We start from the raw sequence: 56,230 nt of genomic DNA on the forward strand, positions 1-56,230 counted from the left end.
GTGAATGGCTCAAGCCGCGCACTTGGCTGGGGCCGTCAGTGCTGGCAGCCGTGCTGCTGTTCACCCTGGTCAGCCTTTTATGGCAAGGCGATACGCAGGCTGTCATCACCGGCGGCGGGCTCACCGCCAAGGGTGCGGGCACGCTGCTCTACGGGCCCTGGCTTTTGCTGGTGGAGCTCGGCGCGCTGCTGCTGCTTGCCGCGCTGGTCACAGCGTCTCACGTCGGGCGGCTAAGCCCGGTGGCCGCGCCGTCTCCGGCACCGCGTGACAGGCCCACTTCAGCAACCGGCACACCCAGGGAGGACACATGAACGGTATCCCCATGGAACACGGCCTGGTGCTGGCCGGTGTGCTGTTTACCCTCGGGCTTGGCGGGCTGATGTTTCGCCGCAACATGATCTTTGTGCTGATGAGCCTGGAAGTGATGCTCAACGCCGCGGGGCTTGCGTTTATCGTGGCCGGCACCGGCTGGCAGCAGCCGGAAGGTCAGGTCATGTTTCTGCTGGTCATTACCCTGGCGGCAGCCGAGGCAAGCGTAGGCCTTGCCCTGCTGATTCAGCTGTATCACCGCTTCAAGACTCTCAACCTCGACGTGGCCAGCAGGATGCGCGGATGATGGAACCCTTGACTGATATCTCAACCGTCCAGCCGACGGCGATGCTTTTGCCGCTGACGTTTTTGCTGCCCCTTGCGGGCACGCTGATTCTGGCGTTCTCCCGGGGGCGGCTAAGCTATCGCGCAAGCGCGACGCTGGGTACGGCAAGCGTGGGGCTTGCAGCCCTTGCCACCGCCCTGATCGCGCTGAACTTTGCTTCCGGCGACGCCGGGCAGCTCACCCTTTGGACCTGGATCGCCGTGGGCGATTTCCAGCCCGGCATCAGCCTGGCGCTGGACGGACTTTCGCTGACCATGCTTGGCGTGATCACCGGCGTGGGCTTTTTTATTCACCTGTTCGCCGCCTGGTACATGCGCGGCGAAGACGGCATCACGCGCTTTTACACCTACATGAACCTGTTTGTGTTCAGCATGGTGCTGCTGGTGCTGGGCGATAACCTGCTGCTTTTATTTCTCGGCTGGGAAGGCGTGGGCCTGTGCAGCTATCTGCTGATCGGCTACTACTATACCCACAGCGCCAACGGCTGGGCCGGGTTCAAGGCGTTTATCATCACCCGCATTGGCGATGTGTTTCTGGCCATCGGCATGTTTTTGCTCTTCAGCCGGCTGGGCACGCTCAACATCGCTGAAATTCTGGAACTCGCGCCCCGGGCCTGGCAGTCGGGCGATACCGTGGTGGAGCTGGCCGCCTTTCTGCTGCTCGGCGGGGCGCTGGGCAAGTCCGCCCAGCTGCCGCTGCACACCTGGCTTGCCGATGCCATGGCCGGCCCCACGCCGGTGTCGGCGCTGATTCACGCCGCCACCATGGTGACCGCCGGTGTCTACTTGATCGCGCGGATGCACGGCATTTTCGAGCTGGCCCCCGCCGCGCTTTACGCCACCGGCGTCATCGGGGCGCTGACGCTGTTGATGGCCGGCTTTGCGGCCCTTGCCCAAACCGACATCAAGCGCGTGCTGGCCTATTCCACCATGAGCCAGATCGGCTATATGTTTCTCGCCCTGGGCGTAGGCGCCTATGATACGGCGATTTTCCACCTGATGACCCATGCGTTTTTCAAAGCACTGCTGTTTCTTTCTGCAGGTGCGGTCATTATCAGCTGCCACCACGAGCAGGACATGCGTCGCCTCGGCGGGCTGTGGCGCACGCTGCCGCTGGCCTATATGGGCTTTGTAGTGGGCGGCGCGGCCCTGGCCGCCCTGCCGCTGGTGTCCGCCGGGTTTTACAGCAAGGATGCCATTCTCTGGCAGGCGCTGGCCGCCGACCAGCAAGGGCTTCTCGCTGCCGGGCTGATCGGTGCGCTTCTCACCTCGCTTTACACCCTGCGGCTGATCATCGCCACTTTCCACGGCCCGGCCAAAAGCGACAGCGCCCGTCGCGCCGAAGCCGGCCGCGGCCTGGCCCACGGCCTGCCGCTTTGCGTGCTGGCGATACTTTCCACGTTTATCGGCGCGTGGATTACCCCGCCGCTGGCCGGCGTGCTGCCCGCAAGCCCGGGAGAAAACGCAACGGCCGGCCACGGCGCGCTTGAACTGATTGCCGCTGCCGTAGCGCTGGCCGGTATGGCGCTTGGCGTGTGGGTGTTCAGCCTTCATCGCGGCTGGCTAACGCTGGCCGATGCCGGGCTGGGCGCGTGGCTGTGGCGACTGTGGCATCGCGCCTGGGGCTTTGATGCGCTGTTTGACCGGACGCTGGTGCGCCCGTACCGGGGCGCGGTGCGGCTGTTGAAAAGCGATGTGTTCGACGGTGTCTTTCGCCTGCTGGCCTGGTGCATGCGCCTTGTGCACCGGGGGCTTTCCCGCACCCAGACCGGCAAGCTGCGCGGCTATGCCGTGACCATGGTGATGGGCGCGACGCTGATCCTGTTGAGTCTGGCGCTGGTGTTTCAGGGAACCTGAAAGGGATAAACGCTTATGATGTTGGTATGGCTGATTGTCATCCCGTTTGCCGGGGGTCTTTTATGCTGGCAGGCAGAGCGCTTCGGCGGCCGGGCTACACGGCTGATCGCTCTGGCTACCATGCTGTGCGAGCTGCTGATGGCCCTTTATCTTTGGCTGCAGCTGGATTTTGCGCTGCCCGGCGCCGGCGGCAGCGCCCCCCAGTGGGCGATGGAATACCGCCTGCCGTGGATCGAGCGCTTCGGCATCGACTTTCATCTGGCGCTGGACGGGCTGTCGCTGGTGCTGATTGCGCTGACCGGCTTTCTCGGCGTGCTGGCGGTGCTGTGCTCATGGCAGGAGATCGTCCGACGCATCGGCTTTTTCCACCTCAACCTGCTGTGGATTCTCGGCGGCGTGGTCGGGGTGTTTCTCGCCATTGACCTGTTTTTGTTCTTCTTTTTCTGGGAGCTGATGCTGGTGCCGATGTACTTTCTGATTGCGCTTTGGGGCCATAGCGGCTCCCAGGGCAGCACTCGCATCGGCGCGGCGGTCAAGTTCTTCATCTATACCCAGGCAAGCGGCCTTTTGATGCTGGTGGCCATTTTGGGGCTGGTATTTGCCCACCACGCCAACACCGGCGAGTATTCCTTCAGCTATGCCGTGCTCAAAGAGACCGCGCTGTCGCCCGTGCTGGCTTTCTGGCTGATGCTCGGGTTTTTCATCGCCTTTGCGGTCAAGCTGCCGGTAGTGCCGTTTCACGGCTGGCTGCCCAACGCCCACGCCCAGGCGCCCACCGCCGGTAGCGTGGATCTCGCCGGCATTCTGCTCAAAACCGCCGCCTACGGCATGCTGCGCTTTGCCCTGCCGCTGTTTCCCGAGGCGTCTCAGGCCTTTGCGCCCGTCGCCATGGGGCTTGGTCTGCTGGGCATTTTTTACGGCGCGGTGCTCGCCTGCGGCCAGCAGGACGTCAAGCGCTTTATCGCCTATACCAGTATCGCCCACATGGGCTTTGTGCTGATCGGCATCTACGCCGGCACCGAGCTTGCCCTGCAGGGCGTGGTGGTTTTGATGGTGGCCCACGCGTTCTCCGCCGCGGGGCTTTTTATCCTGAGCGGCCAGCTGTACGAGCGGTTGCATACGCGCCAGATCGGCCAGATGGGCGGTCTATGGGGGCGGCTGGGCAGCATGCCGGGCATTTATCTGTTTTTCATTGCCGCCTCGCTGGGCATGCCGGCCACGGCCAACTTCGTCGGTGAGTTCATGGTGCTGTTCGGCACCTTTGCCATCGCCCCCTGGACGGTGGCGCTGGCAAGCGTAGGGCTGGTGCTGGCGGCGGTATACTCGCTGATGCTGATGCAGCGTGTACACTACGGCCCTGCCCAGAGTGAAGCCCCGCTGAGAGGGCTGGACGCCCGCGAATTTTGCATGCTGCTGGGGCTTGCGGCGCTGATCCTGTGGCTCGGCCTTTATCCCCAGCCGCTGCTGGATACCACCGATGCCGCCATGGGGGACATCCATCGGCTGTTTGACGCCCAAAGCCCGCTGATGCCGGAGGCTCGCTAATGCCGTTACCCACCCTTGCCCTTGCTTATCTTCCGCTGATTCTGGTCGGTGCCACGGCCGTTACCGTGATGCTGGGTATCGCCTGGCGGCGACAGCACCATGTCACCGTCGCCGTCAGCGTGCTGGGCCTGGCCCTGGCACTGGTGGCACAGGTGGCCGCCTGGCAGGTCGCGCCGCTGACCGCGCCGCTGCTCGCCTTTGACGGCCCGGCCATGCTCGGCGGCCTGCTGGTGCTGGCCTCGACGCTTGCCTGCGCGGTGCTGGCCCATGCCTACTTCGAGACGTTCCAGAAACCCCGGGAAGAGTTCTACCTGCTGCTGCTGTGCTCGGCGGCCGGCGGGCTGGTGCTGATGGCAAGCCGCCATCTGGCGAGCCTTTTTCTGGGCCTGGAGCTTTTGTCCATGCCGCTTTACGGCATGCTGGCCTACGCCTTTCACGAGCGCCGCTCGCTGGAAGCCGGCATCAAGTACCTGATTCTCTCCGCCGCCGCGAGCGCTTTTTTGCTGTTCGGCATGGCGCTGCTCTACGCCCAGACCGGCGAGCTTGCGCTGGCCGCGCTTACGGCAACGCTTAGCGAGGGCACCGGCGTCTGGGGGCTGGCCGGCGCCGGGCTGATGCTGGCGGGGCTGGGCTTTAAGCTTTCGGTTGCGCCGTTTCATCTGTGGACGCCGGACGTCTACGAAGGCGGCCCCGGGCCGGCCGCGATGTTTCTTGCCACGGCCAGCAAGGTGGCGGTTTTTATCATTATGCTGCGCCTGGTAATGAGCGCCCCCGCCTTTCAGGGTGAGTGGCTGCACGCCGTGCTGTGGACGCTGGCGCTTGCCAGCATGCTGGCGGGCAACCTGCTGGCGCTGACCCAGTCAAATCTCAAGCGGCTTCTGGGCTACTCTTCCATTGCCCACTTCGGCTATACGTTGCTGGTGCTGGTGGTGGCCGACGGCCTGGCCGTGGAAACCGGCGGGGTTTACCTGATCACCTATGTGCTGGCAACGCTTGCCGCCTTCGGCGTAGTGATTCTGGTCTCCAGCGCCACCGACGGCGAAGACGCCGGCAGCCTGCACTACTACCGCGGGCTGTTCTGGCGGCGCCCCTATCTCACCGCGGTGATGACGGTGGCCATGCTCTCCCTTGCCGGCATTCCCGCCACCGTCGGCTTTATCGGCAAGTTCTACCTTATTGCTCTGGGCGTAGAGGCCAGCCGCTGGTGGCTGGTGGGCGGCATCATCGCCGGCAGCGCCATCGGGCTTTATTACTACCTGCGGGTGATCGTGACGCTGTTTCTGGCCGAGCCGGGCATGCAGCGCCGGGACGCCTCGCCGGACTGGGCGGCGCGCGCCGGCGGCCTGGTGGTGCTGGGGGCTGCCGTGCTGGTCATCGTGCTGGGCCTTTATCCTGCGCCGATGATTGCGCTGGCCCGGGCTGCCGGCACCATCACCGCTTTTTGAGCGGCCGTAAAAAGCCGGGCCCCAGCTTGCCCGGGGCCCGGCTACTATGTCTATTCAACCAGCGCGCTTATTCGATCAACACGCCTATTCAACCAGCGCGCCTATTCAACCAGCGCACCTATTCGTCGGCCAGCGTTAGAAGCTGTCCCAGTCCTCTTGCGTATGGGCACGGGTGCGCGCCGGCGCTTCAGCGAGCGGGGCGCCGGCCTCGTCGGCGGCACGGCTGAAGCGTGTGCGGCGAGTCTCGAACGCCTGGGCGCTATGCGTCAGTATGCGGGCTTCTTCATTCAGCGCCTGGGAGGCGCTGTCCAGCCCGGACAGCTCACCGGACGACGATTGAATGGCATCATCAATCTGGGCGATTGCCTGGGACACCTGCGATACGCCGTCCGACTGCTCCTTGGCAGCCTGGCTGATTTCATCGATCAGGTCGTTGATTTTGCTCGACGCCGTTTGAATATCTTCCATAACCGCGCCGGTTGTTTCGGTGTCCTGAACGCCCTTGGCTACCGCTTGCTGGGCGCGCGCGATCATGCTTTTGACCTCGCTTGCGGTTTGCGCACTGCGCTGGGCCAGATTGCGCACTTCCTGGGCGACAACGGCAAAGCCGCGCCCCTGCTCACCGGCACGGGCGGCCTCTACCGAGGCGTTCAGTGCCAAAATATTGGTCTGGAAGGCTACTTCGTCGATCTGCTGCACCAGCGCTTCCATCGCCGTTGTTTGGGTATGAATCTCGCCCATGGAGGTCGAGAGCGCATGCATGTCGGCCTCGGCACGCTGCACTTTTTGGGCGTTGTCATTCGAAACGGCAGCGGCCGCTTGCGCGTTATCCGCATTCTGATGAACGGTGGTGGAAATCTCGTCCATGGCCGCCGCCGTTTGCTGCACAGCGCTTGCCTGCTGTTCAAACTGGGCGGCAATGGTCTGGCTGCTGCGGGCCACGCCGTCTGCGGCCGGCGTGACCGTATCCACACCGCGGCGCACCTGATCAATCAGGCCTTCCAGCGCTAGCGTCATAAGCTCAACGGCGTCCAGCACGCGGCCGATCTCTGTATTTTGCTGATGCGGCGGATGCGCTTTCAGGTTGCCCGCTGCAATCTGCATGGCAAACAGCTGGGCGCTGCGCATTGGCCGGCGAATATCGCGGATGAGCTTGACGCAGGTGGCCAGAAAAACCGCCAGACTGAGCAGTCCGCCAAGCCACAGCCCGTTCGCTATCTGGTGCTGAAAACGCTCGCTCTGATTGGCCGCCTCGACGGCTTCCTGCTGATAACGCTGCGACATTTCGCTTAGCCGGCGGCTGAATACCCCGGCATCTTCGGAGAGAAAAGCGCCGAATGCCTCGCGGGCGGATGCCTGGTCACCGTCATCCAGCAGATGGCGCATGGCCGGATAGATACCGTCTTCGTAATGCCCTTGAAGCAGCGTATCCAGCTCGTCGGTGTCAATGCCAAGCTCGGGATTCATGGCGTCCAAAAACGTCTGCCAGTGGCCAAGCATGGCGTCTTCAAAGCCCTCCAGCCGGGCCTTGAAGCGCTGTGGATCTTCAATATGGTCAAGGTCGGCCATGGCCTGGTTGATTTCCCGCCGCCCGCTGATCGAAGCCCCTTCTATGGCGTTGAGATTGGCAATCGCTGAAATGCTCTCGCCGGTTCGACTGATCGCTTGCTGGGCATTGCTGGAAAGCAGGCTGCCCACGCCGATGGCGCCGGCAATCATGGCCACGGCCAGCGTCCCCAGGGCTGTGGTCTTGAACGTCAGACTCGCCGGGTTCAAACGCCTGAGCCAGCGCCCGCGGCGCGGCGTGTCTGCCGCGCCTGCCGCCAGCGGCCGGCATACCAGTGCTGCGCCGGAAAGCCGCGTATCGTCATAAAGCGGCGTTGCCGTAACGCGGCAGCGCACGGGCTGTCCGGCGCGCGCGGCCAGCCAAAGCTCGCCGGTCCAAACGCGCTCCCGGCCCAGCAAACGCTTGAGCGTGGCAAGCCGGGGCGTCTGCTCTTCTCCGGGGGCAAGAAGGCGCGCCCAGTGCTGCCCGACCGGCGACTCGCTCTCCCCGGTGAGCTGCTCAAATCCATGGTTTACATACAAAACGACGCCATCAAGCGACATTCGAACAATGCCCACAATAGCGGTAGTATCGGTCTGCAAAATACGCTTCCTGTTGCCTGGGTACGGGATTGAAAAAGCGCCGCAACGGACCGTCCGACGCATCAGCCTAGCGCTCGTCCAAACCGCGCTCGGCCATGGCGACCGCACGGATCAGCGCGCGGGTTTTGTTCAGAGTTTCCTGCCATTCCAGTTCCGGGTCGGAATCGGCGACGATACCGGCACCGGCTTGGACGTGAACCTGACCGTCCTTGATCACCGCGGTGCGAATGGCAATGGCCGTATCCATATTGCCGTGCCAGGACAGATAGCCCACAGCACCTGAGTAGATACCGCGCTTGATCGGCTCCACTTCATCGATGATTTCCATCGCCCGCACCTTGGAGGCGCCGGAAACCGTGCCGGCAGGAAAGGTCGCGCGCAGCGCGTCCAGGGCCGAAAGCTCGGGCTTGAGTCGCCCCACCACGTTGGACACGATATGCATCACGTGAGAGTAGCGCTCCACCACCATTTTATCGGTGACCTTCACACTGCCGGTTTCACTGATGCGGCCCACGTCGTTGCGCCCCAGATCGATCAGCATGGAGTGCTCAGCAAGCTCTTTGGGATCGGCCAAAAGCTCGTCTTCCAGCGCCTGGTCCTCGGCCTCGGTGCGCCCGCGCCTGCGGGTGCCGGCAATGGGGCGCACGGTGACTTCGCCTTCTTCGGTGCGCGTTAAAATCTCCGGCGACGAGCCCACCACCTGATGATCGTCCAGGTTCAGGTAGTACATATACGGCGACGGGTTCAGGCTGCGCAGCGCCCGGTAGAGATCCAGCGGCTCGGCGCGGTACGGCGCCGACATGCGCTGGGACGGCACGCACTGCATAATATCGCCGGCAAGCACGTACTCTTTGATCTTGGCCACCGCGGCCTTGAAGCCTTCTTGGGTAAAGCCCGAGGTAAAGTCGCTTTCGGCCACATTCGGGCTGTCTTGCGGACGGCTGACAGGCCGGGTATAGGCCTCGCGCAGGCGGTTTTCCAGATGATGCAAATGTGCCTGGGCATTCGCCAGCGCCTCGGGCTGCGACGGGTCGGCGTGGGTCAAAAGCGTCAGCCGCCCGGAAAGGTTGTCGAACACCACCAGGTCGTTGCACACCATCAGCAGGATATCCGGCACGCCCAAGGCGTCGGGCTTGTCGCTGCCTGCCAGGCGCGGTTCGATATAGCGGATGGTTTCATAGCCAAAGTAGCCGACCAGCCCGCCGTCAAAGCGTGGGCGATCGTCGACTTTGGGAACTTTAAAACGCGCCTGAAACGCCTCGATCCACGCCAGCGGGTCGTCGACCTCGGCCACTCCCTGGGTTTCACCGTTTTGGATGTGGCGCACGGTATGGCCGCGGACTTCGATACGCTCCCGGCACGGCAGGCCGATGATCGAGTAGCGCCCCCACTTTTCTCCGCCCTGCACCGATTCCAGCAGAAACGTCCACGCCACGTTGGCAAGCTTGAGATATGTGGACAGCGGCGTATCCAAATCCGCCAGCACGTCACAAGATACGGGAATACGGTTATAGCCGGCGCGCGCCAGCTCGGCAAAACGTTCAGGGGTCATCAGCAAGAATTCCTTATCACGTAGAAAACGGCCGGGCAGCGGCCTAAAGCAGCTCACTCAGCGAGTCCAGCAGCGCATCCGGCCTGCTCTGACCAATCGGCTCGCCGTGATTGTAGCCGTAGGTAAGCGCGGCGGTGGCGAACCCCGCCGCCTTGCCGGCGGCGATGTCGTGGCAGGAGTCGCCTACCATCACACAGGCGCTGGGGGCCACGCTGAACCGGGCAGCTGCATGCGTCAGCGGCAGCGGATCGGGCTTTTTGCGCGCCAGGCTATCGCCGCCCAGGCACAGCGCGAAGGCCTCGCTCAGGGCAAAGTGCTCAAGCAGCGGGGCGATAAAGCGCTCGGGCTTGTTGGTGATCAGCACCAGCACAAAGCCGGCCTCTCTAAGCGCATAAAGCGTCTCGGCAGCGCCGGGGTAGAGCCGCGTCAGCCGATGCGGGGCCTTGCCGTAATAGCGCATGAACGCGGCGTAAAGCCGATTGAGCCTTGCCCGGTCAAGCCTGTTTTCAGGCGTGGACTGCGCCCAGGCCAGGCCGCGCTCAACGAGCCTGTAGGTGCCGTTGCCCACCCAGCGGCTCACGTTTTCCTGCTCGGGCACGGCCAGGTCTTCGGCTTCAAGCGCTCGGGCAAGCGCCGCGGCCAGATCAGGCACCGAGTCAATCAGGGTGCCGTCGAGATCGAAGGCAATCAGCTTTTTTCCGCTCAACAGTGGATGCACCGCACGGTCCTCTGCTTGATGATCATGTGCCTTGGATCGTGGCATTTTCCGGGGCATTGTGCGACATCTCAGCCTTGAACGCCCTGCGCCAGCGCCTCGCGCAGCTCGCGGATGACCGTATCATAGGCGTGAGGGTCGCCGGTGCGGCGCGCCTTGAAGATCGCCGAGCCGGCCACGAAGGTATCCGCCCCCGCAGCGGCCACCTCCGCAATGTTGTCCACCTTGACCCCGCCGTCCACTTCCAGACGAATGTCGTAGCCCGAGGCATCCAGCTTTGCCCGGGTTTCGCGCAGCTTGGCAAGCGTTTGCGGAATAAATGCCTGGCCGCCAAAGCCGGGATTGACGCTCATCAGCAGCACCATGTCCAGCTTGTCCATCACGTAGTCCAGATAGCTCAAGGGCGTGGCCGGATTGAACACCAGCCCGGCCTGGCAGCCGCCGTCGCGGATCAGCTGCAGCGAGCGGTCGACGTGCTCGGAGGCTTCCGGGTGGAAGGTAATGATGCTGGCGCCGGCATCGATGAAATCCCCGATCAGCTGGTCGACCGGCTTGACCATCAGGTGCACGTCGATAGGCGCGGTGACGCCGTGATCGCGCAGCGCCTTGCACACCATGGGGCCGATGGTGAGGTTGGGCACGTAGTGGTTGTCCATCACGTCGAAGTGGACGATATCCGCGCCGGCGGCCAGCACGTTGTCGACTTCTTCGCCCAGGCGGGCAAAGTCGGCGGACAAAATCGACGGGGCAATGCGAAAAAAACGGGAGGCGTTGTGCCGTGATGCAGTCATGGTCATGGGCTTTTTGCGGCTGGTGACAGCAGGAAGAAAACGGCGCCGGCGAGCAGTGCGCCGCCAACGCAAGGGCGTAAATGGTAACAAAGATCAGGGCAGCGGCACCTGCCGGCGCGGCAAAAAACGCCGAACGGCCGCGGGATTGCCATACACATATATTCTAAAAAAGAATATAAAATACGATTGTAATTACCTAAACCCGGTTTTAGTCTTGAAGACCGTCCCACAACGCTTTTCAAGGAGCCTTTGCATGGCCGCTTCACGTACCGTCAAAACCCTTCAGCGCAGCCTGCTCGCCGTTGCCGTTACCGCCAGCGCCTCGGGTGCGGCCAACGCCGCCGACCGCGAGCTGCTCAACGCCTCCTACGACATCGCTCGCGAACTGTTCGCCGAGATCAACCCCAAATTCGAGCGCTGGTGGGAAGCTGAGCACGACGAAAGCGTTGAAGTCAGCCAGTCGCACAACGGCTCCTCCGCCCAGGCCCGCGCCATCATGCAGGGCATGGGTGCTGACGTGGTGACGTTTAACCAGGTCACCGACGTGCAGGTGCTGGCCGACGCCGGCCTGGTTGATGAGAACTGGAAGCAGGCGTTTGCCAACAACGCCTCGCCCTACTACTCCACCACCGCATTTCTGGTGCGCAAGGGCAACCCCAAAAACATCCAAAGCTGGGCGGACCTGGCCGGTGAAGACGTGGAAATCGTCTTCCCCAACCCCAAGACCTCGGGCAACGGCCGCTACACCTATCTGGCCGCCTGGGGCGCTGCCGACCAGCGCCTTGACGGCGACGAAGATAAAATCCGCGACTACATGAAGACCTTCCTCGGCAACGTCGAAGTCTTTGACACCGGCGGCCGCGGCGCCACTACCAGCTTCATCGAGCGCGAGATCGGCGACGTGCTGATCAGCTTCGAGTCCGAGGTCAACAACATTCGCGGCGAATACGGCAGCGACGCCTACGAAGTGGTCGTACCGCCGGTGAGCATTCTCGCCGAGTTCCCCGTGGCCGTGGTGGATGAAAACGCCGAGAAAAACGACAACGCCGATCTCGCTCAGGGCTACCTGGACTACCTCTACCGCGAAGACACCCAGCGCCTGCTGGCGGGCTTCAACTACCGGGTCAACAACGAGGACGTCGTCGAAGAGTTTGCCGACCGGTTCCCCGAAACCGAGCTGCTGAAGGTCGAAGACGCGTTCGGCGGCTGGGACCGGGCCATGGAAAAGCACTTTGAAAGCGGCGGCCTGATCGACCAGCTTCAGCGCCGGTAAGCACGCTTTATGAACTCTTCGGCCATTCGACTCCCTCGGCGACGGTCTAGCAGCACCCGCGTGCTGCCGGGCTTCGGCCTTTCCATGGGCATCAGCGTGCTGTTCATTTCGCTGGTGCTGCTTTTGCCCATGACCGGGCTGTTCGGCCAGCTGGCCGGGCTTTCCTTCGGCGAATACTGGGCGATTATCAGCGACCCGCGCATTGTCGCCAGCTACACCACCACCCTGGGCGCGGCGGGTGCCGCGGCGCTGGTCAACGCCGCTTTCGGCCTGCTTTTAGCCTGGGTGCTGGTGCGCTACGAGTTCCCCGGCAAGCGCCTGGTGGATGCGCTGATGGATTTACCCTTCGCCCTGCCCACCGCCGTGGCCGGCATTACGCTGGCTACGCTCTACGCCAAGAGCGGCTGGGCGGGCGGCGTGCTCGAGCCGCTGGGTATCAAGGTGGCCTACACCTGGGTGGGCATTGCGCTGGCCATGGCGTTTACCAGCATTCCGTTTGTGGTACGCACGGTACAGCCGGTGCTGGAAGACATGCCCGCCGAGGTGGATGAGGCCGCCATGTCGCTGGGCGCAAGCGACGGCGTGGGCTTTCGCCGGGTGATTCTGCCCCACCTGTGGCCGGCGCTGGTCACCGGTACCGGTTTAGCCTTCGTGCGCTCGCTGGGCGAGTTCGGCGCGGTGATTTTTATCGCCGGCAACGCGCCTTATGAAACCGAAATCACGTCCCTGATGATTTTCGTCAAGCTGCAGGAGTACGACTACGCCGGCGCCTCGGCCATTGCATCAATGCTGCTGTTGATCTCGCTTGCCCTGCTGCTGGCAATCAATATCTGGCAGGGCCGCTTTGTCCGCCGCCTGCATGGAGGAAAAGGCTAATGCAACGCATCGGTGACGCGCCCGGTACGCGCAGGCTTCTGATCAGTGCGGCCCTTGTGCTCACGGCGATTTTCCTCGCGCTGCCGCTGGCGGCGATTTTTGCCCAGGCTTTTGCCAAGGGGGCCGGCGTATTCTGGGCAAGCGTGACCGAGGCCCATACGCTCCACGCGATCTATCTCACCCTGGGCATTGCCGTGCTCACCATTCCCATCTGCCTGGTGTTCGGCGTGGCGCTGGCCTGGCTGATTACTCGCTTCACGTTTCCCGGCCGGCGGCTGCTGCAGACCCTGATCGACATCCCCTTTGCGGTATCTCCGGTGGTGGCGGGGCTGGTCTACCTGCTGCTGTACGGACGCAACGGCTGGATCGGCACCTGGCTTGCCGAGCACGATATTCAGCTGATGTTTGCCTGGCCGGGCATTTTGATGGTCACGGTGTTTGTTACCTGCCCGTTTATCGCCCGGGAGCTGATCCCGCTGATGCAGGCCCAGGGCAGCCGCGAGGAAGAAGCCGCGGTGACGCTGGGCGCGGGCGGCTTTACCGTCTTTCGCCGGGTGACGCTGCCCAACATTCGCTGGGCGCTTTTGTACGGCGTGATTCTGACCAACGCCCGGGCGGTGGGCGAGTTCGGCGCGGTGTCGGTGGTTTCCGGCGCCATTCGCGGCAAGACCAACACCCTGCCGCTCAACGTGCAGCAGCTCTATCAGGACTACAACACGGTCGGCGCCTTTTCCAGTGCGGCCCTGCTGGCGCTGATCGCTCTTTTCACCCTGGCGGCCAAGGCCGGCCTTGAATGGCGCGCATCGCGCCGGGAGACCCACCCATGAGCATCCGTCTGGACAACATCGGCAAGCACTTCGGCGCCACCCGGGCGCTGGAGCCGGTCAACCTGGATATTCACGAAGGCGAGCTCGTCGGCCTTTTGGGCCCGTCGGGGTCGGGCAAGACCACCCTTTTGCGCATTATCGCCGGGCTGGAAACCCCCGACCGGGCGGGCACCCGCACCCCGGCGCGGATTCTGTTCGGCCAGCGCGACGTCACCCACGTTCACGTGCGCGATCGGCGCATCGGCTTTGTGTTTCAGCACTACGCGCTGTTTCGCCACATGAGCGTTTACGACAACGTGGCCTTTGGCCTGAGCGTGATGCCAAGGCGCAGCCGGCCGTCGCGCAGCGAGATCCGCGCCCGGGTCTTCCGGCTGCTGGAAATGGTCAAGCTTGAGCATCTGGCCGGCCGCTACCCGGCCCAGCTCTCCGGCGGCCAGCAGCAGCGCGTGTCGCTGGCCCGGGCGCTGGCCGTGGAGCCCGACGTGCTGCTGCTCGACGAGCCCTTCGGCGCGCTTGACGCCAAGGTGCGCCAGGACCTGCGCCGCTGGCTGCGCCACCTCCACGACGAGCTCAACTTCACCAGCGTGTTTGTCACCCACGATCAGGAAGAGGCTCTTGAGCTTTCCGACCGCGTGGTGGTGATGAGCGACGGCAAAATCGAGCAGGTCGATACGCCGGAAGCGCTGTACCGCGCGCCGCAGAATCGCTTCGTGTTTGAGTTTCTCGGCGACGTCAACCGACTGGAAGGCGACGTGCAAAGCGGCGTGCTCACCTGCGGCAGCGCCCGCTTTGCCGTAGACCTGCCCGACGGCCGCGAAGAGCTTTTGCTGCGCCCCCACGAAGTGCGCCTGGCCGAGCAGCCCGAGGCCGGCTGCCACCTGCCGGTGACCGTCACCGCGGTCTCCCCGGTGGGCGCCGAGGTGCGCGTAGAGCTTGAAGCCGACTGGCTGCCGGCCCCCTGGCTTGCCACCGTTCGCCACGCCGATTTTGCCCGGCTTGGGCTGAAGCGCGGCCGGCGGCTGTTTGCCCACCCGCGCCAGTGGCACCGCTTTGCCGACGAGGCCGCCGCGGTGCCCGCAGCCGACGCCGCCTAGCGTATCAACAGCGCTTGGCTATACCGGCCTGGCCGTTAAGCGGCTAAACTGCGCGCACGTATTGTGCCACCGTCTCAACCACGACAGCGGAGATCACCATGCAGCGACGCTTTTTTCTGCGCGGCCTAGGCGTAGTGCTGGCCGTGCTGTGGCTTGGCGGCTGTGCCGGCCCGCACTATCTGTCCGTCACGCCCCAGCGCAGCGCGCCGCTGGCAAAGGTGGGCAGCGGCGAGAAAATTGCGGTATTCGCCCAAGACGGGCGTGACAGCGATGTGATCGGCCATCGCAGCGGCGGCGGCATGTCCACATCGCAAATCATCGCCAGCAGCCACGTGCTGATTCCCGCGCTTCAGCGAGAAGCCCGCCGTGCGGTGCGCGATATGGGCTTTACCCCGGTCACGGAAAAAGCCGAAGGCCGGCCCACGCTGACCCTGGAGCTCGCCCGGCTCCGCTACGCCCAGGCCGACGGCGCCAACCCGGGCATTGACGAGGCGCGGCTGGAGGGCGTGCTGCGGGCCATTGTGCAAAACGACGCCACCACCTACACCGGCACCTACACTGCCCGGCGCACCCAGGCATATGCCTTCAAGCCCGGCAGCGCCAAAAATACCGAAATGCTCAACGCGCTGTTGGGCAGCGCTTTGGACCGCGCCTTCAGCGACCCGGAGCTGGGCCGGCTGCTGGCGCGCTAGTTGATCGGCCCACGGCGCTTAAGCGCCCAGGCGCTTTCGATAAAGCCGCGCGCGTCAGGCGGGCTCTGCTCAAGAAAGGTCAGGCGGAAATTGGGCGAGAAAAGCTGCTCGATTTCCGCATGCGAAACGCTGTAGGGCGGGCCGGCATCGGGGTCTTTGCGCGTCATGCTGATCAGCAGCCCGCAGGCGCCGGGCGGCACCAGCTGGGCCAGGTGAAAGGCATAGCGCTGGCGGGTCGGCCGAGGCAGCGCAATCAGCGAGGCGCGATCGTAAAACGCCGCGATTTCAGCTACCTGGCGAATGTGCAGGTGAAAAAAGTCGCCCTGCCAAAGCTCGATGCTGCCCTGGCGCACGATATCAAAGCCCGCCTGGCCATAGCGCAGCACGCCCTGATCACGGCCGGCGACGAACTGTTCAATGGCATCCGGGGCAAACTCCACCCCAAGCACCGGATGCCCGGCGTCCGCCAGCCAGCGCATATCCACGCTTTTACCGCACAGCGGCACCAGCACCTTGGCCGCCCGGGGAACGCCCAGCGTCGCCCAGTAACGCACCAGGGCCGGGTGCGGCGTCGCCCGGTGAAAGCCGATGCGCCCTTCCCGCCAGCGCTTGAGCCATTGACCTGTCATCTGCATGCCTCGTTAATGAAACCAGCGGTCGCGCTTTTTCCGCCGGCGCGGCAGGTGCGGCACGATCAGCCCCACCAGCAAGCCGGCACCGGCCACCCCACCGCCGTACATGAAATAGCGCATCAGCAGATCTTCTTTTTGCGTGTCCAGCCGCGCATTGAGCTTGCGCGACTGGCGGCGCAGCGTTTCAGCGTCGTCGGCAAGCGCTTTGTTTTGCGCCTCAAGCTCGTCGATACGCTGAGCCCGCGTTTGCAAACGCTGCTTCATGCCCGCGACCCGGGTCTCCCAGGTTTCATTGATGCGGTCCAGCTCGGCGGTGAGCTCGGCCACCTGTGTTTTGAGTTCAGGCAGCTTTTCCCGGGCGCTGGGCGTTGCCTGCAGCTCCTCGCTCAAAATCCATACCGTATCGCCGGACTGGCTTTTCACCCGGGTATACTTGCCGCTGGTTTCAAGCTTCGCTACCTGCTCACCGGCACTCAGCGTGCCGACAATGCGATAGCCGTCGGTAGGCCCGGAGCGCACATAGGTGGTGAGCTCTTCGGAAACCCAGACGGCGTTGTCCGGCACCGTTTGCTGGGCAATCACCGGGGTGGTGCAAAAGCCGGCAAACAAGGCGGCCAGCACGATCCGGCATGGAAAACGAGACGTCGTTACTTGCATGTGAAATATCCTGATGGAAACGCTGCGCACACACTACCGAATTCACCGCCTCAGCGCAGCTATCCGAACACCGATCCGTCCCCCGCGGCAGCCGTTGAAAACCGCAGAAAAGACGTCTGCGCATCGCGGCGGTGCATTCGCACTATAAACGGTGCATTCGCACCATGACGGTGCATTCGCACTATGACGCCGTTGCGCCTAGAGTGAAGTGAGCCGGGGCGCAAGCGCGCAGACGCCCTGACACCGGAAGATAACAACAGGACAGGAGCGCCACCATGCAAAAAAATACCCAAAAAGGTTATATCGCTCTTCTCGGCTGGAGCCTGAACGCCATTGAGGCCGCTGCCCATTTCGACCGGCGCTACATTGTGGTGGCGCCGGACTGGGCAGAAGACTACTGCGACCAGCACGACATTCCCTACGTTTCGTGGAACTTCGAGCGCCTGAACGACCGCTCGCTGGAAATCGCCACCACGCTCAAGGACAAGGGCGTGGACGTGGCCGTGCCGCTGTTCGAGGAAACCGTGGAATGGGCCGGGGCGATCAACTCGGTGCTGCTCGACAACCCGCGCCTGTACGGCCAGTCGCTTTTGCTGCGCGACAAGGCGCTGATGAAGCGCCGCGCCCAGCTCGGCGGCATTCGCGTGGGCATTTTTGAAGAGGCCCACGACAAAGACGACGTGGTGCGCTTTTTAAAGCGCGTCAACCAGACCCTGCTCAAGCTCGACGGTGACCCCAACGATCCCATCCACTTGAAGGCGTTCGACAAGGCCGGCTGTTTGGGCCATCGGGTGATTCGCACCCCGGACGAAGTAGATACCATCCCCGACGAAGAGTTTCCGGTGCTGATGGAGTCCCACCTGGACGGCTGGGAATTCGCCGTGGAGGCGTGGATTCACAACGGTAAAATCGCCTTTCTCAACATTTCCGAATACGTCACCCTGGGCTATTCGGTGTTTGTACCCGCCTCGCCGGAGCTGGAGAAATACCGCGCCCAGATCACCGCGCAGATTGAAAAGCTGATCAAGACCTTCGACATCAGCTTCGGGCTGATCCACCCGGAATATTTCGTCACCAGCGACGGCGAGATGTACTTCGGCGAAGTGGCGTACCGCCCGCCGGGCTTCAAGGTCTTCGAGCTTTTGGAGCGGGTCTACGGTTTCAACGCCTACCAGGCCACCATGCTGGTGTTCGATCCCCACACCACGCCTGACGAAGTCGCCGCGTTCTTCCCCCGGGAAGTGGTCGACGCCGACGGCTTTGCCGGCTGCTTTGGCGTCTACCCGCGCCGGCGCGTGGTCAGCCGGCTGGCGCTTCCCGAGGAGGTCGAGGACCACCCCTACTTCGAGTCCCACGAGCTGACTTCACCCATGGAAGAAACCGTGACCAAGCGCACCGCGTTCGGCACCCACTGGGGGCTGGTCTACTTCAAGGGTGACGATGCCCATACCCTGCGCGATCTGCTGAAACATCAAGAAACGCTCGACTTCTATGTATAATCCGCCCATCTGCAGGGACACCCCTGCCGGCAGGGATAAGGAGTCACCGTGACCTCGGCAAACAACACCGCTTCCACTCAGGCCGCTTGCGACGAGGCGGCCCGGCTCAACGCGTTGGTGGGAAAGCTCGACGACGCGCTGGCCCAGCTTGCGCGGGCGCCTGCATTCAACAGGGCGGCCCGGCTTCCCCGAGTGCTGGACACGGCGCGCCGCGTGCTGCTGATAGACGGCGGCTGTATCGCGCTTGAAGCGCGGGCCCAGGCGCTGGAAAACGCCGGCGTGTTCGACGGCTCGGACTGGGCCACCCCGCAACACCTGCTGCCTTCCATGACACGGCTGGCGCTGCAAAGCATGGATGCCAACGTGGTGGTCATCGAGGCGCTCAGCGAGCTGCGCCTGCTGGCCGTAGCCAAGGCCGGTATTCACCATGCGCAGGTCTCGGCCGAACACGCCCACCGCTACCTCACCCAGACCCTGGCGCTCAACCTGTGGCTGCTGTTTACCCCGCCCACCGAGGCCGAGCGCGAAGCCCAGGGGCGTCTGGCGCAGATTCCCCGCCGCCTGTTTCAGCATCTGGCCGCGCGCATCGGCTACGAGCACATCATCGACACGCTCATCGAAGAAATCTGGCGCATTCTCCAGCAGCGCCCGCTACAAACCGATGCCATCAGACAGATGATCACCCAGATCGCGCTGTGCCAGGCCGATCCGGCGATTGACCTGGGCGCCAGCGGCCAGGGTGCCGCCCGGCTGGTCAGCGCGCTTTTCGGCCCCACCCAGGGCTGCCAGGAAGACCCCGGCATCGAGGTCTACCGCCAGCGTCTGGAGCGCATGGATCACGCCGGCCTGCAGGCCGAGGCCACCGGCTTTGCCCGGGCCATGCACGATACCGGGCTGGTCGCGCCCTACCATGCCGTGCTGCTGCGCCATCTGGTCGAGTACAGTCCGCCGCTGATCGTCGAGGCGCTGGGGCTTTCGTCCACCGGCCGCGACTGCCTGCTATGCTACCGGGATCTGGCGCTGGCGCTGATCCGCACCGGCATTCATCCGGCCACCGCCCAGGCCGTGTACGGCCTGGCGCTGACCCTTGAACGCGGCATTTTTTACCAGCCGCCGGTAGCCCCGGCCATGTGGCGCCAGCTGGGGCTTACGCTTTCCGAGTGGTCCCAAGCGCGGCTCACCCTGGCGCTGGGCGACGCGGTGTCGCCCCGGGCGCGGCTGCTCGAAGGCGTGCTTTGCATGCTGGGCCTGCCGCTGGGGGTCGGCCAGGGCAACAACCCCACCTGCCAGTCGGCCCGGGCGCTGTCCATGTGGGCCTACAACGACCCGGACTACCTGCTGCAGATGGTCGCCTGGGCGGCCCGGGACGATGAAATCATCATGCACTTCGAGGGCCAGCCGATCTCGTCCATGGCAAGCCTTACCGGCGTGGCCACCGAGCTGCCCATGGATCTGGACCCGGTATCGCTGATCGTGGTGCCCCATCTGGACCGCATCTACGCCGAGATGGGCCGGCGCTGCGTGGGCCGGGACGGCGATCCTCACCGCTGGGTCAACCCGGAGTTTCACGGCTGGTGGGCCGGGCGCGGCTTTCGCATCAGCGTCGACGTTGCCACCGGCCAGCTCATCGACGTCGATACTTTTCTGCGCCACTTCTACGCCAGCTACCACCCCTTGTATAACGGCAACCAGCCGCTGATCCACCCTCAGCCGGCGGGCATTGCGGTCACCGACAGCGCCGGGCGTTTTATCGGCTGGCATGCCATTACGGTGCTGCGCGCCTCGCTGGACCCCGGCGAGCAGATGCGCGTGTATTTTTACAATCCCAACAACGACAGCGGCCAGGACTGGGGCGACGGCGTGGTAGTCAGCACCGCCGGCAACGGCGAGCGCTTCGGCGAGGCCTCGCTGCCGTTCGAGCAGTTTGCCTCCCGGCTGTACATCTACCACCACGACGCCCTGGAGCACGGCGAGCTGGCCGCGGTGGGCGAAGACGAGCTCAACCGGGTGAAGGGCTACATCGAGCGCAGCTGGGGCGCCGACCGGCTGCCGCCGGGCGGGCTTCAGGCCGCCTCCCACGATGCAAAGCCCCCCACCAGGTAGCCCGTCATGCCACGTCTCGACCAGCTTATCGTCGCCCGCCGGCTCGCCGACTCGCGCACCCGGGCCCAGCGGCTGATCAAAAACGGCCGGGTAACGCGCCCCGATACCGGCAAGCGCCTGACCCGGCCCGGAGAGAAACTCGCCGACACCATCCCGCTTGCGGTAGAGAACGATCCCGAGGAGCGCTACGTCTCCCGGGCCGGGCTCAAGCTCGAAGCGGTGCTCAACGCTTTGGGCAAACGCTTCGACGGCCGGGTCGTGCTGGACATCGGCCAGTCCACCGGCGGCTTCAGCGACTGCGCGCTGCGCTTTGGCGCGCGCCACGTCATCGGCATTGAAGTGGGCCACGGCCAGCTCGCCCCGGCCCTGCGCAACGACGCCCGGGTCAGCTGCCTGGAAGGCGTCAACGCCCGAGCGCTTGGCCGCTCACAGGCGTTTGTCGCGCTATGCCGGCAGCACCCGCCGAGCATTGCGATAATGGATGTCTCGTTTATTTCACAAACGCTGATTGTGCCGGAAATCGCCGCCGCGCTACCGGCCGGCGGCGAGCTTATTTCGCTGGTCAAACCGCAGTTTGAACTTGACCCTGCCGCGCTGGATAAACGCGGTATCGTCCGCGATGCGCGCCGCTATAGCGAAGTGCGCAAGCGCGTCACCCGGGCCTGCGAGCAAAGCGGGCTTACCGTTCGCCACTGGCAGCCAAGCCCGATTACCGGCAGCGACGGCAACCGCGAATTTTTGCTGCACGCCCATCGTCAACATGCCTGACCCCGTTGACTTCTCGCCGCGGCGTGATAGAAAAAACCCAGGCGTCTGCCTGTTGACCCATTGACGAGCCGCGATCATGACTGCCCGATACCTTCTTTTTGCCGGCCTGGGCCTCACCCTGGCCGTTTCTGCCGGCAGCGCCTGTGCGGTACCCGCCAACGCCGAACAGAAAACCCTCAACGCACGCATCAACGCCTTGCGCCATGAAATAGCCCGGCTTAACCAGCAGCTTGTCGCGCTTGAAGCCAAGCGTTCGCCGCGCTTTGCCGATTCGGCCTATGCCGCAGCGCTAACGCCCACCGCACCGGAAGAGCGCGCTATCAAAGAAACCCGAGAACGCCAGGTCTTGGAAAAAGCCTCCAGCCACAACCCGTTTTCGATTACCGCACACCGCACCAACTATCTGTTTCCCATCAGCTACAACGGCAACCAGAATCGCGCCCGGTTTCGCCACATCGACCCCGACGGGCGCGCCGACCGCACCGAGGCCAAGTTCCAGTTCAGCGCCAAGTTCGCCATTGTTGACAACCTGTTCGGCGACAGCGGTGATGTGTTTTTCGGCTACACCCAGCGCAGCTGGTGGCAGGCGTACAATACCGACTCGTCATCGCCTTTCCGCGAAACCAACTACGAGCCGGAGCTCTTTATCGATTTTGCCAACGCCTGGAACCTGTTCGGCTGGGTCAACACGCGCAACCGCATTGCGCTCAACCACCAGTCCAACGGCCGTTCGGCACCGCTTTCGCGCAGCTGGAACCGCGTTTATCTGGAAAGCACGCTGCAGCGCGGCGACTGGGCGGTCACGTTTGCCCCGCACTGGCGTATTCCCGAATCCGACGGCAACGACGACAACCCCGACATCCACCGCTACGTGGGCTACGGCGATCTGCGCCTGGCCCGGCGCTTTGACCATGACCAGGAAATCGCCGCCCAGCTGCGGGGCAACCCCGATACCGGCAACTACGGCACGCAGATCGATTACAGCTGGCCGGCGTTTAACGGCCTGCGCGGCCACGTGCAATATTATTACGGCTACGGCGAAAGCCTGATCGACTACAACCATCGGGTACATCGGCTGAGCCTGGGCTTTAGTATCAATCCGCTGTTTACCCCAAGCGGCCTGCTGCGCTAAACGTTGCCCGCTCGCCCGATGCATAGGCTGATACGTCACCGCAACACCTGCTATGCTGGTGTCCGGCCGGCGGTGTAGCATGCATTGGCGCCGCCACTCATGTACCGCATCACTCAGGAGGAAGCCTCATGGCCAAGAAACCTTCAGATCGCCACGAGCAAACCGAACAGCTGCAGCAAGACCTGCGCCACCTAAGCGATACCGTTGAAGAGCTGGTCAACGCCACAGCCCAGGATGCCAGCTCAGAAATGAAAGACCTGCGCCAGCGCGCCGAGCAGCGCCTGAAAGACACCCGCGCCCGCGTTGAAGCCCGGGGCGAGCGGCTCTACGCCGGCACCCGCGACAGCCTGAGCCAGCAGGCCGACTGCTGCGACCGCTACGTGCGTGACAACCCCTGGACCAGCCTTGGCATCGGCGCGGCCGCCGGCGTCGTCGTGGGGCTGCTGCTTGGGCGGCGCTAATGGCGCTGGGCCCTAGCCAGCGCGTGATCCAGGCCGCCAGGCGAGCGCTGGGCACGCTTGTCGCCAACGGCGAGACGCGCCTGCGTCTGGCGGTGCTGGAGCTGGAAGAAGAGCGCGCGCGCCTGCTTACGCTGCTTTTGCTGGCAGGCGCGAGCCTTTTGCTGTTCATGCTGGCCACGGCCACTTTCACCGCGCTGGTGATTGCCGTGTTCTGGGACAGCTACCGCCTGCTGGCCATTGGCGGCTGTGCGGCCGTGCTCATGCTGGCAAGCGTCGTGCTGGCGCTGGTGGCCATACGCCAGGCCCGGCGGCACACCCTGCTGAAAGACACGCTGGACCAGCTGGCCACCGACCGCGCGCTACTGGAGCAAGACCGCCATGCCCGTCAATCACGCTGATTCATCCCGCCCCCCTCGGCCGCCGTCCCGGGCGGCGCGCAAGCGCGAGCTGCTGGATACCCTGGAACAGCAGCGCATCGACATCATGGTCGAAAGCCTCCGCCTTGAGCGCGCCGCGACGCCGCTGGATCGCGGCTGGCACACGCTACGGCGTTACAAGGCGCCGCTGCTGCTGGCCGGCGGCGGCGTCGCCTGGCAGCTGCTGCGCCGCCCCGGTAAGGCGCTGCGCCTTGGCCGCCGGGCCCTGGGCGGCTACGTGCTGCTGCGCAAGCTGCAACGCCTAAGCACCTGACGCGCCGTACCGCCTCAGCAGGCCCGGCCGCAGGCCACGCCCGACGCCCAGGCCCACTGGAAGTTGAATCCGCCAAGCTCGCCGGTGACGTCGAGCACCTCGCCGATAAAGCGCAGCTGGGGGATTTCGCTGACGCTAAAATCCTTCGACGACAGCGCGTCGGTGTTCACCCCGCCCAGCGTCACCTCCGCTGTGCGCCAACCTTCGGTACCCGCCGGCTTCAGCGCCCACGCGTTCAGCCGCTCGGCCCAGACGTCGACGGCGGCGTTGGAATACTCCGCCAGCGGCGTGGCGGTTTCCGCCGCGCCGTACCATTGCAGCAGTGCCTGGGCGAGGCGTTTAGGCAAACGCTCCCCAAGCCAGGTGGAAAGCCGGCGTTTGGGCGTGGCGCAACGCGCCTTGCGCAGCGCGGCTTGCGCGTCTTCGGCGGGCAGCAGATCCACCGTTAGTGTGTCGCCCGGCCGCCAGACGCTGGAGATCTGCAGCATGGCCGGCCCGGAAAGCCCGCGGTGGGTAAACAGCATGGGCTCGGCAAATTCACGCCCGTTGCAGGCGACGCGCACGTCAACGCTCACCCCGGAAAGCGCCGCTGCGCGCGCTTTCCACGGCTCACTCAGGGTAAACGGCACCAGCGCCGGGCGGGTAGGCAGCACCTCAAGGCCGAACTGGCGGGCGATATCGTAGCCAAAGCCCGTCGCCCCCATGGTGGGAATCGAAAGCCCGCCGGTGGCGACAACCGCCACGCCGGCATCAACGTGGCCCAGAGACGTCGCCAGACGCATGCCCTCGCCGCGGCGCTCAACGCGCTCTACGCAAGTCCCCAGACGCACGTCCACGCCGGCCCACTCGCATTCGGTCAGCAGCACCCGCACAATGGCCTTGGCCGAGCCGGCGCAGAACAGCTGACCCGGCGCTTTTTCCACGTAGTCCACGCCGTGGCGCTCCACCAGCTCGACAAAATCACCGGGCGCGTAGCGTTTCAACGCGGACAGGCAGAAATACGGATTCTGCGAGTAAAAATGCTGTGGGGTAGTCGCCATGTTGGTAAAGTTGCAGCGCCCGCCGCCGGACATCAGTATCTTTTTGCCGGCTTTTTTCGCATGATCCAAAAGCAGCACGCGCCGACCGGCATAGCCTGCCTGGGCGGCACACATCAGCCCGGCCGCGCCCGCGCCGATTACCACCACGTCATAGGTTTTCACAAGGCAGCTCCGGTATGCACAAAGCGGCTAGTTTAACAGCCTACCCCGCTCTTTTTACCACACCGCCCGCCATCAAAGCCGTGCCGGCGACGGCCGGGCTCACCTGCCGCCTTGCCCGGTTTATGCTGGCAGCGCTTTTCGCGCTGGCCGCAGGCCCGGCGCTGGCACAGGGCAGCGCGAAGGCGCCGCAGGTCATTGCCGCCCGGGTCAGCCAGCAAAGCTGGGCGGATATTGTTCGCGCACCGGGCACGCTCAAAGCCGATGAAAGCGTCACGCTCTCGGCCACCGTCACCGATGTGATTAGCGCTATCGATTTTGACGACGGCGACGCCGTCGACGCCGGCCAGCGCCTGTTCCAGCTGGACGATACCGAGGAGCGTGCCCGGCTGCGCGCCGCCCGGGCCAGCGCCCGCCAGGCGGAAAACGCCCTGCGCCGAAGCACGCAGCTGCAGCAGCGCAACCTCTCCCCCCGGGCCGATGTCGAAGACAACCAGGCCCGGCTGGATCAGGCCCGGGCCGAGGCCGCCGCCCTTGAGGCAAGGCTTGCCAACTACCGAATCACCGCCCCGTTCGCCGGGCGCATGGGGCTGCGCAACCTAAGCGTCGGCACGCTGGTCACCCCCGGCGACGAGCTGGCCACCCTGGACAAACTCGACGTCATGCGACTTGACGTCAGCATTCCTGCCGTACGGCTGGCGAATCTGGCGCCGGGCAGCACGCTGCGGGCGACCACGGCGGCGTTTCCCGAGCGGACCTTCAGCGGCCGGGTCTCGAGTATCGATACCCGGGTCGATCCCATCTCGCGCAGCGTGACCCTGCGCGCCCGGCTGCCCAACCCCGAAGAGCACCTGCGCCCGGGCATGCTCATGCAGGTCGAGCTGGACGCGGCCACGCGCAAAGCCCTGGCCGTGCCGGAGGCCGCTATCGTGTCTGAAGGCCGCAACCACTACGTCTGGCGGCTGGACGATACCGACGATAACCGCGCCGAACGCCGCCGAGTTGAGCTTGGCACCCGGCGCAGAGGCGAGGTGGAAATTCTAGACGGCCTGGCACGGGGCGAGCGAATCGTCATTCACGGCACGGAAATGCTGCGCGACGGCCAGACGCCCGAGCTTTTGGGCACCGTCGACGACAACACCGATACCCGGGCGATTTTGCGCCAGACACGGAGCAAGTGATGCGGCTTTCCGATATTTCCGTTGAGCGCCCGGTACTGGCAACCGTACTCGCCGCGCTGATCGTCGCTTTCGGGCTGCTGGCCCTGAGCCGTTTGGCGCTGCAGGAGTATCCGTCGATCGACCCGCCGATTGTCAGCATCGACACCCGCTACCCCGGCGCGTCGGCCAGCATCGTCGAAACGCGCATCACCCAGCCGCTGGAAGACCGCATCTCCGGCGTGGCGGGTATCGAGACCATTTCCTCGTCCAGCAGCGACGGGCGCTCCAGCATCAGCGTTGAGTTCACCCTCGATAACGACATCGACTCGGCGGCCAACGATATTCGCGACCGCATTGCCGGGGCCCGCGGCAACCTGCCCGAAGAGGCCGACCCGCCCGAGGTGCAAAAAGCCGACGCCAACTCCGATACCGTGATCTGGCTGAGCCTGACCGGCAAGGACTACACCACCGCCGAGCTTACCGACTACGCCGAGCGCTACCTGAAAGATCCGCTCTCGGTGCTGCCCGGGGTCTCCCAGGTGCGCGTGGGGGGCGGGCGGCGCTACGCCATGCGCGTATGGCTGGACGGCGACGCCCTGGCCGCCCGCGGGCTGCCCGTCAACGCCGTGGAAGAGGCGCTGCGCGAAGAAAACGTCGAGCTGCCCGGCGGCGCCGTTGAGTCACAGCAGCGCCAGTTCATCGTGCGCCTGCCGCGAAGCTTCACCACGCCGCAGGACTTTCGCACGCTGGTAATCAAGGCCACCGACAGCGGCGAGCTGATACGCCTGGGCGATGTCGCCCGGGTAGAAGTCGGCACGGTAGAAGAGCGCACCATCTTTCGCAGCAACGCCACGCCCATGGTGGGCCTTGGGCTGATGAAACAGTCCACCGCCAACGTGCTCGATATCTCCCGCGCGGCCAAAAAGACGCTCGCCGAGCTGCAGCCCACGCTGCCCGGCGGCATGACGCTGAGCCTGAACTACGATTCATCGGTGTTTATCGCCGGGGCGATTCGCGAAGTCGTGATGACGCTGTTTATCTCCATACTGCTGGTGGTCGCGGTGATCTTTGTCTTTCTGGGCAATCTGCGCACGACCCTGGTGCCGGCGGTGACCGTACCCGTAGCGCTGATCGGCAGCTTCGGGGCGCTTGCGCTGATGGGCTTTACCCTGAATCTTTTGACGCTGCTCGCCCTGGTGCTGGCCATTGGCCTGGTGGTGGACGACGCCATCGTGGTGCTGGAAAACATCCACCGGCGCATGCAGGAATACGGCGAAACGCCGCTGGTCGCCGCCTGGCGCGGTGCCCGGCAGATCGCCTTTGCCGTCATCGCCACCACCCTGGTGCTGGTCGCGGTTTTTGTGCCGCTGGGGTTTCTCCAGGGCGATATCGGCCGGCTGTTTTCGGAATTTGCCCTGACGCTGGCCGCCGCGGTGGCGCTTTCCAGCGTGCTGGCGCTGTCGCTGTCGCCGATGATGGCGTCCAAGGTATTAACGTCGGGCATGCACGATGGCCGCCTGGCGCGCGGGGTTCACCGCGCGCTGGCCACCACCCGGCGCGTCTACCGCCGCGGGCTGCAGCGCGCGCTGCGCATGCGCCTGGCCGTTGTGGCCGTGTTCGTCGCCCTGCTCGGCGCCACAGCATGGCTGGCCGACGCGCTGCCTACGGAATACACCCCCGAAGAAGACCGCGGCAGCTTCTACATCATCGTCAGCGGCCCGCCCGGTGCCACCTTCACCTACATGCTCGACTACATGAACGAGATCGAGACTCGCCTGCTGCCGCTGGTGGAACGAGGCGTAGTAGAACGCCTGCTGGTCCGCGCACCGCTGGGCTGGGGCAACATTGAAAACTTCAACAGCGGCTTTGTTATTGTCAACCTCGCCGACTGGGGCGAACGCCCGAGCATCTGGCCGGTCATGAGCGAGGTGCGCCAAACGCTCAGCGGCCTGCCCGGCGTGCGCGCCTTCCCGGTGATGAGCCAGGGCTTTGGCGGACGTACCGGCAAGCCGGTACAGTACGTGCTCGGCGGCAGCAGCTATGAAGAGCTCGCCCGGTGGCGCGACACGCTGATCGACTACGTGCGCGAGGACAACCCCAAACTGCTGGGGCTCGACAGCGACTTTGAAGAAAAGCAGCCCCAGCTGCGCGTGCATATCGACTACGACCGCGCGGCAAGTCTGGGCGTTACCGTCAGCCACATCGGCCGCACGCTGGAAACCCTGCTGGGCGGGCGGCGGATAACGCGCTATGTGGAAAACGGCGAGGAATACGACGTTATCGTCGAGGGCGAGCCGGGCGCCCGGCCCAGCGCACAGAGCCTGGAAAGTCTGTTCGTGCGCTCGGCGCGCTCCGGCGAGCTGGTTGCGCTGGCAAGCCTGGTCCGCTTTGACGATGCCGCCGGCCCCAGCACGCTGAACCGCTACAACCGGCTGCGCACGGTGACGCTGCAGGCCAATCTGGCCGACGGCTACTCGCTGGGCGAGGCGCTGGACTATCTTGACCGCACCGTAGCCGAGGTCTTGCCTGAAGCGGTACAAACCGACGTCCAGGGCCCCTCACGCGACTATCGCCAGGCCGGCGGCGCCACAACCTTTCTGCTGGGCATGGGCGTGCTGGTGGTGTTTCTGGTGCTGGCCGCGCAGTTTGAAAGCTTCATCCACCCATTGGTGATCATGCTCACCGTGCCGCTGGCCATCGCCGGTGCGCTGCTGGCGCTTTACGCCACAGGGCAGACGCTGAATATCTACAGCCAGGTCGGGCTTGTCATGCTGGTGGGGCTTGCGACCAAAAACGGCATTCTGATCGTCGAGTTCGTCAACCAGCTGCGCGATTCGGGCATGGCTTTTAGCGATGCGCTGGTCGAGGCTTCGGTCACCCGGCTGCGGCCCATTTTGATGACCGCCGTCACCACCATGGCCGGCGCCGTTCCGCTGGTGCTGTCAAGCGGGCCGGGGGCCAATTCGCGGCTGGTAATCGGCACGGTGATTATCGCAGGAGTCGGTGCGGCTACGGTGTTCACGCTGTTTGTGGTGCCCGTCGCCTACGCCATTTTGGCCGGCAACAGCGGCTCGCCGGGCGCGGTCAAACAAAAGCTTTATGCCGAGCTTGACCAGCACGAGCCGCGTGAGGAGGTTTAATCAGCCGAGCATTCGCCCTGGTAGGTGCCTTCAATCCGGGTATTCATGGTCATCTTGCCGATGGGGGAGTCGGTGTCGATGGTCACATCGCCTTCGATGCGCTCGCCCATAAAGCGCATCTCGCCGTCGATGGTGGCCTCGCCGCCCTCACCGCGGCAGATCATGGTATAGCGCAGCCCGTCGGCGCGGATCTCCTGGTCGAGCAGCTCGCAGCCCTGCTCTTCTTCAACAAAGCCAAAGTCTGCGCTTTGCAGGTCTTGTGCCGTAATGCACTGGCGTTCGGTATCCGTACGTTCGGGCATTTCCACATCGCCTTTGACGGTGGTAACGCTGACAAACTTCCATTGGCCGGGCTGAAGATCAGGCGTTTGCGCCTGGGCGACAAGGGGCAGCGTAAGCACGGCGGCGGCGAGTAGCGTTTTCATGTTCATCATCGTCTGGCTCCAGATAGGCGCGGTGGCAGCCGCTAGCGGCTGCTTTTTGGCGGGCATCAGGCCTGCCTGCGCTGCCATCCTAACCCAATCGCGGCGCGGCTGCCTCCAGGGGGTAACCGCCGCGCTCTTTCCGGGCGTTGGCGTTGGGCCGCGCTGCGTACACGCCCTGTTAGCCGCTCATTCGCCGTGCGGCCCGGCGCTTTTTTTCGCGGCGGCGCATGATATACCAGGCCACAAAGGTGGCAAGCGACACCGCCAGAATCACCAGGGTGGCAAGCGCATTGATCTTGGGCGACACGCCCAGCCGCACCGAGGAAAACACCACCATGGGCAGGGTGTTGGCGCCGGGGCCGGAAACAAAGCTGGCGATCACCAGATCATCCAGCGACAGCGTAAAGGCCAAAAGCCAGCCTGCGGCCAGCGCCGGTGAGATAATGGGCAGGGTGATGGCAAAAAACGTCCGCGCCGGCGGCGAGCCCAGATCCATGGCCGCCTCCTCGATGGAGCGGTCCATCTCGCGCAGCCGAGCCGCCACTACCACCGCCACGTAGGCGCTGCCAAAGGTGGTGTGGGCAATCCAGATGGTCATCATCCCGCGGTCCGCCGGCCAGCCGGTGAGCGCGGCCATCTGCACAAACAGCAGCAAAAGCGACAGCCCGATAAGCACATCAGGCATGACCAGCGGTGCGGTCACCATGCTGGCCAGCACCGTTTTGCCGCGAAAGCGCGCGAACCGCGTCATCACCAGCGCCGCCAGCGTCCCCAGGCACACCGCCGCACTGGCGGCAAAAAATGCCACGCGCAGGCTGGTCCACACCGCTGCAAGAATCTGCTCGTCGTGCAGCAGCTCAGCGTACCACTGGGTGGAAAACCCCGCCCACACGGTTACCAGGCTTGAGGCGTTGAACGAATACACCACCAATACCGCCATGGGCAGATAGAGAAACACAAGCCCCAGTATCAGCATCGCGCCGCTAAAAGAAGGCCGTCGTCTCATGTCTCCAGCTCCCGCGACTGGTAGCGATGAAACAGCGCAAGCGGTATCAGCAAAAGCGCCAGCATCACCGTGGCAAGCGCTGCGGCCACCGGCCAGTCCCGGTTGAGGAAGAACTCTTCCCACAGCACCTTGCCGATCATCAGCGTATCCGGCCCGCCCAAAAGCTCAGGGATAACAAACTCTCCCACCGCCGGAATAAACACCAGCATGCAGCCGGCCATGATGCCGCCGGCGGAAAGCGGCAGCGTCACCTTGAGAAAGGTATTCACGCGCCGCGACCCCAGATCCGCCGCGGCCTCCAGCAGCGTCGGGTCCAGCCGCAGCAGATGGGCATAAAGCGGCAGCACCATAAACGGCAGATAGGCATAGACAATGCCCACCACCACCGCAAACTGCGTGTTGAGCAGCCGCAGCGGCGCATCAATGATGCCAAGCCCGAGCAGCAGCTGGTTGGCAAGCCCGCTGTTGCTCAAAATGCCCATCCAAGCATAGATGCGAATCAAAAACGACGTCCACGACGGCAGCATGACCAGCAGCATCAGCACCAGCTGCCAGCGCGGCCGCATCCGGGCCATGGCATACGCCATGGGATAGCCCAGCAGCAGGCATACAAGCGTCGCCGTCAGCGCGATCTTTACCGAGCCCCAGTAGGCCGCCGCGTACAGCGAATCGCCAAGCAAAAAAAGATAGTTGCCAAAATCGATCAGAATCCGCAGCGTGCCGTCCACGTAGTCGGCCAGCGGCGCATAGGGCGGCACGCTGATGCGCGCCTCCGACAGGCTGATTTTGAGCACCAGCGCAAACGGCAGCAGAAAAAACAGCGAAAGCCACAGCATCGGCAGCGCTATCACCGCCCGGCGACCGAGCTGCAAGCGCCGCCGCCCGGCGCTTGCCAGTGAACAAAAGCGGGAGCGAAAGGACATGGCGTCACTCCAGGTTGCGATCGCGATAACGCCGCGAAAAAGGCGCGGCAAGCAGGGGCACGGCAACAAGCGGGCTAGCGGTTCAGCACCATCACGCTATGATCTTCCCAATAGACGTACACCGCCTCGTCCCAGCCCGGGCGGTCCCCCCGGCGTTCGGTATTGGCCATGCCCACCTTGAACAGCGTGCCCTGCCGGGTGCGCACGTAGTACTGGGAAAATCCGCCAAGGTAGGCGACATCTTCCACCACCCCCTGCTCCCAGTTGTAGCGGGCCTCGGGACGCTCGCGGGTCAGCCAGATCTTTTCCGGGCGCAGCCCGGCCCATACGCGGCGCTCGGCGGCCTGGGTGGTCACCCCGTGGTCGATATACAGCGGGCGCTCCAGAGCCGGGCTTGAAATCAGACAGTGATCGGCGGCGTCTACCAGGATCTCGCCTTCCAGCAGGTTGAGCGTGCCGATAAACTCCGCCACCGTGCGGCTGACCGGCGTTTCATAGATATCCACCGGCGAGCCCACCTGCTCGATCCAGCCGTCGGCCATGACCCCCACGCGATCGGCCATGGTCATCGCCTCTTCCTGATCGTGGGTGACCATGATGCAGCTCACCCCGACCTGCTCGATGATTTCCACCACTTCCAGCTGCATTTCACTGCGCAGCTTTTTATCCAGCGCCCCCATGGGCTCATCCAGCAGCAAAAGCCGCGGCCGCTTGGCCAGCGAGCGCGCCAGTGCGACCCGCTGGCGCTGGCCGCCGGAAAGCTGGGCCGGTTTGCGCCGGGCGAAACGCTCCATGTGTACCAGCTTCAACATCTGCGCTACCCGGGCGCGGATGTCGGCCTTGGGCAACTTGTCCTGCTTGAGGCCGAAGGCGATGTTTTGCTCCACGCTCATGTGCGGGAACAGCGCATAGGATTGAAACATCATGTTGATCGGCCGGCGATGCGGCGGCATTCGCGTGATGTCCTGGCCGTCGAGCAGAATGCGCCCCTCGCTGGGCGTGGCAAAGCCGGCCAGCATGCGCAAAAGCGTCGACTTGCCCGATCCCGACCCGCCCAGCAGCGCAAAGATTTCGCCGCGCCGGATCTTGAGGTTGACGTCGTCTACCGCAACAACGTCGTCAAAGCGCCGGGTCAAGCGTTTGATGTCGAGCACCGTGTCTTCGGCAAAGCGCGGCGTCTTGCCGCCGGCAGAGCGGACGTCGCCGGCGGCGGCTACAGGCGTTGTCATGCCACCTCCTGACTTTTTACCGTCCGGATTTCACCCGATTCCAGATGCGCGTGCGAGCGCGCTGCACGTCGCGCGGCTTTTCATTGGCCACGTAGAGCTTGTCCATGACCGCATCACCGGGATAGATCGCCGGATTGTCGAGTATCTCGTCAGGCAAGTACGCATCGGCCGCCGCGTTGGGGTTGGCGTAGCGCACGTACTCGGTGATTTCAGCGGCAATCTCGGGCTGCAAAATGAAGTTGATAAAAGCGTGGGCATGGTCAGGGTTCGGCGCATCGGCGGGAATGGCCATCATGTCAAACCACAGCGCCGCGCCTTCTTTCGGTACGGTATAGGCGATTGTAAAGTCGCGGCCGGCCTCGGCGGCGCGGTCAGCGGCCTGCAGCACGTCACCGGAGTAGCCTGCCGCCACGCAGACATCCCCATTGGCCAGGTCCCCGATATAGCGCGAGGAATGGAAGTACGTCACGTCGTCGCGCACCTTGGCGATCACCTCGCCGCCTGCCTTGAGGTCGTCGATGTCGTTGCTGCGCGGGTCCAGGCCGATATAGGCCATGGCCGGCGAGAGCATCTCATCGGCGGAGTCGAGCATGGCAATGCCGCAGCCGGCGTCACTGAGCGCGCCGGTCACCTCCGGGTCGAACAGCAGCGCCCAGCTGTCCAGCGCTGCGTCTTCGCCGAGAATCTCGGTCACCCGGTCGGCGTTGTAGCCGATGCCGTTGGTCCCCCACATGTACGGCACCGAGTAGCGGTTGCCGGGGTCGACCTCCTCAAGCTCTTCGAGCAGGCGCGTATCCAGATTTTCCAGGTTGGGCAGCTGCGCGTGGTCCAGCTTTTGATAGACGCCGGCGCTGAGCTGGCGGCTCAGGTAGTGGTTGGACGGCACCACCACGTCGTAGCCCGAACGCCCGGCCAGAAGGGCTGCATCCAGCACTTCGTTGCTGTCAAACACGTCGTAGACCACATCGATACCGGTCTGGCGGGTAAACTGCTCCAGCGTTTCAGGCGCAATATAGTCCGACCAGTTATAGACACGCACCTGCTCTGCGTGAACGGACGTTGTCGCCACGACGCCGGCCAGGGCCGCCATCATCAGCGAACGTTTATGCAGCTGTCCCATGAAACCGCTCCTTTTGCTGTACCGTCTGCTGTACCGTCGATCTAGCCTGTGGCTCCGATGCCAAGCCCCGAGCGTGACAGGGTAGCGGATTTTGCGGCCAGTGCCTGCTTACCGCAAGCGCACGCGGGCAAAAACTTGCATTTGTGCGCTACGCCCCCATATCACTGGCGAAACGGCGCGACGTGCACGCGGTACCTGCCTTGTGTCGCTTGCCGGCTCGACTCGCTTATTGATAGCAAAGCGCTATTGAAATATATGACATTTCTCAATTTTATTAATCAACCCGCAACGGCTATGGTAGTTGCCACGTAAACGGCGGTCCCCGCCGGAGTCCATCGCTCTCAACAGGAGACGTTTTTATGTCCTTGATCAACACCGAAGTCAAACCGTTTAAAGCCACTGCGTACCTCAACGGCGAATTCGTTGACGTCACCGAGGAAAACCTCAAGGGCCAGTGGTCCATCTTCTTTTTCTATCCGGCCGACTTTACCTTCGTCTGCCCCACCGAGCTTGGCGATCTCGCCGACCGCTACGAGGAATTCAAGAAGCTGGGCGTGGAAATCTACAGCGTTTCTACCGACACCCACTTCACCCACAAGGCGTGGCACGACAGCTCCGAGACCATCGGCAAGCTCAACTACCCGATGCTCGCTGACCCGACGCACACCGTCTCGCGCAACTTTGAAGTGCTGATCGAAGAAGACGGCGTCGCCGAGCGCGGCACCTTCGTTGTTGACCCGGACGGCAAGATTCAGATCATCGAACTCAATGCCGGCAATATCGGCCGCAACGCCGAAGAGCTGCTGCGCAAGGTGAAAGCTGCCCAGTACGTCCGCGCCCACCCCAACGAAGCCTGCCCGGCGAAGTGGGAAGAAGGCGAAGACACGCTGGAGCCGTCGCTGGATCTGGTCGGCAAGATCTAAGCCGGCCTGCCCCGGCATTCGGGCACCGCCCGGATGCCGGGGCATCACTTGCCAACCGCGAAAAACTTGCCAGCCGCCGAAAGGACGCTCTTACCGAGCGGCTTCACCCTTGTGTCCGGTACGCCGGGCATAAAGGCGAGTCCGGATCCGCTACGCCATCGATCCGTCCCGTTTAACGCACCGCCTTTGACTGCGAGGAAGCAACGACATGCTGGACGCTAAACTGACACAACAGCTCAAGGCCTATTTGGAAAAAGTCACACAGCCGTTTGAGCTAAAGGCCTCCCTCGACGACGGGCCGAAATCCCAGGAACTGGCCGAGCTGCTGGACGAAATCAGCGCGCTGAGCGACAAGATCACCCTGACAAAGGACGGCGACGACGCTCGCAAGCCGTCGTTTGCCATCAACCGCCCCGGCGAAGACACCGGCGTAGTGTTTGCCGGCATTCCCATGGGCCACGAGTTCACCTCCCTGGTGCTGGCGCTTTTGCAGGTCGGCGGCCATCCGCCCAAGGCCTCCGAAGAAACGCTTGAGCAGATCAAGGCGCTCGACGGCAAAATGGAGTTTGAGACCTACTTCTCGCTGTCCTGCCAGAACTGCCCGGACGTGGTGCAGGCGCTCAACCTGATGGCGATTTTCAACCCCAACATTCGCCACGTAGCCATCGACGGCGCGGTGTTCAAATCCGAGGTCGACGAGCGCGAGATCATGTCGGTGCCCAGCGTCTACCTGAACGGCGAGCCGTTTGACCAGGGCCGCATGAGCCTGGAGCAGATTCTGGCCAAGGTAGACACCGGTGCCGCCGAGCGCGAAGCCGCCAAGCTCAGCGAAAAGGCCGCGTTTGATACCTTGACCGTTGGCGGCGGTCCGGCGGGTGCGTCTGCGGCCATCTACGCGGCGCGCAAGGGCATCAGCACCGGCCTGGTCGCCGAGCGCTTCGGCGGCCAAGTCGTGGACACGCTAGGCATTGAGAACTTTATCTCGGTGACCAAGACCGAAGGGCCCAAGCTCGTCGCCGCCATGGAAGAGCACGTCAAGGACTACGACGTGGACGTCATGAACCTGCAGCGCGCAGTAAAGCTGACGCCGGCCGAAGTCGAAGGCGGGCTGCACGAGGTAACGTTTGAATCCGGTGCCACACTCAAAAGCAAAACCCTGGTGCTGGCCACCGGCGCGCGCTGGCGAGAAATGAACGTGCCGGGCGAGGCCGAATACCGCAACAAGGGCGTGGCCTACTGCCCCCACTGCGACGGCCCGCTGTTCAAGGGCAAGCACGTGGCGGTAATCGGCGGGGGCAACTCCGGCGTGGAAGCAGCGATTGACCTTGCCGGCATCGTCGGCCACGTCACGCTTTTTGAGTTCATGGGCGAAATGCGCGCCGACGCCGTGCTGCAGAAAAAGCTCAAGAGCCTGCCCAACGTGGACATCGTCCTCAACGCCCAGACCACCGAAGTCACCGGCGACGGCAGCCGCGTCAACGGCCTGAACTACAAAGACCGCACTACCGATGAGAACCACCACGTAGCGCTGGACGGCATCTTTGTCCAGATCGGTCTTGTGCCCAACACCGAGTGGCTCCAGGAGTCAGGGCTTGAGCTCAGCCCCCACGGCGAAATCGTCACCGATGCCAAGGGCATGACCTCGATCCCCGGTGTCTTCGCCGCGGGTGATGTCACCACCGTGCCCTACAAACAGATCATCATCGCCATGGGCGAAGGCGCCAACGCCGCACTCGGCGCGTTCGACTTCATCATCCGTAACTAAGGTTCGCCGCGAACGAAAACGATAGCCACGCGGCTCAAGCACAAAACCCGCCGAAAGGCGGGTTTTTTTGACGGCGATCGGGTCGTCTCAACCCAGCAAGCGGCTGCGACACACCGCGCACTGCGGGTCTCGGGGCAGCTTGAAGTGGCGCCACTGGCCGGAGAGAGCATCAAAGGCGGCCAGGCCGCGGTGCACGCTGCCCGCGCCGCTCAAAAGCTTGAACACTTCCACCGCCTGAAAAGAGCCGACCAGTCCCACCAGCGGCGCGATAACGCCGTTCTCCGCGCAGCTCATGGCTTCATCGCCGCTGTCGTCCGGCGGGTAGAGGCAGGCATAGCACGGACACTCCGGGTCGCGAGGGTCAAATACCGCCACCTGGCCGGAAAAGCGGATGGCCGCCCCCGAAATCAGCGGCACGCCGGTGGCCTGGCTTGCCGCGTTGATGGCGTAGCGGCTGGAGAAGCGATCGGTGCAATCAAGCACCACGTCAGCGGTGGCGACCACGCTTTCCAGCGCCTCGCCCAGCAGGTGCTCGCCGATGACGTGAATCTCGCAGCCGGAATTAATCGCGGTAAAGCTGTCTTTAGCCGATTCGGCTTTGTTGCGGCCAACATCGGCCTGACCGTGGGCGATCTGGCGCTGGAGGTTGGAAAGCTCGACCTCGTCGGCATCCACCAGCGTTAAACGCCCGACCCCCATGGCGGCAAGATACATCCCCGCCGGCGAGCCCAGCCCGCCGGCGCCGATAATCACCGCGTGGGCCCCCAGCAGGCGTTCCTGTCCGGCAATGTCCACCTCCGGCAGCATGATCTGGCGGCTGTAGCGCAAAAGCGCCTGGTCATCCATCATGGCTTACTTATCCTCCAGGTCGGCCAGGTGCAGGCTGAAGCTTTCCTTGACCTCTTCCATCACCACGTAGCTTTTGGATTCCTTCACGCCGGGCAGGGTCAGCACCACGTCGCCCAGCAGCTGGCGGTAGGCCGACATCTCGGGAATCCGGCACTTCAAAATGTAGTCAAACTGGCCGGAGACCAGATGGCATTCCTGGATCTGGGGCAGCGCCTCCACCGCCCGGCGAAACTCATCAAACACCGTCGGCGTCTGGGTTTCCAGGCTGATTTCAACAAACACCAGCAGATCGGCGCGCAGCGCGCGCGGGTCGAGCACGGCCTGATAGCCGCGGATCACCCCGGCGCGCTCCAGGCGCTTGACCCGCTCTAAACACGGCGTGGTGGAAAGCCCCACCTCGGCGGCCAGATCTACATAAGAAATCCGCGCGTTTTCCTGCAGGCAGCGCAAAATGTTCAGATCGATACGGTCCAGCGTTTTGTTCTTGGCTTTCATGGCGGGATTCCATAGCGTCGAAATAGCGTCGAAAAATAGCGTCCGTCGTGACGAGACGGGGTTAGGCCGGCCGCTGCCCCAGGGACACGCGCTCGTGGCCGCCAAGATCGCGCACGCTTGCCACCCGAGCGTAGCCGGCCCGGGCCAGCATCGTGCGTACCGCGAAGGCCTGGTCATAGCCGTGCTCCAGCGCCAGCCAGCCGTCCGGGGTCAGATACGCCCCGGCGTGGTCGATCAGGTAGCGCAGGTCGGCGCGGCCGTGATCCTTTGCCACCAGCGCCGAGCGCGGCTCAAAACGCACGTCGCCCTGCGCCAGATGCGGATCGTCGGGGTCGATATAGGGCGGGTTGGCCACGATGATGTCAAACGCCGCCGCCTCACCAAGAGCGGAAAACCAGTCGCTGCGGATAAAGCGCGCGCCGTGCAGCTTGAGGCGCTCGGCATTGCGCCGAGCAAGCGCTACGGCTTCCCGGCGAACGTCCACCCCCAGAACGTCCCAGCCGGGGCGGACACTGGCAAACGCCAGCGCCACCGCGCCGGTGCCGGTGCCCATGTCCAGCAGCCGGCCGGCGGACCGGCCCGCGCGATCCAGCGCGGCCTGCACCAGGGTTTCGGTATCCGCACGGGGGATCAGCGTGTCCGGCGAGGTGGCAAGCGCAAGCCCCCAGAACTCGCGCTCGCCGGTCAGGTAGGCCACCGGCGTGCCCCGGGCGCGGGCAGCGATCAGGGCGTCAAAGCGCGCCTGCCGCCAGCGCTCACCGGCGCTTTTGCCCCAGGCAAGGTCGCCCCAGGTGTATAGCCAGGTACGGTCGCGGCCGCTTGCGTGCATCCACAGCGCTTCGGCGTCAGGCCGGGGAGAGGGTGAGCCGGCCTCGCTCAAACGCTGCGCGGCGTCGCGCACCAGGCGATCCGGCGTCATGCGCTTCCCTGCAGCGCGGCCAGCTGATCGGCCTGGTATTCGTGAATCAGCGGATCAATCACATCGTCAAGGCGCTCGCCGCTGACCACCTCGCTGAGCTTATAAAGCGTAAGGTTAATACGGTGGTCAGTGATCCGCCCCTGGGGAAAGTTATAGGTGCGAATGCGGTCGCTGCGATCTCCCGTGCCCACCAGCGAACGACGCTCGTCGGCCTGCTGCTGGCGCTGCTCGTCCACGGCGTTCTGCTTGAGCCGGGCCGCCAGGTGCGACATGGCCTTGGCGCGGTTTTTGTGCTGGCTGCGCTCTTCCTGACACTCCACCACTACGCCGGTGGGCAGGTGGGTAATGCGAATGGCGGAATCGGTGGTGTTAACGTGCTGGCCGCCGGCCCCGCTGGAGCGAAAGGTATCCACCCGCAGGTCGGCGGCGTTGATGTCGATATCGCCGACGTCTTCCACCTCGGGCATGACGGCCACGGTGCAGGCCGAGGTGTGAATGCGCCCCTGGGACTCGGTGGCGGGCACGCGCTGCACCCGGTGGGCGCCGGACTCGAACTTCAGCCGGGCGTAGACCCCCTCGCCCTTGATGCGCGAAATAACTTCCTTGTAGCCGCCCATTTCGCCGTGGTTGGCGCTGACCACTTCCACGCGCCAGCCGCGTGACTCGGCGTAGCGCGAATACATGCGAAACAGATCTCCGGCAAACAGCGCGGCTTCGTCACCGCCGGTGCCGGCGCGCACTTCGAGAAAGACGTTGCTGGCGTCGTCGGGGTCTTTGGGCACCAGCAGGCGCTTGAGCTCGTCTTCCAGCGCATCCAGCCGCTGGCGTCCGTCTTCCAGCTCCATTTCCGCCAGCTCGCGCATTTCCGCATCGCTGTCGTGGCGCATGGCCTCGGCGGCCTCGATGTCGTCTTCGATGCCGCGATAGCGCTGCCAGGCCGCCACCAGCGCTTCCAGCTCGGCGTATTCCCGGGAGTAGTCGCGAAAGCGCGGCTGATCGGTGATCACGTCAGGATCGGCCAGCAGCAAGGCCAGCTCTTCGAAGCGTTCGACAAAGCCGTCCAGGCGATGGCGCAGCGTGTCTTTCATACGAGGGTTTTGTCCTTCTGGCGAGCGTGTGCCGCCGAGCCGGCAGCGCACGCTCGCTTGTGGGTTTCAAACGCAGGCTTGGGCGGCAGCAGCAGCTGCTGGACGGCGTCGAGCGCGGCATGATCTTCGCGGGCGGCCGCATCGCGAATGGCCTGGGTGGGCCGGTGCATCAGCCGGTTGGTCAGCTGATAGGCGAGCCGTTCGATGACCGCTTGCGGATCCTCGCCCCGGGCCAGGCGGGCCAGCGCCTGATCGCGCGAAAGGTCGCGCAGCGCCTCGCCCTGTTCGCGGTAGCTTTGAATCAGCTGGCCGCCGCTGCGGATGCGCCGCTCGTGCAGCCAGCTGCCCACGCCGTGCTCAATCAGCGATTCGGCCTGGTCGGCGGCAACCTGGCGGTGGCGGCGATTCTCTTCGATCACCACTTCCAGATCGTCCACGGTATACAAAAAGACGTCGGCAAGCTCGCCGACCTCGGGCTCGATATCCCGGGGTACTGCGATATCCACCATGAAAACCGGCCGATGCCGGCGGTTTTTCAGCGCCCGCTCCATCATGCCCTTGCCCATGATGGGCAAGGGCGAGGCGGTGGAGGAAATCACGATGTCGGCGTTTTCCAGCGCCTCGGGAATCTCCGGCAGGGTGATCGCCTCGCCGCCCAGCGCCGCCGAGACGTTTTCCGCCCGCTCGCGGGTGCGGTTGGCGACGGTCAGCTGGCGCACGCCGGCCTCGTGCAGGTGGCGGGCGACCAGCTCGATGGTTTCTCCCGCGCCCACCAGCAGCGCCCGAGCGCGGCTGAAGTCGTCAAAGATACGGCTGGCCATGCTCACCGCGGCGTAGGCCACCGATACCGGATTTTTACCGATCCCGGTCTGGGTGCGCACCTGCTTGGCCACGGCAAAGGTATGCTGGAACAAACGCTCAAGCTCGCCGCCCAGCCCTTGCGATTCTCGCGCCTGCTGGTAGGCCTCTTTGAGCTGGCCGAGAATTTGCGGCTCGCCCAGCACCATAGAGTCAAGCCCTACCGCTACGCGCATCAGGTGGCGCGCCGCGTCGTTATCCAGATAGTGGTAAGCGCAGCGGGTCAGATCGTCGACGCTTAGCTGATGAAAGCGTCCCAGCCACTGCAGCACGGTCTGCTCACCGGCGGCATCAGTGACGCAGTAAAGCTCGGTACGGTTACAGGTCGAAAGCACCGCCGCCTCGGCGATTTGCGGCAGCTCACGCAGTTCCTCAAGCGCCTGCGACAGCTGCGCCGGCGTAAAGGCCACCTGCTCGCGCACGGCAACCGTGGCGGTGCGATGATTGATTCCCAGGGCAAGAAGCGTCATGCGTTGTGCGTCTTCGCTAGTGTGTCGGTCGTCGCGCTCGGCCTTGTCGCAGCCGGTACGAGTCGATTGGATAGCGCATTCTATCACAGCCTTGCCGCCTCTTACCCACTTCACTTTATCGCCGCCCGTTTCACGCCTTCTTTTTTCACGCTTCCTTTTATCCCCTGCCCCGGCGCGTTTCACAAACCTTTGCCCCGGCGCGGCAAGGGGCTATGCTGGGCGGCCGGCCCATGGATCGACAACGGATCAAAAACTGCATGCCACTTCGCGCCCTATTCCTTAGCGCCACGCCGTCGACACCCGCGCCGTCGTCGCGCAGCAGTTCGTCACCGGCTCGGCAGCGGCTTGCCGCCTTGTTCGCCGCCGCGCTGCTCAGCGGCTGCCAGGCTACGCCGCCGGCCGGCACGGCAGACAAGAACCTTCTGGCATCCGCCCCGCCCGTTACCCGCGGGCTTGACGCCCGGGGGCTTACCACCCTGCTGACCGCTGAGATGGCCGGCCAGCGCGGCCGCTTTCGCGACGCTGCACGGGGCTTTCTTGACGCCGCCGAGCGCTACCCCGAGCCCGCCCTTGCCGAGCGCGCAGCCTTTGCCGCACGCTTCGGTGAATCGCCTGAGCTGCTGCAAACGGCAGCGATGCGCTGGCAAGCCCTTGACCGGCAAAGCGCCGCGCCGGGGCGGCTGCTGGCCGCTTTGGCCGTTGAACGGGGCGATTGGCCGGATGCCCTGACCCAGCGCCTGGCGCTGGCGGCTCAGGGCGATGACGCCCGGCTCGCCGCGCTGGCCGGGCAGGCCATTGCCCAGGGCGCGCCGCCGGCCCCGCTTATCGAGCAGCTCAGTGCCGCGCTGGACGACGACGGCCGCTTGCCGCCGGCAAACCGGGGGGATGCCCATCTGGCCGCGGCCCTGCTGGAAAAAGCCCGAAACAATACCGTCGCGGCCCGCTCGCATCTGGCCCGCGCGCGTGCGCTGATCGCGGACACGCCGGCTCTGTGGCATACCCAGGCGCAGCTGGCGCTGGATAGCGGTAACGAGCGCGAAGCCCGCCGCGCCGCCCGCCGGGGCCTCAAGCTGGCGCCGAACGATGCCCGCTTTAGCCTGCTGCTGGCCCAGGCCGAAACTCGCCTGGGCAACGTTGCCGCTGCCGAAACCCAGACCGACGCCCTGCTGAAACGCCACAGCGGCGGGCCCGAACTGCGCCGCGCGCTGGCCCGGCTATATCTAGAAGAAAACCAGCCGGCGGCCGCCCGGCGCCTGCTGCAGCCCTTGACCGGCCGCGATGACCTTGCAGACCAGGACTACTTCTTGCTGGGCGCCGCCGATCAGGCCACCGGCAACGTGGACAGCGCCCTTTTGTACTACCGCCAGATCACCGGCGACGATGCCTTTCTGCCCGCCCGGGCAGCGGCCGCGCGAATGCTGATCGACGCCGGCCGCTCGGCAGACGCCCGCTCCTTTCTTCACGCGCAGCGCCAGCGCTTTCGCCTGCACTACAACGAGCTATTGATGCTTGAAGTTGAGCTGCTCGACGAACGCGGCCGCACTGACGCCGCCGATGCGCTGCTGGCACAGGGGCTCACGCGCACGCCAAACGCCGCTCGCCTGCTTTATCTGCGCGCCATGCGCGACTGGCGGGCCGGCGATATAGCGGGCATGGAGCGCGACCTGCAGCGGGTGCTGGAGCGCGAGCCGGATAACGTCATGGCCCTCAACGCCCTGGGTTATACCCTGGCCGACGAACAGGTGCCCGGCCGGCTGGACGACGCCCGGCAGCTGGTCGAACGCGCCTATGAGCTTGAGCCGGACAACGCCGCGGTGCAGGACAGCCTGGGCTGGGTGTATTTTCGCCGGGAGCAGCCCGAAAAGGCCCTGCCGCTTCTGGAGCAGGCCTACCGGGGCATGCCCGACCAGGAAGTCGCCGCCCACCTGGCCGAGGTGCTCCATGCGCTGGGCCACAGCGCGCGCGCCCGCCGGATCATCGCCCGGGCGCTGGCCACAGGCGAGCATCATCCGGCCATCGACGACCTGCTCGAACGCCATCCGGAACTGGCACCGTAACGCCGCCACACTTTTACTTTCCCAACAGGATAACGTCCATGCTCAGCACCCTGTCACGTACCGCCCGCCTGCCCCTGCTCTCCGGTCTGGCCGCCGCCGGCTTGCTGGCCGGATGCGCCACCCAGGCGCCGACGGACGAACGCGGCCGCGAGCGCGGCGACTGGAACGCTCAAAAAACCGAGATCGAGGCCCTCAAGCGCTGGTCGCTGATCGGCAAGGCCGGGCTGCGCACCCCGGACGAGCGCCACAGCGCCAACCTCGACTGGAACCAGTTTCCGCACTATTTTCGCATGCTGATCAGCGGCCCGTTCGGCGGCGGCCGCACGGTGCTTGAAGGCCGCGAGGGCCGCTTTACCTTGACCCACGGCGACGGCCGCTTTGAAGCCGACTCTCCCGAGGCGCTGATGAAAGAGCAGCTCGGCTGGTCGCTGCCGGTGCGCAATCTGCCCCGCTGGGTGCGCGGCCTGCCCGGCGAGCGCGACGCCTATCGGCTGGAAACCGACGCCTTCGGCTTTCCCTCGCATCTGGAGCAAAACGGCTGGGAAGTCGACTACCGCGACTGGACCGAAGTCGACGCGCTGTGGCTGCCGCGCAAGCTCGGCCTCGCCTACGACGACGTGCGCGTCACGCTGGTGATCAACCGCTGGCAGACGCGCCCGGACGCTGACCGCGCGGATACCAGCGGCGCGGACGACTAAGCCATGACCACCTCTCTTGTTCTGCCCGCACCGGCCAAGCTCAACCGCCTGCTGCATATTACCGGCCGTCGCGACGACGGCTATCATGAGCTGCAGACGCTGTTTCAGTTTCTCGACCTGAGCGACACGATCACCCTGACCCCCAGGCGTGACGGCCGGCTGCTACTGGAAAGCCCGCTTGACGGCGTGGCCGATGAAGACAATCTGGCCCTGCGCGCCGCGCGGCAGCTCAAGCCCCGGGCCGGCACGGACGCCGGCGCCAATATCCGGTTGGATAAACGCCTGCCCCTGGGCGGCGGGCTCGGCGGCGGCAGCTCCAACGCCGCCACGGTGCTGCTCGGGCTCAATGCGCTGTGGCGGCTTGGCTTGTCGCTGGATACGCTGGCAACGCTGGGGCTTGAGCTGGGCGCTGACGTGCCGGTGTTTGTCAAAGGCCGCAGCGCCTGGGCCGAGGGCGTGGGCGAGGCGCTGACGCCGGCCAGCCCGAATACGCCGTGGTTTGTGGTCATCCACCCCGGGGTCAGCGTTTCCACCCCCGCGGTGTTCAATGATCCGCAATTGACACGCCAAACCGCGCCGATTAGTATGGCGCGCGCCCTTCAGAGGGGAGCGCTCACCTGGCGCAACGACTGCGAAGCCGTGGTCAGGGCCCGGTACCCATCGGTTGCCCGCGCACTGGACTACCTTGCCCGCTACGCGCCTGCCGGGCTTACCGGCACCGGGGCCTGCGTCTTTGCCGCCTTTGACGATCCCAGAGACGCCAGACAGGTTGCAAAAACAGCCGGTTCGTACGGTAGCGCATGGGTGGCCAAGGGCTGTAACGTCTCTCCTCTGCACGATGCTTTGGGTGGCTAAAACGCCCCCGTATCCGCTAAAACGCAACTGGGGTATCGCCAAGTGGTAAGGCACCGGTTTTTGGTATCGGCATGCGCAGGTTCGAATCCTGCTACCCCAGCCAGTTCAGCGGCGAGCGGCGTCAGGCGCTTTAGCAAGCACTCCCGAGATTTCCAACACTGCAAAGGTGGCCGCGCGTGTCAAAATTGATGGTTTTCGCCGGGAACGCCAATCCCGAACTCGCCCACAAGATTGCCGAAAGTCTGGACAGCCGGATGGGTAACGCCACGGTCGATCAGTTCAGCGACGGCGAGATCGCAGTCGAGATCAACGAGAACGTGCGCGGCAAGGATGTATTTATCCTGCAGTCCACCTGTGCACCCACCAACGACAACCTGATGGAAATGGTCCTGATGGTTGACGCCCTGCGGCGCGCCTCGGCGGCGCGGATTACCGCCGTCATCCCCTACTACGGCTACGCTCGCCAGGACCGCCGCGTGCGCTCTTCGCGCGTGCCGATTTCCGCCAAGGTGGTGGCCGACATGCTGGTCAAGGCCGGCGTGGATCGGGTGATGACCATGGACCTGCACGCCGACCAGATCCAGGGCTTTTTCGACGTGCCGGTGGACAACGTCTACGGCTCGCCGATCCTGCTTGACGATATCGAGCGGCAAAACTACAGCAACCTGGTTGTGGTCTCCCCCGACGTCGGCGGCGTGGTGCGCGCCCGGGCCATCGCCAAAGCGCTCAACGTGGATCTTGCGATCATCGACAAGCGCCGCCCCCAGGCCAACCAGGCGCAGATCATGCACATCATCGGCGAGATCGAAGGCCGCACCTGCGTGGTGGTCGACGACATGATCGACACCGCCGGCACGCTGTGCAAGGCCGGCGAGGCGCTGATGGAGCGCGGCGCCAAGAGCGTGGTGGCCTATGCGACCCACGCCATTCTGTCCGGCCCGGCGGTGGACAACATCACAGGCTCAGTGCTCGACGAAGTCGTGGTGGCCGACACCATTCCGCTATCCGAGCATGCGCGTCGCAGCGGGCGTATCCGCCAGCTCAGCGTCGCCGGGCTGATCGCCGAGGCGATCCGCCGGGTCAGCAACGAAGAATCCGTCAGCGCAATGTTTCACTGATTGCCTGACATCGCAGCGGCGCGGCCCAAGCCCCGCCGCTTGATGGAAACGCCGCCGCCTGGTCGCGGGGACGGCGTTTTCCAACGTTAACCAAGAGGCACATTTCAATGTCCGATTTTATCCTTAACGCCAGCGTTCGTTCCGACCTGGGGAAAGGTGCGAGCCGCCGCCTGCGTCGTGCAAACGAACAAGTTCCCGCCGTGGTGTACGGCGGCGAAAAGGCGCCGCAGTCCATTGCCGTGGAAAAGACCGCTTTCTACAAGGCGATCGAAGACGAGGCCTTTTTCTCCTCGATTATCCGCCTGAACATTGCCGGCACCGAAGAGCAGGTCGTGGTGCGTGATCTGCAGCGCCACCCGTTCAAGCCGCTTTTGACCCACGCCGACTTCATGCGCGTGGACGCCAAGCAGGAAATCACCATCAACATTCCGCTGCGCGTCGTCGGCGAAGAGCAGTGTGTAGGGATCAAAGACCAGGACGGCGAGCTGCACACCCTGGCCGTGGAAGTCGCGGTATACTGCCTGCCGAAAGACCTGCCTGACTACCTGCAGATCGACATTACCAACGTCGAAGTCGGCACCACGCTGCACCTTTCCGACATCCAGATGCCCGAAGGCGTACGTTCCGTCGACCTCGCCCACGGCGAAGACTACAACAGCGCCATTCTGACCATTGCCAAGATGAAAGATCGCGGCGGTGACGACGAAGACGGCGCCGAAGAAGGCGAAGGCGATAGCGCCGAATAAGCCTTGTGCCCGGGGCCGTGCCCGCCACGGCCCGCAAAATGTTATGATCAAGCGCCTCGGCGCTTGATTTTTTTTGGGCATCTGCAGGTTTGATCTGTTGTTTTGGAGAAAAAGATGAGTCAGGTACTGGCGCTTATCGGCCTTGGCAATCCCGGCCCGAAATACGCCGCCACGCGACACAACGCCGGCGCCTGGCTGGTGGATGCCGTGGCCCGGGACGCGCACGCCACGCTGCGCCCGGAAAAAAAGTTTCTCGGGCTGTATGCCAAGGCGCGCCTGGGCGACACCGACCTTCACCTGCTCAATCCGACCACCTTCATGAACCGAAGCGGCGGTGCGGTGGCCGCACTGTGCCAGTTTTTCAAACTGACCCCTGACGAGCTGCTGATTGCCCACGACGAGCTTGACCTGCCCGCCGGCCAGGCACGCTATAAAACCGGCGGCGGTCACGGCGGCCACAACGGCCTGCGCGATACCATCAGCGCGCTGGGTAACCAAAAACAGTTCCACCGCCTGCGGATCGGCATCGGCCATCCCGGTACGGCCAGCCAAGTGGTCAACTACGTGCTCAACCCGCCGGCAAAAGCCGAGCAGGCCGCCATTGACGCCGCGCTGGACGAATGCCTGGCCACTTTGCCGCTGGGACTCGCCGGCGACTGGCCCCGCGCCATGCAGCGCCTGCACAGCATCAAGTAACGCGCCCGGCGCGTCGCATCTCACACAAGCTTTCAGGAATCATCGTTATGGGTTTCAACTGCGGTATTGTCGGCCTGCCCAACGTCGGCAAGTCTACGCTGTTCAACGCGCTGACCAAATCCGGCATTGACGCCGAAAACTTTCCCTTTTGCACCATCGAGCCCAACGTCGGCATCGTACCCATGCCCGACCCCCGGCTGGACGCGCTTTCGGCCATCGTCAAGCCGCAAAAAGTGCTGCCCACCACCATGGAGTTCGTCGACATTGCCGGGCTGGTGGCCGGCGCCTCCCGGGGTGAGGGCTTGGGTAACAAGTTTCTTGCCAACATCCGCGAAACCCAGGCCATTGCCCACGTCGTGCGCTGTTTCGACAACGACAACGTCATTCACGTGTCCAACGAGGTTGACCCCCGCGCCGACATCGAAACCATCAACATCGAGCTGGCGCTGGCCGATCTGGACACCGTGGAAAAAGCCCAGCAGCGCCTGGCGCGCGCGGTCAAGGGCGGCGACAAGGACGCCGCGGCGACCAAGGCCGTGCTCGACCGCGTCCATCCCCACTTGGCCGAAGGCCAGCCGCTGCGCAGCGCCGGGCTCGACGATGACGAAAAAAACCAGGTCAAAAGCTTCGGCTTTTTAACGCTCAAGCCCACCATGTACATCGCCAACGTCAACGAAGACGGCTTTGACGACAACCCTTACCTGGACGTGGTCAACGCCATTGCCGCCGAAGAAGGCGCGGTTGTGGTGCCGGTGTGCAACCAGATCGAGGCGGAAATCGCCGAGCTCGACGACGAAGAGCGGGCCATGTTTCTGGCAGAAATGGGCATGGCCGAGCCCGGCCTCGACCGCGTAATCCGCGCCGGCTATGCGCTTTTGGGCCTGCAGACCTACTTCACCGCCGGGGTGAAGGAAGTCCGCGCCTGGACGGTGCGCGAAGGCGCCACCGCCCCGGAGGCCGCCGGCGTCATCCACAGCGATTTCCAGAAAGGCTTCATCCGTGCCGAAGTCGTGGCCTACGACGACTTTATCAGCCTGAACGGCGAGCAGGGCGCCAAGGACGCCGGCAAGTGGCGTCTGGAAGGCAAGGACTACATCGTCAAGGACGGCGATGTGATTCACTTTCGCTTTAACGTCTAACCCTCGGCGCACAGCGGCGCCGGACCGGGCGAAATCGCTTGACGCTATTGGCGACGACGGGTAGTATTCGCCTCCGTTGAATGGCTACGTAGCTCAGTTGGTTAGAGCACATCACTCATAATGATGGGGTCCCCTGTTCGAATCAGGGCGTAGCTACCAGCCCGATTAAAAACGAAAAAGCCCGCCTGCGCGCGGGCTTTTTTGCGTCTGCAGCGGCTGCCCGGCGTCAGCGCCCGCCCCCCAAGTCAGCGCGCTGGACAAACGCCGTCAGCGCCTGCACCAGGTAGGCGACATCCCGGCTGCCGGCGGTTTCGCGGATGGAGTGCATCGCCCACTGCGGCACGCCCACGTCCAGCGTCGGCACGCCGATGGCGGTGGCGGTAAGCGGCCCGATGGTACTGCCGCAGCCCATATCCGCCCGGGTGACAAACGCCTGCACCGGCACACCCGCCTCGCGGCAAATATCGCGAAACAGCGCCCCGGTGGCGCTGTTGGTGGCATAGCGCTGACTGGCGTTGATCTTGATTACCGGCCCCTGATTGATCGCCGGGCCGTGATTGTCGTCATGCTTATCCGCAAAATTGGGGTGCAGGGCGTGCGCGTTATCGCAGGAGATCATGCACGACGACTGGATCAGCTGCACCAGCGAGGCCTCAGAGCCCCCACCCACCTGCTCATTGAGACGGCGCAACACGTCTTCCAGAAACGGCCCCTGGGCGCCGCTGGCACTGGCGCTGCCGACTTCTTCGTGGTCGTTGGCCACCAGCAGCGCGCCCTGCTCGCCGTCGCACGCCAGCAGCGCCTCCACGCCCACAAAGCAGGACAGCAGATTATCCAGCCTTGCGCTTGCAATCAGTTCTTGCGCCACACCCACCTGCGCCGGCGGCTGCACGTCGTAAAACGACAGCTCGAAATCCACGATATCCACGTTTTCCAGGCCGTGCTCGCGGGCAAGCCAGGCGTGCAGCAGCGGCTCAAGCGCGGCGCTGTCGCTTTGCATCAGCACCGGCGCCATCTGCGTCTGGGGGTTGATGGCCCGGCCGTCGTTGGCCTCGCGGTCCAGATGAATCGCCAGGCTGGGAATGATTGCCACAGGCCGGTCAACGTTTAGCAGCACACTTTCCAGCCGGCCGTCGGCGTGGCGCACGTGCACCCGCCCGGCAAGGCCCAGGTCGCGGTCGAACCACGGCGCCAGCAGCGCGCCGCCGTAGACCTGCACGCCCAGCTGCAGCCAGCCGGCGGCGTATTGGGTGGCGTTGGGCTTTAAGTGAAGCCCGGGGCTATCGGTGTGGGCGCCGATCATGCGCAGCGAGGCAAGCGGCCCTGCCGGCAGCTGAAAGGCGATCATCGACGCGTCGTTACGCGTGACGTAGTAGCGCGCCCCCGGCGTCAGCGCCCAGTCGCGGGTTTCTTCCAGCCGCGTGAAGCCCGCGCTTTCCAGCCGTCTGGCCATGTTGCGGGTGGCGTGCCACGGCGTCGGCGAATCGCGCAGAAAATCGCACAGCCGGTTGACGGTCTCAGCGCTTTGGCCCTGGGTCATGAAAATCTCCCTGACAAGAATCGTGGTTTGAGTCTCAGCGGCGCAGGCGAGCTGCTACAATGCTTTTTCGGTTCACGCAACACCTCGGCCGCTTGCCGCGCAAGGGCACGAGTATACCTAACCCCGGGAGAGCTTGATTGATGAGCTGGTTTGCCACCCTTTCGCGCCTGGCCGCCCTCACCGCGGTGCTGGCCATAAGCAGTACGGCGATGGCCCTGGAGCCGACCGATAAACAGCGTCAAGCCGCCGAAGAAAGCGCGGACTCGCTGCGCTACGGGCATTACGCCGATGTCACCTTCGACGCGGCCTGGTCCCGCGATGCCTTTGACCGCTATCTGGACATTCTAGACGGCCAGCGCGCCTACCTGCTACAGCGCGATATCGAGCCGTTCGAATCACTGCGCACCGAGCTTGACCGGGTGCTCAACCGCGGCGAGCTGGACGAAGTCTTTGCCCTGCACCAGCGCGCCGGCGAAAAGCGCAAAGCGCGGCTGGAGTGGCTGCTGGACGAGCTCGACCAGGGGCTGGACTTCACCTTCGACGGCAGCCAGCGCCTGGTGGTCGACCGCGAAGACGCGCCGTTCGCCACCCGTGAAAGCGAGCTTGATACCCTCTGGCAAAAGCGGCTGACAAACGACGCTTTGAGCCTTGCACTGACCGGCCAGAAGCGCGAAGAGGTCGAGGATACCCTGCGCCAGCGCTACGAAGGCCAGCTCAAACGCCTGGAGCAAACCGAGCCGGAAGACGTGTTCGGGCTGTTCATGGCGGCAGTGACCGGCAGTATCGAGCCGCACACCGCCTACCTCTCGCCGCGCCAGGGTGAGTCGTTCGATATTCAGATGAGCCTGTCGCTTGAGGGCATCGGCGCGCTGCTGCAGACCGACGGCGAATACGTCAAGGTGGCAAGCCTGGTGCCCGGCGGCCCCGCCGAGCGCGCCGGCGTGCTCAAGCCTGCCGATCGCATCATTGCCGTGGGTCAGGAAGGCGAGGACGACATGACCAGCGTCATCGGCATGCGCCTGGACAACGTCGTCGACCTGATTCGCGGCCCCAAAGGCTCAGACGTTCGTCTTGAAGTCATTCCCGCCCAGGCGGTGGATACCACCCGCTCCCACGTGGTCACCATCACCCGGGACACGGTGGATCTGGAAGACCAGGCGGCCAGCAGCGAAGTGATCGAACTTGAGCGCAACGGCGACACCCACTCGCTTGGCGTAATCACCGTGCCCACTTTTTACGTCGACTTCGACGCCTGGCAGGCCGGCGAGGACGACTACCGCAGCACTACCCGCGACGTCGCCAAGGAAGTCGAAAAGCTCAAGCAGCAAGGCGTCGAAGGCATCGTGCTGGACCTGCGCAACAACGGCGGCGGCGCGCTGCAGGAAGCCAACTCGCTGATCGGGCTGTTCATCGACCGCGGCCCCACCGTGCAGGTGCGCGACGCCCAGAGCCGCATCCAGCTCTACGGCGACAGCGAAGCCGGCACCCTGTACGACGGCCCGCTGGGCGTGCTGGTCAATCGCCTGTCGGCCTCGGCCTCGGAAATCTTTGCCGGCGCCATTCAGGACTACGGCCGCGGCCTGGTGCTGGGCTCGGGCACCTTCGGCAAAGGCACCGTGCAGACTCTGGACGAGCTCAGCCACGGCGAGCTCAAGCTCACCCGGGCGAAGTTTTACCGCATTTCCGGCAAGAGCACGCAAAACCGCGGCGTCACCCCGGATATCACCTTCCCCAGCCTGATTGACCCCGAGCGCATCGGCGAAAGCAGTCTGGACAACGCCCTGAAATGGGACAGCGTGCGCGACGTGCAGTACCGCCGCTACGGCCAGCCGGAGCAGTACCTGCCCGAGTTGAAAGAGCGCCACGAAGCGCGCGCGGCAGACAATCCCAACTTTCGCTACCTTGAGCGCCAGTCCACGCTTGCACGCAAGCTGCGCGAGCAGCACACCAGCGTCAGCCTCAACCGCGAACAGCGCAAAAGGGAAATGGAAGCCCAGGAAGCCGAGCAGCTGTCGCTTGAAAACCAGCGCCGCCGGGCGCTTGGCATGGACGAGCTCGACGAATGGATCGACGCCCGTGAAGACGCCATTGCCAGCAGCGGCAACGACGAAAACGGCGCCAGCGGCGAGGACGACAACGAAAACATGCCCGCCGAACGCGCCCAGGTCATCGAAGCCGCCGAGATACTGCTGGACTACGCTGACTTAAACGCTACAACACGGCTGGTTCAGGGCTAAGCCAAAGCGCTGCGCACAGGTGCCCCGCCGCTCGGCGGGGCCTTTTGCGCCCGCTCGGCCGACACCGACAAGAAAAACCGTGCCAACACAGCGGGCAGACGCGAAAAAATCGCCGAATGCGCAGGCATTAGCGTGAAAGCGGTGATGCTACGGACGTAGGAAAGTGCGATCGTAAATCGTAAGAAGGTGCGGTGAAAAGAGGGTACTACCGGCTGGCTCCCCGAACAGGACTCGAACCTGTGACCCAATGATTAACAGTCATTTGCTCTACCAGCTGAGCTATCGGGGAATAACAGTGTGTGCGTACGGTGTGCTGGCTCCCCGAACAGGACTCGAACCTGTGACCCAATGATTAACAGTCATTTGCTCTACCAGCTGAGCTATCGGGGAATAACAGTGTGCGCGTACGATGTTTTGGCTCCCCGAACAGGACTCGAACCTGTGACCCAATGATTAACAGTCATTTGCTCTACCAGCTGAGCTATCGGGGATCGGCTAAAACACGCTGCGTAGTATACCCATAACGCGTGGCAGGTCAAGCATGGCTTTTGCCAGGCGCTGGCAGAGCCTTGGCTGCGTCCGTATAATGCGCGCAGGCAAAACGCGGCGGCGCCGCACCACCATTCACTCTCGTCTTTTGACGACGCCTTGTCGTTGACGACTCATAGACCACAGGTACCGATGGCGAAGAAGCTTTTTATCAAAACGCACGGCTGCCAAATGAACGAGTACGACTCGGCGCGCATGGCCGACATGCTCGGCGAATCGCATCAGCTTGAGCTCACCGACAGCGAGCAGGATGCCGACGTAATCCTGCTCAACACCTGCTCGATCCGGGAAAAGGCCCAGGAAAAAGTCTTTCACCAGCTGGGCCGCTGGAAAAAGCTCAAGGACGCCAACCCCGATCTGGTCATCGGCGTGGGCGGCTGCGTGGCCAGCCAGGAAGGCGAGGCCCTGCGCAAGCGCGCCCCCCAGGTGGACATGGTATTCGGCCCCCAGACCCTGCACCGGGTACCCGGCATGCTTGATCAGCACCGCGACAATCAGATCGCCGCGGTGGACGTCACCTTTCCCGAAATCGAAAAGTTCGATCACCTGCCCAAGCCCCACGCCGACGGCGCTACGGCCTTTGTTTCGGTAATGGAGGGCTGCTCCAAGTACTGCACGTTCTGCGTGGTGCCCTACACCCGCGGCGAAGAAGTGTCGCGCCCGTTTGACACCGTCATGGATGAAGTCATGCACCTGGCCGATCAGGGCGTGCGCGAAATCAACCTGCTGGGCCAAAACGTCAACGCCTACCGCGGCGAAGACGACCTGGGCGAGGAAATCGACCTGGCCGAGCTGATCGCAAGCGTCGCAGCCGTCGACGGCATCGACCGTATCCGCTTTACCACCTCGCACCCGGTGGAGTTCAGCGACAGCCTGATCGACGCCTACGCCGAGATCCCTGAGCTGGTCAGCCACCTGCATCTGCCGGTGCAGGCCGGGTCGGATGCGATTCTTGCCGCCATGAAACGCGGCCACACCGCCGAAGAATATATCGACAAAATGGAGCGCATCCGCGCCAACCGCCCGGACATCAGCTTCTCGTCGGACTTCATCATCGGCTTTCCCGGAGAGACCGAGCAGGACTTCCAGGCCACCATGGCGCTGATTGATCGCATCGGCTTTGATCATTCCTTCAGCTTTGTCTATTCCGCACGCCCGGGCACGCCGGCGGCCTCGCTGCCCGACGAAACCCCGGAGAGCGTCAAAAAGGAGCGGCTGGCGATTTTGCAGCAGCGCATTTTGCAGCAGGCCGGGCAAATCAGCCGGCGCATGGTGGGCACCACCCAGCGCATCCTGGTCACCGGGTTCTCGCCCAAGGACCCCGGCGAGCTGTCCGGGCGCACCGAGAACAACCGCGTGGTCAACTTCCGCGCGGAAAACCCCACCGAGCTCATCGGCTACTTCGTTGATGTCAACATCGCCGACGCTCTGCCCAACTCGCTGCGCGGCGAGCTGGCCTCGGCGGCGCGCTACTAAGCCCTCGCTGCCCGTCTGCCCCGCCCCGACACAATTGCCCCAACACCGTTTGGGGCAGTAAGCTTGGGGCCACATTTATCCATTGATAGGTTTTCTCTCTTGAGCCAGCCATCCTCCCAGGCGAACCGCATCATCACCCTGAGCCTGGAACCCAACGATCCCCAGCGGCTTGCCAGCCTTTGCGGCCAGCAGGATGAACACCTGAAACTGATCGAAAGCCGCCTGGATGTCACCCTGCGCAATCGCGGCAACGTTTTTCAGCTGGCCGGTGCGGCCAACCGCATCAAGGCGGCGGCCAACGTGCTTGAACATCTTTATCGGGAAACCGCCACCCGCGAGCTGGACGCCGACACGGTACACCTGTTTCTGCAGGAGTCCGGGCTTGAAGCGCTGGCCGAAGACGACGACAGCAATCCCGACGAAGAGGTCGTGATCCGCACCCCGCGCACCATGATCAAGCCCCGGGGCGCCAACCAGCAGCGCTACGTGGCAAGCGTGCGCGAACACGACATCAACTTCGGCATTGGTCCGGCGGGCACGGGCAAGACGTATCTGGCCGTGGCCGCGGCGGTAGAGGCGCTCAATCAGCAGGAAGTCCGGCGTATTCTGCTGGTGCGCCCGGCGGTGGAAGCCGGCGAAAAGCTCGGCTTTCTCCCCGGCGATCTGGCCCAGAAGATCGACCCCTACCTGCGCCCGCTGTACGACGCGCTCTACGAGATGATCGGCTTCGAGCAGGTCGCCAAGCTCATCGAGCGCCAGATCATCGAAATCGCCCCGCTGGCCTACATGCGCGGGCGCACGCTCAACAACGCCTACATCATCCTCGACGAGAGCCAGAACACCACGCCCGAGCAGATGAAAATGTTTCTGACCCGCATCGGCTTTGGCTCCACCGCGGTGATCACAGGCGATGTGACCCAGGTGGATTTGCCCAAGGGCCAGCGCTCGGGGCTGATTCAGGTGCTGGAAGTGCTCAAGGACACCCCCGGCATCGGCACCACGCATTTCGCCGCCAAGGACGTGGTGCGCCATCCGCTGGTGCAGCGCATCATCGAGGCCTACGACAGCTTTGAGTCGGCTCAGGAAGCCGAAGAGCGCCGCCTGCACGAACAGCGCAAACAGGAGCGCGAAGCCCGCCTGCGGGCCCGCGACGCCTCGCAATGAGCGGGCCACAGAGTACCAGCCGGGCCGGCGCCGTGGTGGATCGCCAGGTTGCCGTAAAAGCCGACGCCCTGCCCGACCAGCAGGCGCTTGAGCGCTGGGTGAGCGGCGTGCTGGCGCGCCATGCCGGGCGCGCCGGCAGCGAGCTGACCGTGCGCTTTGTGGAACAGGCAGAGAGCCGGGCGCTCAACCGTGACTACCGCGGCCGCGACAAGTCTACCAACGTGCTGTCGTTTCCCTTCGATGCCCCGCCCGGTATCCCCCTTGACCTGCTGGGCGATCTGGTGATCTGTCATGCCGTGGTGGCAAGCGAGGCCGATGCCCAGCGCAAGACGCTTGCCGACCACTATGCCCACATGGTGGTACATGGCACGCTGCATCTGCTGGGCTATGATCATGTTGACGACAAGGAGGCGGAAGACATGGAGCAGCTGGAGCGCGAGATACTGGCCGGGCTCGGCATTGCCGACCCCTACGCCTCCGGCGGCTGACGTCACGCCACACCATTGATGCGACACAACAAGAGACCCATTGCATGAGCGAAGATCGATCGACCGCGTCTTCTTCCAAAAACTGGATGGGCAAGCTCTTTGGCGCCTTTTCCGGGGACGGCGACGACCTGCATTCACGCGACGAGCTGATGGCGTTTCTGCGCGACGGTGCCGGGCGCCTCAAGCTCGACCAGGACGCCCTGACCATCATCGAAGGCGCGCTGCACATCAGCGACCAGCAGGTGCGTGAAATCCTCATTCCGCGCTCCCGGGTCGTCGCCATTACCCTGGACCAGCCGGTAGAGGGCTATCTGCCGCTGATCGAGGAAACCGGCCACTCGCGCTACCCGGTCATCGGCGAGAACCTCGACGACGTCAAAGGGCTTTTGCTGGCCAAGGACCTTTTGCCGCTGCTGTCCCGTTCCCAGCAGCAGCGCGACGCCTTCAAGCTTGACGACGTGCTGCGCCCGGCGATGTTCATTCCCGA

At 64.3% G+C, this 56,230-nt stretch carries 51 protein-coding genes and 5 tRNA genes (2 of these 56 only partly in view); 35 read left to right on the forward strand and 21 right to left on the reverse strand.

Features of this window, described 5'->3' with window-relative positions; translation table 11 throughout:
- The 5 genes in view from nuoJ to nuoN are tightly spaced (at most 15 nt apart) and all read left to right on the forward strand, a layout consistent with a single transcriptional unit that may run on beyond the window.
- Positions 1-311: the 3' portion of an NADH-quinone oxidoreductase subunit J gene (gene nuoJ, locus ACZ415_RS00280; RefSeq protein ID WP_344702974.1), read on the forward strand. 253 nt of this gene lie to the left of the window's left edge; 311 of the gene's 564 nt are visible here — the last part of the coding sequence; its start codon lies beyond the left edge, outside the window; it ends in the stop codon at positions 309-311.
- The gene (gene nuoK, locus ACZ415_RS00285; RefSeq protein WP_344702972.1) at positions 308-616 is read left to right on the forward strand and encodes an NADH-quinone oxidoreductase subunit NuoK; all 309 of its coding nucleotides are present in this window, start codon (positions 308-310) and stop codon (positions 614-616) included. Before nuoJ ends, nuoK begins: the two co-directional genes overlap by 4 nt.
- Positions 613-2,511 carry an NADH-quinone oxidoreductase subunit L gene (gene nuoL / locus ACZ415_RS00290; RefSeq protein WP_344702970.1) on the forward strand — a complete coding sequence of 633 codons (1,899 nt, stop codon included), beginning with the start codon at positions 613-615 and terminating at the stop codon, positions 2,509-2,511. The genes nuoK and nuoL overlap by 4 nt, the downstream gene beginning before the upstream one ends.
- Before the next feature lie 15 nt (positions 2,512-2,526).
- A complete protein-coding gene (gene nuoM / locus ACZ415_RS00295) occupies positions 2,527-4,056 on the forward strand; it encodes an NADH-quinone oxidoreductase subunit M (RefSeq protein ID WP_344702968.1) in 1,530 nt (509 codons plus the stop codon).
- Positions 4,056-5,501, forward strand: coding sequence for an NADH-quinone oxidoreductase subunit NuoN (nuoN, locus tag ACZ415_RS00300; RefSeq protein ID WP_344702966.1), 1,446 nt, complete (start codon positions 4,056-4,058; stop codon positions 5,499-5,501). The genes nuoM and nuoN overlap by 1 nt, the downstream gene beginning before the upstream one ends.
- A 135-nt stretch (positions 5,502-5,636) precedes the next feature.
- Here the strand turns inward: nuoN and ACZ415_RS00305 are convergent, their stop codons facing one another.
- The 4 genes from ACZ415_RS00305 to rpe form a co-directional block, all read right to left on the reverse strand.
- Entirely contained in the window at positions 5,637-7,649 is a 2,013-nt protein-coding gene (locus ACZ415_RS00305; protein ID WP_344702964.1) for a methyl-accepting chemotaxis protein, read from the reverse strand.
- Positions 7,650-7,716: 67 nt separating this feature from the next.
- The gene (trpE, locus tag ACZ415_RS00310; RefSeq protein ID WP_344702962.1) at positions 7,717-9,201 is read right to left on the reverse strand and encodes an anthranilate synthase component I; all 1,485 of its coding nucleotides are present in this window, start codon (positions 9,199-9,201) and stop codon (positions 7,717-7,719) included.
- A 43-nt stretch (positions 9,202-9,244) separates the two neighbouring features.
- A complete protein-coding gene (locus ACZ415_RS00315) occupies positions 9,245-9,919 on the reverse strand; it encodes a phosphoglycolate phosphatase (protein WP_344702960.1) in 675 nt (224 codons plus the stop codon).
- A 68-nt stretch (positions 9,920-9,987) separates the two neighbouring features.
- On the reverse strand, positions 9,988-10,707 hold the full coding sequence (gene rpe, locus ACZ415_RS00320) for a ribulose-phosphate 3-epimerase (protein WP_344702958.1): 720 nt from the start codon (positions 10,705-10,707) through the stop codon (positions 9,988-9,990).
- A gap of 253 nt (positions 10,708-10,960) precedes the next feature.
- Between rpe and cysP the strand changes: the two genes are divergently transcribed.
- The 5 genes from cysP (at position 10,961) to ACZ415_RS00345 (ending at position 15,469) form a co-directional block, all read left to right on the forward strand.
- Positions 10,961-11,980 carry a thiosulfate ABC transporter substrate-binding protein CysP gene (gene cysP, locus ACZ415_RS00325; protein ID WP_344702956.1) on the forward strand — a complete coding sequence of 340 codons (1,020 nt, stop codon included), beginning with the start codon at positions 10,961-10,963 and terminating at the stop codon, positions 11,978-11,980.
- Between the two features lie 9 nt (positions 11,981-11,989).
- Entirely contained in the window at positions 11,990-12,856 is an 867-nt protein-coding gene (gene cysT, locus ACZ415_RS00330; RefSeq protein WP_344702955.1) for a sulfate ABC transporter permease subunit CysT, read from the forward strand.
- A complete protein-coding gene (cysW, locus tag ACZ415_RS00335) occupies positions 12,856-13,683 on the forward strand; it encodes a sulfate ABC transporter permease subunit CysW (RefSeq protein ID WP_344702953.1) in 828 nt (275 codons plus the stop codon). The genes cysT and cysW overlap by 1 nt, the downstream gene beginning before the upstream one ends.
- Positions 13,680-14,777, forward strand: a complete 1,098-nt coding sequence (locus ACZ415_RS00340; RefSeq protein WP_344702951.1) for a sulfate/molybdate ABC transporter ATP-binding protein — start codon at positions 13,680-13,682, stop codon at positions 14,775-14,777. Before cysW ends, ACZ415_RS00340 begins: the two co-directional genes overlap by 4 nt.
- Positions 14,778-14,875: 98 nt before the next feature.
- Positions 14,876-15,469 carry a YajG family lipoprotein gene (locus tag ACZ415_RS00345; RefSeq protein ID WP_344702949.1) on the forward strand — a complete coding sequence of 198 codons (594 nt, stop codon included), beginning with the start codon at positions 14,876-14,878 and terminating at the stop codon, positions 15,467-15,469.
- Here the strand turns inward: ACZ415_RS00345 and ACZ415_RS00350 are convergent.
- Together ACZ415_RS00350 and ACZ415_RS00355 are read right to left on the reverse strand one after the other, a co-directional pair.
- Positions 15,466-16,098 carry a class I SAM-dependent methyltransferase gene (locus ACZ415_RS00350; RefSeq protein WP_344702947.1) on the reverse strand — a complete coding sequence of 211 codons (633 nt, stop codon included), beginning with the start codon at positions 16,096-16,098 and terminating at the stop codon, positions 15,466-15,468. The genes ACZ415_RS00345 and ACZ415_RS00350 overlap by 4 nt on opposite strands.
- Positions 16,099-16,110: 12 nt before the next feature.
- Entirely contained in the window at positions 16,111-16,758 is a 648-nt protein-coding gene (locus ACZ415_RS00355) for a TIGR04211 family SH3 domain-containing protein (protein ID WP_344702944.1), read from the reverse strand.
- Positions 16,759-17,033: 275 nt separating this feature from the next.
- Here ACZ415_RS00355 and ACZ415_RS00360 point away from each other — a divergent pair, with 275 nt between their 5' ends.
- The 7 genes from ACZ415_RS00360 (at position 17,034) to ACZ415_RS00390 (ending at position 23,411) form a co-directional block, all read left to right on the forward strand.
- A complete protein-coding gene (locus tag ACZ415_RS00360; RefSeq protein WP_344702941.1) occupies positions 17,034-18,257 on the forward strand; it encodes an ATP-grasp domain-containing protein in 1,224 nt (407 codons plus the stop codon).
- 117 nt (positions 18,258-18,374) lie between these two features.
- Positions 18,375-20,360 (forward strand): hypothetical protein, encoded by a 1,986-nt coding sequence (locus ACZ415_RS00365; protein ID WP_425552727.1) that lies wholly within the window; start codon positions 18,375-18,377, stop codon positions 20,358-20,360.
- Between the two features lie 6 nt (positions 20,361-20,366).
- A complete protein-coding gene (locus ACZ415_RS00370; RefSeq protein ID WP_344702937.1) occupies positions 20,367-21,128 on the forward strand; it encodes a TlyA family RNA methyltransferase in 762 nt (253 codons plus the stop codon).
- A 76-nt stretch (positions 21,129-21,204) separates the two neighbouring features.
- On the forward strand, positions 21,205-22,260 hold the full coding sequence (locus ACZ415_RS00375; RefSeq protein ID WP_344702935.1) for a phospholipase A: 1,056 nt from the start codon (positions 21,205-21,207) through the stop codon (positions 22,258-22,260).
- 128 nt (positions 22,261-22,388) lie between these two features.
- Positions 22,389-22,721 (forward strand): ElaB/YgaM/YqjD family protein, encoded by a 333-nt coding sequence (locus ACZ415_RS00380; protein WP_344702933.1) that lies wholly within the window; start codon positions 22,389-22,391, stop codon positions 22,719-22,721.
- Positions 22,721-23,119, forward strand: coding sequence for a phage holin family protein (locus tag ACZ415_RS00385; RefSeq protein WP_344702931.1), 399 nt, complete (start codon positions 22,721-22,723; stop codon positions 23,117-23,119). Before ACZ415_RS00380 ends, ACZ415_RS00385 begins: the two co-directional genes overlap by 1 nt.
- Positions 23,100-23,411, forward strand: coding sequence for a YqjK-like family protein (locus ACZ415_RS00390; RefSeq protein WP_344702929.1), 312 nt, complete (start codon positions 23,100-23,102; stop codon positions 23,409-23,411). The genes ACZ415_RS00385 and ACZ415_RS00390 overlap by 20 nt, the downstream gene beginning before the upstream one ends.
- 14 nt (positions 23,412-23,425) lie before the next feature.
- Here ACZ415_RS00390 and ACZ415_RS00395 read toward each other — a convergent pair whose 3' ends face one another.
- Positions 23,426-24,565: a BaiN/RdsA family NAD(P)/FAD-dependent oxidoreductase gene (locus ACZ415_RS00395; protein WP_464387785.1), complete on the reverse strand. Its 1,140-nt coding sequence runs from the start codon at positions 24,563-24,565 to the stop codon at positions 23,426-23,428.
- 62 nt (positions 24,566-24,627) lie between these two features.
- On the opposite strand from ACZ415_RS00395, the gene ACZ415_RS00400 reads away from it, so the two are divergent.
- A complete protein-coding gene (locus ACZ415_RS00400) occupies positions 24,628-25,791 on the forward strand; it encodes an efflux RND transporter periplasmic adaptor subunit (RefSeq protein ID WP_344702925.1) in 1,164 nt (387 codons plus the stop codon).
- On the forward strand, positions 25,791-28,910 hold the full coding sequence (locus ACZ415_RS00405) for an efflux RND transporter permease subunit (RefSeq protein ID WP_344702923.1): 3,120 nt from the start codon (positions 25,791-25,793) through the stop codon (positions 28,908-28,910). Before ACZ415_RS00400 ends, ACZ415_RS00405 begins: the two co-directional genes overlap by 1 nt.
- Here ACZ415_RS00405 and ACZ415_RS00410 read toward each other — a convergent pair.
- From ACZ415_RS00410 to ACZ415_RS00430, 5 genes are all read right to left on the reverse strand, one after another.
- Entirely contained in the window at positions 28,907-29,401 is a 495-nt protein-coding gene (locus tag ACZ415_RS00410) for a DUF3617 domain-containing protein (protein WP_344702921.1), read from the reverse strand. The two genes, ACZ415_RS00405 and ACZ415_RS00410, sit on opposite strands and share 4 nt — an antisense overlap.
- 112 nt (positions 29,402-29,513) lie before the next feature.
- Positions 29,514-30,341, reverse strand: a complete 828-nt coding sequence (locus ACZ415_RS00415) for an ABC transporter permease subunit (RefSeq protein ID WP_344702919.1) — start codon at positions 30,339-30,341, stop codon at positions 29,514-29,516.
- Positions 30,338-31,264 (reverse strand): ABC transporter permease subunit, encoded by a 927-nt coding sequence (locus ACZ415_RS00420; protein WP_344702917.1) that lies wholly within the window; start codon positions 31,262-31,264, stop codon positions 30,338-30,340. Before ACZ415_RS00420 ends, ACZ415_RS00415 begins: the two co-directional genes overlap by 4 nt.
- A 74-nt stretch (positions 31,265-31,338) precedes the next feature.
- On the reverse strand, positions 31,339-32,493 hold the full coding sequence (locus ACZ415_RS00425) for an ABC transporter ATP-binding protein (protein ID WP_344702915.1): 1,155 nt from the start codon (positions 32,491-32,493) through the stop codon (positions 31,339-31,341).
- 16 nt (positions 32,494-32,509) lie between these two features.
- The gene (locus ACZ415_RS00430; RefSeq protein ID WP_344702913.1) at positions 32,510-33,613 is read right to left on the reverse strand and encodes a polyamine ABC transporter substrate-binding protein; all 1,104 of its coding nucleotides are present in this window, start codon (positions 33,611-33,613) and stop codon (positions 32,510-32,512) included.
- A gap of 359 nt (positions 33,614-33,972) precedes the next feature.
- Between ACZ415_RS00430 and ahpC the strand changes: the two genes are divergently transcribed.
- Entirely contained in the window at positions 33,973-34,536 is a 564-nt protein-coding gene (ahpC, locus tag ACZ415_RS00435; protein WP_344702911.1) for an alkyl hydroperoxide reductase subunit C, read from the forward strand.
- Between the two features lie 208 nt (positions 34,537-34,744).
- Positions 34,745-36,301, forward strand: a complete 1,557-nt coding sequence (ahpF, locus tag ACZ415_RS00440) for an alkyl hydroperoxide reductase subunit F (protein WP_344702909.1) — start codon at positions 34,745-34,747, stop codon at positions 36,299-36,301.
- Positions 36,302-36,388: 87 nt separating this feature from the next.
- Here ahpF and ACZ415_RS00445 read toward each other — a convergent pair whose 3' ends face one another.
- The 5 genes from ACZ415_RS00445 to hemA form a co-directional block, all read right to left on the reverse strand.
- Positions 36,389-37,150, reverse strand: a complete 762-nt coding sequence (locus tag ACZ415_RS00445) for a HesA/MoeB/ThiF family protein (protein WP_344702907.1) — start codon at positions 37,148-37,150, stop codon at positions 36,389-36,391.
- Between the two features lie 3 nt (positions 37,151-37,153).
- Positions 37,154-37,645, reverse strand: a complete 492-nt coding sequence (locus ACZ415_RS00450) for an Lrp/AsnC ligand binding domain-containing protein (RefSeq protein WP_344702905.1) — start codon at positions 37,643-37,645, stop codon at positions 37,154-37,156.
- A 61-nt stretch (positions 37,646-37,706) separates the two neighbouring features.
- The gene (prmC, locus tag ACZ415_RS00455) at positions 37,707-38,564 is read right to left on the reverse strand and encodes a peptide chain release factor N(5)-glutamine methyltransferase (protein WP_344702903.1); all 858 of its coding nucleotides are present in this window, start codon (positions 38,562-38,564) and stop codon (positions 37,707-37,709) included.
- On the reverse strand, positions 38,561-39,652 hold the full coding sequence (gene prfA, locus ACZ415_RS00460; RefSeq protein ID WP_344702901.1) for a peptide chain release factor 1: 1,092 nt from the start codon (positions 39,650-39,652) through the stop codon (positions 38,561-38,563). Before prfA ends, prmC begins: the two co-directional genes overlap by 4 nt.
- Positions 39,649-40,980: a glutamyl-tRNA reductase gene (gene hemA, locus ACZ415_RS00465; protein WP_344702899.1), complete on the reverse strand. Its 1,332-nt coding sequence runs from the start codon at positions 40,978-40,980 to the stop codon at positions 39,649-39,651. Before hemA ends, prfA begins: the two co-directional genes overlap by 4 nt.
- 257 nt (positions 40,981-41,237) lie before the next feature.
- Here hemA and ACZ415_RS00470 point away from each other — a divergent pair, with 257 nt between their 5' ends.
- The 9 genes from ACZ415_RS00470 to ACZ415_RS00510 all read left to right on the forward strand — a co-directional run bounded on the left by ACZ415_RS00470 (position 41,238) and on the right by ACZ415_RS00510 (position 48,448).
- Complete coding sequence (locus ACZ415_RS00470; RefSeq protein ID WP_344702897.1) at positions 41,238-43,037, forward strand: tetratricopeptide repeat protein; 1,800 nt, start codon at positions 41,238-41,240, stop codon at positions 43,035-43,037.
- Between the two features lie 38 nt (positions 43,038-43,075).
- Positions 43,076-43,735 carry a lipoprotein insertase outer membrane protein LolB gene (lolB, locus tag ACZ415_RS00475; RefSeq protein WP_344702894.1) on the forward strand — a complete coding sequence of 220 codons (660 nt, stop codon included), beginning with the start codon at positions 43,076-43,078 and terminating at the stop codon, positions 43,733-43,735.
- Positions 43,736-43,738: 3 nt separating this feature from the next.
- Positions 43,739-44,590, forward strand: a complete 852-nt coding sequence (gene ispE, locus ACZ415_RS00480) for a 4-(cytidine 5'-diphospho)-2-C-methyl-D-erythritol kinase (RefSeq protein ID WP_344702892.1) — start codon at positions 43,739-43,741, stop codon at positions 44,588-44,590.
- A gap of 28 nt (positions 44,591-44,618) precedes the next feature.
- Positions 44,619-44,693 (forward strand) — tRNA-Gln (locus ACZ415_RS00485).
- A gap of 73 nt (positions 44,694-44,766) precedes the next feature.
- Positions 44,767-45,708, forward strand: a complete 942-nt coding sequence (locus ACZ415_RS00490; RefSeq protein WP_344702890.1) for a ribose-phosphate pyrophosphokinase — start codon at positions 44,767-44,769, stop codon at positions 45,706-45,708.
- 107 nt (positions 45,709-45,815) lie between these two features.
- Positions 45,816-46,454, forward strand: coding sequence for a 50S ribosomal protein L25/general stress protein Ctc (locus ACZ415_RS00495; protein WP_344702888.1), 639 nt, complete (start codon positions 45,816-45,818; stop codon positions 46,452-46,454).
- A 114-nt stretch (positions 46,455-46,568) separates the two neighbouring features.
- Positions 46,569-47,150: an aminoacyl-tRNA hydrolase gene (gene pth / locus ACZ415_RS00500; protein ID WP_344702886.1), complete on the forward strand. Its 582-nt coding sequence runs from the start codon at positions 46,569-46,571 to the stop codon at positions 47,148-47,150.
- Positions 47,151-47,197: 47 nt separating this feature from the next.
- Positions 47,198-48,289 carry a redox-regulated ATPase YchF gene (gene ychF / locus ACZ415_RS00505; RefSeq protein ID WP_344702884.1) on the forward strand — a complete coding sequence of 364 codons (1,092 nt, stop codon included), beginning with the start codon at positions 47,198-47,200 and terminating at the stop codon, positions 48,287-48,289.
- Positions 48,290-48,371: 82 nt separating this feature from the next.
- Positions 48,372-48,448: transfer RNA gene (locus ACZ415_RS00510), tRNA-Met, on the forward strand.
- Between the two features lie 67 nt (positions 48,449-48,515).
- On the opposite strand, the gene ACZ415_RS00515 is transcribed toward ACZ415_RS00510, so the two are convergent.
- Complete coding sequence (locus ACZ415_RS00515; protein WP_344702881.1) at positions 48,516-49,829, reverse strand: M18 family aminopeptidase; 1,314 nt, start codon at positions 49,827-49,829, stop codon at positions 48,516-48,518.
- A gap of 140 nt (positions 49,830-49,969) precedes the next feature.
- On the opposite strand from ACZ415_RS00515, the gene ACZ415_RS00520 reads away from it, so the two are divergent.
- The gene (locus tag ACZ415_RS00520) at positions 49,970-52,066 is read left to right on the forward strand and encodes a carboxy terminal-processing peptidase (RefSeq protein ID WP_344702879.1); all 2,097 of its coding nucleotides are present in this window, start codon (positions 49,970-49,972) and stop codon (positions 52,064-52,066) included.
- A 213-nt stretch (positions 52,067-52,279) separates the two neighbouring features.
- Here the strand turns inward: ACZ415_RS00520 and ACZ415_RS00525 are convergent.
- The 3 genes from ACZ415_RS00525 to ACZ415_RS00535 form a co-directional block, all read right to left on the reverse strand.
- Positions 52,280-52,355, reverse strand: a tRNA-Asn gene (locus tag ACZ415_RS00525).
- A 25-nt stretch (positions 52,356-52,380) separates the two neighbouring features.
- Positions 52,381-52,456 (reverse strand) — tRNA-Asn (locus ACZ415_RS00530).
- Positions 52,457-52,481: 25 nt separating this feature from the next.
- Positions 52,482-52,557 (reverse strand) — tRNA-Asn (locus ACZ415_RS00535).
- 190 nt (positions 52,558-52,747) lie between these two features.
- Between ACZ415_RS00535 and miaB the strand changes: the two genes are divergently transcribed.
- The 4 genes from miaB to ACZ415_RS00555 all read left to right on the forward strand — a co-directional run.
- On the forward strand, positions 52,748-54,091 hold the full coding sequence (gene miaB / locus ACZ415_RS00540; RefSeq protein ID WP_344702877.1) for a tRNA (N6-isopentenyl adenosine(37)-C2)-methylthiotransferase MiaB: 1,344 nt from the start codon (positions 52,748-52,750) through the stop codon (positions 54,089-54,091).
- A 99-nt stretch (positions 54,092-54,190) separates the two neighbouring features.
- Positions 54,191-55,255 carry a PhoH family protein gene (locus ACZ415_RS00545; protein WP_344702875.1) on the forward strand — a complete coding sequence of 355 codons (1,065 nt, stop codon included), beginning with the start codon at positions 54,191-54,193 and terminating at the stop codon, positions 55,253-55,255.
- Positions 55,252-55,743, forward strand: coding sequence for an rRNA maturation RNase YbeY (ybeY, locus tag ACZ415_RS00550; protein WP_344702873.1), 492 nt, complete (start codon positions 55,252-55,254; stop codon positions 55,741-55,743). Before ACZ415_RS00545 ends, ybeY begins: the two co-directional genes overlap by 4 nt.
- A 44-nt stretch (positions 55,744-55,787) precedes the next feature.
- A protein-coding gene (locus ACZ415_RS00555; protein WP_344702871.1) for an HlyC/CorC family transporter crosses the window boundary here: on the forward strand, positions 55,788-56,230 show its 5' portion. 439 nt of this gene lie beyond the right edge of the window; the window shows 443 of its 882 coding nt (coding positions 1-443); the start codon lies at positions 55,788-55,790; its stop codon lies beyond the right edge, outside the window.

It is taken from the genome of Halomonas cibimaris, from assembly GCF_055379665.1.

Bases quoted from the DNA above. Each gene is read 5' to 3' on its own strand.
- nuoK (WP_344702972.1), top strand. From the start codon at position 308: ATGAACGGTATCCCCATGGAACACGGCCTGGTGCTGGCCGGTGTGCTG.
- nuoL (WP_344702970.1), top strand. From the start codon at position 613: ATGATGGAACCCTTGACTGATATCTCAACCGTCCAGCCGACGGCGATG.
- nuoM (WP_344702968.1), top strand. From the start codon at position 2,527: ATGATGTTGGTATGGCTGATTGTCATCCCGTTTGCCGGGGGTCTTTTA.
- nuoN (WP_344702966.1), top strand. From the start codon at position 4,056: ATGCCGTTACCCACCCTTGCCCTTGCTTATCTTCCGCTGATTCTGGTC.
- trpE (WP_344702962.1), bottom strand. From the start codon at position 9,201: ATGACCCCTGAACGTTTTGCCGAGCTGGCGCGCGCCGGCTATAACCGT.
- rpe (WP_344702958.1), bottom strand. From the start codon at position 10,707: ATGACTGCATCACGGCACAACGCCTCCCGTTTTTTTCGCATTGCCCCG.
- cysP (WP_344702956.1), top strand. From the start codon at position 10,961: ATGGCCGCTTCACGTACCGTCAAAACCCTTCAGCGCAGCCTGCTCGCC.
- cysT (WP_344702955.1), top strand. From the start codon at position 11,990: ATGAACTCTTCGGCCATTCGACTCCCTCGGCGACGGTCTAGCAGCACC.
- cysW (WP_344702953.1), top strand. From the start codon at position 12,856: ATGCAACGCATCGGTGACGCGCCCGGTACGCGCAGGCTTCTGATCAGT.
- ACZ415_RS00340 (WP_344702951.1), top strand. From the start codon at position 13,680: ATGAGCATCCGTCTGGACAACATCGGCAAGCACTTCGGCGCCACCCGG.
- ACZ415_RS00345 (WP_344702949.1), top strand. From the start codon at position 14,876: ATGCAGCGACGCTTTTTTCTGCGCGGCCTAGGCGTAGTGCTGGCCGTG.
- ACZ415_RS00350 (WP_344702947.1), bottom strand. From the start codon at position 16,098: ATGACAGGTCAATGGCTCAAGCGCTGGCGGGAAGGGCGCATCGGCTTT.
- ACZ415_RS00355 (WP_344702944.1), bottom strand. From the start codon at position 16,758: ATGCAAGTAACGACGTCTCGTTTTCCATGCCGGATCGTGCTGGCCGCC.
- ACZ415_RS00360 (WP_344702941.1), top strand. From the start codon at position 17,034: ATGCAAAAAAATACCCAAAAAGGTTATATCGCTCTTCTCGGCTGGAGC.
- ACZ415_RS00370 (WP_344702937.1), top strand. From the start codon at position 20,367: ATGCCACGTCTCGACCAGCTTATCGTCGCCCGCCGGCTCGCCGACTCG.
- ACZ415_RS00375 (WP_344702935.1), top strand. From the start codon at position 21,205: ATGACTGCCCGATACCTTCTTTTTGCCGGCCTGGGCCTCACCCTGGCC.
- ACZ415_RS00380 (WP_344702933.1), top strand. From the start codon at position 22,389: ATGGCCAAGAAACCTTCAGATCGCCACGAGCAAACCGAACAGCTGCAG.
- ACZ415_RS00385 (WP_344702931.1), top strand. From the start codon at position 22,721: ATGGCGCTGGGCCCTAGCCAGCGCGTGATCCAGGCCGCCAGGCGAGCG.
- ACZ415_RS00390 (WP_344702929.1), top strand. From the start codon at position 23,100: ATGCCCGTCAATCACGCTGATTCATCCCGCCCCCCTCGGCCGCCGTCC.
- ACZ415_RS00395 (WP_464387785.1), bottom strand. From the start codon at position 24,565: ATGTGTGCCGCCCAGGCAGGCTATGCCGGTCGGCGCGTGCTGCTTTTG.
- ACZ415_RS00400 (WP_344702925.1), top strand. From the start codon at position 24,628: ATGCACAAAGCGGCTAGTTTAACAGCCTACCCCGCTCTTTTTACCACA.
- ACZ415_RS00405 (WP_344702923.1), top strand. From the start codon at position 25,791: ATGCGGCTTTCCGATATTTCCGTTGAGCGCCCGGTACTGGCAACCGTA.
- ACZ415_RS00410 (WP_344702921.1), bottom strand. From the start codon at position 29,401: ATGCCCGCCAAAAAGCAGCCGCTAGCGGCTGCCACCGCGCCTATCTGG.
- ACZ415_RS00415 (WP_344702919.1), bottom strand. From the start codon at position 30,341: ATGAGACGACGGCCTTCTTTTAGCGGCGCGATGCTGATACTGGGGCTT.
- ACZ415_RS00420 (WP_344702917.1), bottom strand. From the start codon at position 31,264: ATGTCCTTTCGCTCCCGCTTTTGTTCACTGGCAAGCGCCGGGCGGCGG.
- ACZ415_RS00425 (WP_344702915.1), bottom strand. From the start codon at position 32,493: ATGACAACGCCTGTAGCCGCCGCCGGCGACGTCCGCTCTGCCGGCGGC.
- ACZ415_RS00430 (WP_344702913.1), bottom strand. From the start codon at position 33,613: ATGGGACAGCTGCATAAACGTTCGCTGATGATGGCGGCCCTGGCCGGC.
- ahpC (WP_344702911.1), top strand. From the start codon at position 33,973: ATGTCCTTGATCAACACCGAAGTCAAACCGTTTAAAGCCACTGCGTAC.
- ahpF (WP_344702909.1), top strand. From the start codon at position 34,745: ATGCTGGACGCTAAACTGACACAACAGCTCAAGGCCTATTTGGAAAAA.
- ACZ415_RS00445 (WP_344702907.1), bottom strand. From the start codon at position 37,150: ATGATGGATGACCAGGCGCTTTTGCGCTACAGCCGCCAGATCATGCTG.
- ACZ415_RS00450 (WP_344702905.1), bottom strand. From the start codon at position 37,645: ATGAAAGCCAAGAACAAAACGCTGGACCGTATCGATCTGAACATTTTG.
- prmC (WP_344702903.1), bottom strand. From the start codon at position 38,564: ATGACGCCGGATCGCCTGGTGCGCGACGCCGCGCAGCGTTTGAGCGAG.
- prfA (WP_344702901.1), bottom strand. From the start codon at position 39,652: ATGAAAGACACGCTGCGCCATCGCCTGGACGGCTTTGTCGAACGCTTC.
- hemA (WP_344702899.1), bottom strand. From the start codon at position 40,980: ATGACGCTTCTTGCCCTGGGAATCAATCATCGCACCGCCACGGTTGCC.
- ACZ415_RS00470 (WP_344702897.1), top strand. From the start codon at position 41,238: ATGCCACTTCGCGCCCTATTCCTTAGCGCCACGCCGTCGACACCCGCG.
- lolB (WP_344702894.1), top strand. From the start codon at position 43,076: ATGCTCAGCACCCTGTCACGTACCGCCCGCCTGCCCCTGCTCTCCGGT.
- ispE (WP_344702892.1), top strand. From the start codon at position 43,739: ATGACCACCTCTCTTGTTCTGCCCGCACCGGCCAAGCTCAACCGCCTG.
- ACZ415_RS00495 (WP_344702888.1), top strand. From the start codon at position 45,816: ATGTCCGATTTTATCCTTAACGCCAGCGTTCGTTCCGACCTGGGGAAA.
- pth (WP_344702886.1), top strand. From the start codon at position 46,569: ATGAGTCAGGTACTGGCGCTTATCGGCCTTGGCAATCCCGGCCCGAAA.
- ychF (WP_344702884.1), top strand. From the start codon at position 47,198: ATGGGTTTCAACTGCGGTATTGTCGGCCTGCCCAACGTCGGCAAGTCT.
- ACZ415_RS00515 (WP_344702881.1), bottom strand. From the start codon at position 49,829: ATGACCCAGGGCCAAAGCGCTGAGACCGTCAACCGGCTGTGCGATTTT.
- ACZ415_RS00520 (WP_344702879.1), top strand. From the start codon at position 49,970: ATGAGCTGGTTTGCCACCCTTTCGCGCCTGGCCGCCCTCACCGCGGTG.
- miaB (WP_344702877.1), top strand. From the start codon at position 52,748: ATGGCGAAGAAGCTTTTTATCAAAACGCACGGCTGCCAAATGAACGAG.
- ybeY (WP_344702873.1), top strand. From the start codon at position 55,252: ATGAGCGGGCCACAGAGTACCAGCCGGGCCGGCGCCGTGGTGGATCGC.